The organism is Lysobacter sp. DMC104, assembly GCF_056313665.1.
The window spans coordinates 170,308-214,255 of the sequence record NZ_JBQUZW010000007.1; the positions used below are offsets into that span (position 1 = coordinate 170,308).

The 43,948-nt window shown below is 69.5% G+C and carries 37 protein-coding genes (1 of these 37 cut by a window edge); 18 read left to right on the top strand and 19 right to left on the bottom strand.

Annotated features, from left to right (window positions below; genetic code table 11):
* The 12 genes from ACT53R_RS10855 to ACT53R_RS10910 all read right to left on the bottom strand — a co-directional run.
* On the bottom strand, positions 1-1,251 hold the 5' portion of the coding sequence (locus ACT53R_RS10855; protein WP_476171890.1) for a hypothetical protein. The gene continues 594 nt to the left of window position 1, outside the view; only the first 1,251 of its 1,845 coding nucleotides appear in the window; it begins with the start codon at positions 1,249-1,251; its stop codon lies off the left edge, out of view.
* A complete protein-coding gene (locus ACT53R_RS10860) occupies positions 1,248-2,924 on the bottom strand; it encodes a J domain-containing protein (protein WP_476171891.1) in 1,677 nt (558 codons plus the stop codon). The genes ACT53R_RS10855 and ACT53R_RS10860 overlap by 4 nt, the downstream gene beginning before the upstream one ends.
* The gene (locus ACT53R_RS10865; protein ID WP_476171892.1) at positions 2,921-3,775 is read right to left on the bottom strand and encodes a J domain-containing protein; all 855 of its coding nucleotides are present in this window, start codon (positions 3,773-3,775) and stop codon (positions 2,921-2,923) included. The genes ACT53R_RS10860 and ACT53R_RS10865 overlap by 4 nt, the downstream gene beginning before the upstream one ends.
* Positions 3,776-3,791: 16 nt before the next feature.
* Complete coding sequence (locus ACT53R_RS10870; RefSeq protein ID WP_476171893.1) at positions 3,792-4,646, bottom strand: J domain-containing protein; 855 nt, start codon at positions 4,644-4,646, stop codon at positions 3,792-3,794.
* Positions 4,643-5,812, bottom strand: a complete 1,170-nt coding sequence (locus ACT53R_RS10875) for a J domain-containing protein (protein WP_476171894.1) — start codon at positions 5,810-5,812, stop codon at positions 4,643-4,645. Before ACT53R_RS10875 ends, ACT53R_RS10870 begins: the two co-directional genes overlap by 4 nt.
* Positions 5,809-7,494, bottom strand: coding sequence for an Hsp70 family protein (locus tag ACT53R_RS10880; protein WP_476171895.1), 1,686 nt, complete (start codon positions 7,492-7,494; stop codon positions 5,809-5,811). Before ACT53R_RS10880 ends, ACT53R_RS10875 begins: the two co-directional genes overlap by 4 nt.
* 67 nt (positions 7,495-7,561) lie before the next feature.
* Positions 7,562-8,203, bottom strand: a complete 642-nt coding sequence (locus tag ACT53R_RS10885) for a hypothetical protein (RefSeq protein ID WP_476171896.1) — start codon at positions 8,201-8,203, stop codon at positions 7,562-7,564.
* Positions 8,204-8,212: 9 nt separating this feature from the next.
* The gene (locus ACT53R_RS10890; protein ID WP_476171897.1) at positions 8,213-9,820 is read right to left on the bottom strand and encodes a carboxyl transferase domain-containing protein; all 1,608 of its coding nucleotides are present in this window, start codon (positions 9,818-9,820) and stop codon (positions 8,213-8,215) included.
* 178 nt (positions 9,821-9,998) lie between these two features.
* A complete protein-coding gene (locus ACT53R_RS10895; protein ID WP_476171898.1) occupies positions 9,999-10,385 on the bottom strand; it encodes a hypothetical protein in 387 nt (128 codons plus the stop codon).
* A 329-nt stretch (positions 10,386-10,714) separates the two neighbouring features.
* Positions 10,715-11,062: a hypothetical protein gene (locus ACT53R_RS10900; RefSeq protein WP_476171899.1), complete on the bottom strand. Its 348-nt coding sequence runs from the start codon at positions 11,060-11,062 to the stop codon at positions 10,715-10,717.
* A gap of 213 nt (positions 11,063-11,275) precedes the next feature.
* On the bottom strand, positions 11,276-11,632 hold the full coding sequence (locus ACT53R_RS10905) for a hypothetical protein (RefSeq protein ID WP_476171900.1): 357 nt from the start codon (positions 11,630-11,632) through the stop codon (positions 11,276-11,278).
* Between the two features lie 134 nt (positions 11,633-11,766).
* Complete coding sequence (locus ACT53R_RS10910) at positions 11,767-12,942, bottom strand: thiolase family protein (protein ID WP_476171901.1); 1,176 nt, start codon at positions 12,940-12,942, stop codon at positions 11,767-11,769.
* Between the two features lie 191 nt (positions 12,943-13,133).
* Here ACT53R_RS10910 and ACT53R_RS10915 point away from each other — a divergent pair, with 191 nt between their 5' ends.
* On the top strand, positions 13,134-13,823 hold the full coding sequence (locus ACT53R_RS10915; protein ID WP_476171902.1) for a hypothetical protein: 690 nt from the start codon (positions 13,134-13,136) through the stop codon (positions 13,821-13,823).
* 58 nt (positions 13,824-13,881) lie between these two features.
* On the opposite strand, the gene ACT53R_RS10920 is transcribed toward ACT53R_RS10915, so the two are convergent.
* Positions 13,882-15,960, bottom strand: coding sequence for an oxidoreductase (locus tag ACT53R_RS10920; RefSeq protein ID WP_476171903.1), 2,079 nt, complete (start codon positions 15,958-15,960; stop codon positions 13,882-13,884).
* A 315-nt stretch (positions 15,961-16,275) separates the two neighbouring features.
* Between ACT53R_RS10920 and ACT53R_RS10925 the strand changes: the two genes are divergently transcribed.
* The 3 genes from ACT53R_RS10925 to ACT53R_RS10935 all read left to right on the top strand — a co-directional run bounded on the left by ACT53R_RS10925 (position 16,276) and on the right by ACT53R_RS10935 (position 19,590).
* Positions 16,276-18,633 (top strand): M4 family metallopeptidase, encoded by a 2,358-nt coding sequence (locus tag ACT53R_RS10925; RefSeq protein ID WP_476171904.1) that lies wholly within the window; start codon positions 16,276-16,278, stop codon positions 18,631-18,633.
* A 169-nt stretch (positions 18,634-18,802) separates the two neighbouring features.
* Positions 18,803-19,138 carry a hypothetical protein gene (locus ACT53R_RS10930; RefSeq protein WP_476171905.1) on the top strand — a complete coding sequence of 112 codons (336 nt, stop codon included), beginning with the start codon at positions 18,803-18,805 and terminating at the stop codon, positions 19,136-19,138.
* A 23-nt stretch (positions 19,139-19,161) separates the two neighbouring features.
* Positions 19,162-19,590: a DUF3592 domain-containing protein gene (locus ACT53R_RS10935; RefSeq protein ID WP_476171906.1), complete on the top strand. Its 429-nt coding sequence runs from the start codon at positions 19,162-19,164 to the stop codon at positions 19,588-19,590.
* Positions 19,591-19,615: 25 nt separating this feature from the next.
* On the opposite strand, the gene ACT53R_RS10940 is transcribed toward ACT53R_RS10935, so the two are convergent.
* Positions 19,616-20,050, bottom strand: a complete 435-nt coding sequence (locus ACT53R_RS10940; protein WP_476171907.1) for a hypothetical protein — start codon at positions 20,048-20,050, stop codon at positions 19,616-19,618.
* Positions 20,051-20,162: 112 nt separating this feature from the next.
* Positions 20,163-22,598 carry a TonB-dependent receptor gene (locus ACT53R_RS10945; RefSeq protein WP_476171908.1) on the bottom strand — a complete coding sequence of 812 codons (2,436 nt, stop codon included), beginning with the start codon at positions 22,596-22,598 and terminating at the stop codon, positions 20,163-20,165.
* A 185-nt stretch (positions 22,599-22,783) separates the two neighbouring features.
* On the opposite strand from ACT53R_RS10945, the gene sufT reads away from it, so the two are divergent.
* From sufT to ACT53R_RS10970, 5 genes are all read left to right on the top strand, one after another.
* Positions 22,784-23,335 (top strand): putative Fe-S cluster assembly protein SufT, encoded by a 552-nt coding sequence (gene sufT, locus ACT53R_RS10950; protein WP_476171909.1) that lies wholly within the window; start codon positions 22,784-22,786, stop codon positions 23,333-23,335.
* A 550-nt stretch (positions 23,336-23,885) separates the two neighbouring features.
* On the top strand, positions 23,886-25,763 hold the full coding sequence (locus ACT53R_RS10955) for a M4 family metallopeptidase (RefSeq protein ID WP_476171910.1): 1,878 nt from the start codon (positions 23,886-23,888) through the stop codon (positions 25,761-25,763).
* Between the two features lie 496 nt (positions 25,764-26,259).
* A complete protein-coding gene (locus tag ACT53R_RS10960; protein WP_476171911.1) occupies positions 26,260-28,128 on the top strand; it encodes a M4 family metallopeptidase in 1,869 nt (622 codons plus the stop codon).
* Between the two features lie 496 nt (positions 28,129-28,624).
* Positions 28,625-31,087 (top strand): M4 family metallopeptidase, encoded by a 2,463-nt coding sequence (locus ACT53R_RS10965; protein WP_476171912.1) that lies wholly within the window; start codon positions 28,625-28,627, stop codon positions 31,085-31,087.
* A 165-nt stretch (positions 31,088-31,252) separates the two neighbouring features.
* Positions 31,253-33,145, top strand: a complete 1,893-nt coding sequence (locus ACT53R_RS10970; RefSeq protein ID WP_476171913.1) for a M20/M25/M40 family metallo-hydrolase — start codon at positions 31,253-31,255, stop codon at positions 33,143-33,145.
* A 115-nt stretch (positions 33,146-33,260) separates the two neighbouring features.
* Here the strand turns inward: ACT53R_RS10970 and ACT53R_RS10975 are convergent, their stop codons facing one another.
* The 4 genes from ACT53R_RS10975 to wrbA all read right to left on the bottom strand — a co-directional run bounded on the left by ACT53R_RS10975 (position 33,261) and on the right by wrbA (position 36,510).
* Positions 33,261-33,749 (bottom strand): asparaginase domain-containing protein, encoded by a 489-nt coding sequence (locus ACT53R_RS10975; RefSeq protein WP_476171914.1) that lies wholly within the window; start codon positions 33,747-33,749, stop codon positions 33,261-33,263.
* A gap of 117 nt (positions 33,750-33,866) precedes the next feature.
* Positions 33,867-35,495, bottom strand: coding sequence for a sulfotransferase family protein (locus ACT53R_RS10980; RefSeq protein WP_476171915.1), 1,629 nt, complete (start codon positions 35,493-35,495; stop codon positions 33,867-33,869).
* Between the two features lie 63 nt (positions 35,496-35,558).
* Complete coding sequence (locus ACT53R_RS10985; protein WP_476171916.1) at positions 35,559-35,903, bottom strand: DUF2069 domain-containing protein; 345 nt, start codon at positions 35,901-35,903, stop codon at positions 35,559-35,561.
* 16 nt (positions 35,904-35,919) lie between these two features.
* Complete coding sequence (wrbA, locus tag ACT53R_RS10990; protein ID WP_476171917.1) at positions 35,920-36,510, bottom strand: NAD(P)H:quinone oxidoreductase; 591 nt, start codon at positions 36,508-36,510, stop codon at positions 35,920-35,922.
* 115 nt (positions 36,511-36,625) lie between these two features.
* Here wrbA and ACT53R_RS10995 point away from each other — a divergent pair, with 115 nt between their 5' ends.
* The 9 genes from ACT53R_RS10995 to cysW all read left to right on the top strand — a co-directional run bounded on the left by ACT53R_RS10995 (position 36,626) and on the right by cysW (position 43,839).
* Positions 36,626-37,894, top strand: a complete 1,269-nt coding sequence (locus tag ACT53R_RS10995; RefSeq protein WP_476171918.1) for a YihY family inner membrane protein — start codon at positions 36,626-36,628, stop codon at positions 37,892-37,894.
* Positions 37,891-38,487 carry a TlpA family protein disulfide reductase gene (locus ACT53R_RS11000; RefSeq protein WP_476171919.1) on the top strand — a complete coding sequence of 199 codons (597 nt, stop codon included), beginning with the start codon at positions 37,891-37,893 and terminating at the stop codon, positions 38,485-38,487. The genes ACT53R_RS10995 and ACT53R_RS11000 overlap by 4 nt, the downstream gene beginning before the upstream one ends.
* Positions 38,484-38,762 (top strand): acylphosphatase, encoded by a 279-nt coding sequence (locus ACT53R_RS11005; protein ID WP_476171920.1) that lies wholly within the window; start codon positions 38,484-38,486, stop codon positions 38,760-38,762. Before ACT53R_RS11000 ends, ACT53R_RS11005 begins: the two co-directional genes overlap by 4 nt.
* A gap of 151 nt (positions 38,763-38,913) precedes the next feature.
* Positions 38,914-39,354 (top strand): RrF2 family transcriptional regulator, encoded by a 441-nt coding sequence (locus tag ACT53R_RS11010; protein ID WP_476171967.1) that lies wholly within the window; start codon positions 38,914-38,916, stop codon positions 39,352-39,354.
* Positions 39,351-39,548 carry a DUF2292 domain-containing protein gene (locus ACT53R_RS11015; protein ID WP_476171921.1) on the top strand — a complete coding sequence of 66 codons (198 nt, stop codon included), beginning with the start codon at positions 39,351-39,353 and terminating at the stop codon, positions 39,546-39,548. The genes ACT53R_RS11010 and ACT53R_RS11015 overlap by 4 nt, the downstream gene beginning before the upstream one ends.
* A gap of 99 nt (positions 39,549-39,647) precedes the next feature.
* Positions 39,648-41,087 (top strand): OprO/OprP family phosphate-selective porin, encoded by a 1,440-nt coding sequence (locus tag ACT53R_RS11020; protein ID WP_476171922.1) that lies wholly within the window; start codon positions 39,648-39,650, stop codon positions 41,085-41,087.
* A gap of 16 nt (positions 41,088-41,103) precedes the next feature.
* The gene (locus ACT53R_RS11025; protein ID WP_476171923.1) at positions 41,104-42,126 is read left to right on the top strand and encodes a sulfate ABC transporter substrate-binding protein; all 1,023 of its coding nucleotides are present in this window, start codon (positions 41,104-41,106) and stop codon (positions 42,124-42,126) included.
* On the top strand, positions 42,123-42,998 hold the full coding sequence (cysT, locus tag ACT53R_RS11030; protein WP_476171924.1) for a sulfate ABC transporter permease subunit CysT: 876 nt from the start codon (positions 42,123-42,125) through the stop codon (positions 42,996-42,998). Before ACT53R_RS11025 ends, cysT begins: the two co-directional genes overlap by 4 nt.
* Before the next feature lie 10 nt (positions 42,999-43,008).
* Complete coding sequence (gene cysW / locus ACT53R_RS11035; RefSeq protein ID WP_476171968.1) at positions 43,009-43,839, top strand: sulfate ABC transporter permease subunit CysW; 831 nt, start codon at positions 43,009-43,011, stop codon at positions 43,837-43,839.
* Positions 43,840-43,948: the final 109 nt, after the last annotated feature.

The following is a 43,948-nucleotide window of genomic DNA, read 5'->3' on the forward strand; positions in this document are numbered from 1 at the left end:
GTCGGCCGCCTGCCGCCAGAAGCGCAGCGCGCGCGGATCGAAGCGGTCGCCCGGCGCATCGCCGAGCTGCTCGACCGCCTCCGCCACTTCGGCCACGCGTTGCCGCGACAGCAGGTTGCGGAACAAGCGCCACCACGACCAGCGCCGCAGCAGTTCCGGGTGGTACGCGGCTGCCAGACGCGCCACCACCGCCTCGCGCCGGCGCTGGTCGATGCGGGCCAGGGCGGCCTCGGTGCGCGCCGCGCCGTAGACCGGCCAGCCGCGCTTGACCGGGATCTCGATCTCGCCGTCGCCGGCCAGCTCGCGCGCCGCGACCCAGGCCGCGTGCAGCGTGGCGCGCAGTTGCTGCACCACCAGCGGGTCGTAACCGCTGTGCACGTCGTCGATCGCGAAGAACGCGACGATCACCTCGAACTGCACTTCGGGCACCGGCGGCAACTGCGTGCGCAGCAGGTCGAACAGGCCGCGGCCCAGCGCTGCCTTGCGCACGATCGACCACAGTGCCGGCTGTGCGCGCAGCCAGGCTTCGAACGTCGCCCGCGACCCGTTCGCGGCCAGCACCAGGCAGTCACGATGGAAGCGCGCCGGATCGAGCGGCGCTTCTTCCTCGGGTGGCGGTGGTGCGTGCGTTTCCGGCGGCACGTCCGCCGGGCCGCTCGATACCCGCAGGCGACGCCACGGGGGTGCGTCCTCGGCCGGCGGTGGCCCGGGCGGCGCATCCGTGACCCGCAGGCGCGGCGAGGGCGGTGGCGCGCCCGGCGGCACTGTGTCGGGCATCCCTGCCGCAGGCGGTGCTTCGCGGATGCGCAGGCGCGACGGTGCGGGCGGCGGCGACTCCTCGTCGGTCTCGCCGTCGTCTTCGGCCGGGCGGACGTGCAGGCGCGATGCGGGCGGCAGCGGCGGCAACGACGGTTGCAGCGGCGGTGCCTCGAAACGGAACGTGGCGCCACCCTCGAAGGCGGGCGGTGCTTCCTCCGCTTCCGGCGCTGGTTCCCGTGTCGGTTCCGGTGCTTCGATCGACGGCGCGACCGTCATGTCGACGACGTGGCCGACGACCGGCGATGGCGCAGGACGCGCCGGTCGCTGCTTCGCCCACTGCAACGCGGCCTGGTAGGCCTCGTTGAGCCGCTGGAAGCCTTCCGGATCCTCGTCCGGCCGCGTCGCCCTCAGCCGCGCGGCGTAGGCGCGCTTGATCGCGCGTTCGTCGGCATCCGGGCCGAGTCCGAGGAAGCGGAGGGCGTTCGGCGTCATGGTGTCGATTCCCGCGCGGCCGCCTGCCGCTGCGCCCGCAGGTCGGCGCCCCACAGCCACAGCGCGAACGCGGCGCAGGTCCAGGAGAGCACCGGGATGCCCCACGGCGACGTGGTCACGAAATGGCCGAAGGGGATCACGCCGATCATCAGGGTGAGGGCCAGCACGACCTGCAGCCATGGCCAGGGCGCGATCCGGCGGAACATCGCCATCCAGCCCAGCCCGCCGTTGCGCATGCGATAGCGATGCTGCGCGAGGGCCAGCGCCGCCGAGGCGGGCAGCACCGACCAGAAATACGGCGGCAGATTGCCCAGCACGAAGGCGGCAAGCAGCAGGGCCGGCACGGCCGCGCGATGCACGCCGCGCAGGACCGGATGCGCCGGATCGGCGCGTCCCTGCCAGCGCATCGCCCTCACGAACACCGTGATCGCCAGTGCTGCCATCGCGAACATCAGCAGCGTCCCGAAGAAGGTCGCGCCTTCGCTGCCGGCGGGCAGCCACCACCAGGCGAGGGCCAGCATCGCGCTGCCGCCGCCATAGACCAGCCATCGCACCGCGAGCACGATGCGGCGCGCCGTGGTCATCGGGCGTTCGCCCGACGCCGCGTCCAGCCAGAAGCGGGCGACGAGGCGATTGGTGCCCGGCGGCCAGGCGTCTTCGTCGAAGGACGACAGCAGTTCGGCGATGCGCCGCTCGCGCTCCAGGAACAGCGCGCGGAACAGGATGTTCGGCCACGACCATGGCCGGCGCAGTTCGGGATAGCGCGCCCAGGCGAGTGACGCCTGGTGCATGCGCTGCTGGCGCCGGGCCTCGGCGATCAGGGCGTGCCCGCGCTCGGTGCCGAACCGCGGCCATCCGCGTTCGTCGCTGGGCAGGGTGATCCGCGTGCCCGGGCGGCCGCCCCCCGCTGCGCGCCAGAGCAGGTCCATGTCGTCGGCGAGGCCCTGCAACGCCAGTGCGTCGTGGCCGCTGCCGATGTCGTCGAAGCCGAAGAAGGCGCAGAACACCGCGAAGTTGTCGTGCCGCACCGGCGGACGCTCGTGCGCGAACGCTTCGAGCAGCGAACGTCCGATCCGGGCCTTGTACTGCAGCGACAGCAGCAGCGGTTGGGCGATCAGCCAGGCACGGAAGCCCTCGGGGCTGGCGTTCGCCGCCAGTTCGAAGCAGGCGTAGTGGAACCGCACCAGGTCGTCCTGGCGTACGCGCTGCCCGGCCAGTCCCTGCGCTTCCCGCGGCTCGTCACGCGGGGCCGGCGGTGCGGATGGCTCGGGGAACGCCGGACGACTCGGTGGCATGCCGGGGGGCGGGCGTCGGAGGCGGTCGTCGCCCGTCGGCGGCGCTGGCGGTGGCGACCTCGCGTCCGGTTCGGCCTCGCCGGGTGGCGCCGGAGGGGCTTCGCCGACGCGGGCGTGCAGGAAAGGCTGCGGGTCGCTGAATCGGTCGTCATCCGGCTCCGCTGGCTGCGCGGGACCGGCAGTGCCGGCGTCGTCGCCGCCCGGCGGATGCCGCTGCCGCCACGCCAGCGCGGCCTGGTAGGCCTCGTTGAGCCGCTGGAAGCCGTCCGGATCCTCGTCCGGACGCGTGGTCTTCAGCCGCGCGGCGTAGGCGCGCTTGATCGCGCGCTCGTCGGCATCGGGTCCGAGCCCGAGCTGGCGCAGGGCATGCAGGCTCATGAGTGGCTGATCCCGCTGACGATGCGGCTGAGCAGGTACAGCCCGAGCAGGATCGGCCACAGCGGGATGCCGCCGCCGCTGCCGGTGCGTGCGCTGGCGGGGCGGCGCGGGGCGCCGTCCGCGGGGCGCGACATGATCCGCTCCCAGTCGGGGCCGTCGCGCAGGGCGTTCTCGCGCAGCCGGTGCAGCGCGGCTTCGAGCCGCTGCGTGCGCGGGCTGACGGTGTCCAGCCCGAAGAAGCGCAGCGCCTCGTCGAGGTGTTCGCGGCGCATCGGCGGGACGCCGGCGAGGAAATGCACCAGCGGCACCGCCATCGCGTCCTTCAGCGCCATCGCGTACAGCGCCTCGTGGCCGAGCAGCCATGTGCGGAAGGCGGCCACCGGCTCGCGCCCTGCGCGAGCATGCAACTCGCGGAAGAACGCATCCATGTCGAACATCGGCGCCGCGGCGGGACCGTTCGCCGGAAACGCATCCGGTGCGGGCCCCTGCGTCCGCCAGCGCACGGGCGGCAGCGGCGGCGGAACGGGAGATGGCGGCATCACCGGGGCGTCGGCAGGCGCGGCGTTCGGCACGGGAGGCGGCGCGTCTGCGGCGGCTTCCGGCACGGGGACGCGTGCCCCGGGATCGAATGCCGGCAGACCGGATGGCGAGGGATCGAGTGCCAGCGGTCCGCGCACGGATTCCCGCGCGGCGCACTGTGCCAGTGCCGCTCGGTAGGCGTCGTTGAGCCGCTGGAAGCCTTCGGGGTCTTCGTCCGGGCGCGCGTGTTTCAGCCGTGCCGCGTACGCGCGCTTGATCGCGCGTTCGTCGGCGTCGGGCGGAAGCCCCAGCAGGTGGAAGGCGGTCGGCATGCGTCGGTGATCCGGATCAGTGGCGGCCATCCATCAGGCTGGACAGCATCAGCAGGAAGATGATCGTGCCCAGCAGCCACAGTCCGAAAGCCCCTTCCTTGTGCGGGCGCGGTTTGCGCGCCGGATCGAACTCCAGCCGCGACCAGTCCTGTTGCGTGCCCGGCAGCACCGGCGGCCGCTGGCCCGGTCGCCACATCGATGTCCCCGACAGCGGCGCCACGTTCGACGCGTCCGCTGACGGCGTTTCCTGCAACTGGCCATTCCTGCGCGCCTCGCGCCACAGCGCGTGCAGTTCCGCGCGCAGCTCGCGCATGGCGAGGAAGTCGTGGCCGGCATGCAGGTCGTAGTAGCCGAAGGCCTTCGCGAGTGTCTCGAAGTTGTGGTCGGCGACCGGCGGCCGCTCGTGCGCCATGGTCAGCAGCAACATGCGGCCGAAGCGGGCCTTGCCATCGAGCGACCACAGCGACGCCTGACCGTCGAGCCACGCGATCAGCGGCAGATGGTCCCAGTTCGCGGCGAGCCGCAGGCAATGGGCGATGTCGGACGCCTCGTCGTCCGGTGCCATCGTCGCGGGGGCGGGCGTCGATGGCGGGGGCGGCACGCGGTGCGGTATCCGCGGGCTGCGTGCCGGCGGTTGCTCCGGGGCCGCGGACGCGTCCTGTGCAGGCGTCGGGGCCGAGGGGCGGATCGGCGGGACGGCGGCGCGTCCGGCGCAGTGTTCGAGCGCGGCCTGGTAGGCCTCGTTGAGTCGCTGGAAGCCTTCGGGATCCTCGTCCGGCCGCACGCGCTTCAACTGCGCGGCGTAGGCGCGCTTGATGGCGCGCTCGTCGGCGTCGGGGCGCAGGCCGAGGGCGGCGAACGCCCAGTTCACCCCAGCCTCGCATAGACGAAGGCCGCGCACAGGCCGGCGAACAGCCGTGCGCCCATGCCCGGAAGCAGGTCGAACAGGCCGGCGACCGGTCCGGCCAGCACACCGCAGATCGCCAGCGCGACCAGCGTGCGCGCGGCCAGGAATCCTGCGCGCGGCCACGACCACGTGCGCGCGTCGCCCGCTGCCAGCCAGAAGCGCACCTGCGGCGCGGAGACGGTGTCGGGCAGCGCGTCGCCGGTGTCGCAGCCGAGTTCGGTCAGCACACCGCGCAGCCGCTGCGGGTAGCCCGGTCGCAGCAGGCGTCCGACATCGCGCCATCCGACCGCGTGCCCGGCCAGCAGGTGCGGGTAGTCGTGTTCGGCGACCTGCGCGATCCAGCGCCCGCGACGCGCGCGCTCGGCGTCGTCGGCGGCGTCTTTCTCCTGTGCCGCGCGCTGTTCCGCGCGATGCCTGCGCGCGAGTCGATGCTCGGCCGCGCCTTCGCTCCACGGCGGCGGATCCGACGGGCGGATGCCGTCGCGGAAGCGTTCGTCGCGGATCTCGATCCACGCATCGTCCATCGCCTCGCGCAGCGCCATCAGGCCGGCGTGATCGAGGCCGGCCTCCACGCGGTCGAAGCCGAAGAACTCGGCCAGCGCATCGAAGTTGGCGCGCGGCATCGGCGGGACCCGCGCTTCGAACACCGCGAGCAGGCGCGCACGGAAGCGCGGCTTCTCGGCCAGCGACCACCAGACCGGCTGGTCCGGCAGCCATTGCCGCAGGTCGGCCGCCGAGCCGTGGAACGCCGTGCGCAGCGCGAGATCGATCCACATCTCCGGATCGTCCCACGCCACCTTGCGCCCGCCGAAGAACGGGCGGTATGGCGCGCTGGGCGTCGATGCGGGCGTCGACTCGCGAGCCGGCGCCACCTTCAGGCGCGGCGGCGCGGTCGCGTCGATCGTGGGGCCGGTGTCCGTCGCGACAGGCACGACCGGTGCGGCGCCGCCACCGCGCGCCGCCAGGCCGCGGCATTGCGCGAGCGCCTCCTGGTAGAGGTCGTTGAGCTGCTGGAAGCCTTCGGGGTCCTCGTCCGGACGCGTGGTCTTCAGCCGTGCCGCGTACGCACGCTTGATCGCGCGCTCGTCGGCATCGGGCGGCAGGCCGAGGGCCGCGAACGCCGAGGTCACATCGAGGTTTCCAGCATGTCCAGGGCTTCGGCGAACTGCACGCGCTGGCGGGCGATCAACGCGTTGTCCTGCGTCTCCAGCGCCGAGCGGAAGTGCACGATCCACTCCTGCAGGCGGTCGCGCTCGTGCAGGTATTCCTCGTACATGCGCTCGGCGCGGCTCAGCAGTGCGATGTTCTCCTGCTGGTCGCGTGGATGCACCTTCAGGTCCGACAGCGCCGCGAGCCGCGCGCGGATCTCCTCCGGCGTCAGCAGGCCCGGGTTCTGCTCCAGCACCAGCTCGTGCTTGCGCTGGGTGGCGTGCTCGGTCACTTCCACCTGCAGCAGGCCGTTGATGTCGTAGGTGTAGCGCACGGTCACGCTGTTTTCTTCGCGCGAACGCCGCGGGTCCAGCATCAGGCTGATCTCGCCCAGCTTGATGTTGTTGGCGACCAGCGGGTTCTCGCCCTGGTAGATGTCGATCGTCAGCCGTTCCTGGCGGTCGTGCATCGGCGAGAACGAATCCTCGCGGCTCACCGGCACGGTGCTGTTGCGCAGGATGATCGGATGGAAGAACCCGGTCTGTACCTGGCCGTTGGCGTCGCGCTTGGCCACTTCGGTGCCGAGCGTGTACGGGCAGACGTCGGTGAGGATGATCTCCTCCAGCTTCGCGTCGCGCCGCTTCAGGCCCGAGGCCACCACTGCGCCCAGCGCGATCGCCTGGTCGGGGTTGATGTGGCGCAGCGGCAGCCGGCCGAACATGCGCGACACCAGCCGCGAGACCAGCGGCATGCGGCTGGCGCCGCCGACCAGCACGATCTCGTCCAGCTGGTCCGGCTGCAGCCGCGCGTCGCGCATCGCGCGCTCGATCGGCCCGCGCATGCGCTGCACCAGTGGTTCGGCGAGCGATGCGAAGCGCGCCTCGTCGACGGTCCAGTCGTACTGCTTGTCGCCGATCTGCGCCTGGAACGTGCTTTCGCCGGTGCCCAGTTCGCGCTTGAGCTTCTCCATGCGCCGGCGCACCTGCGCCATCTCCGCGGCCTTCAGCGCGCGCGGACTGAGCGAAGCGTCGGCGAGGAACGCGTCCACCAGCACGTCGAGGAAATCCTCGCCGCCGAGGAAGTTGTCGCCGGCGCTGGCGTGTACTTCGAACACGTTGTCGAAGCATTCCAGGATCGACACGTCGAAGGTGCCGCCGCCGAGGTCGAACACCAGGAACCGGCCTTCGCCCTCGCGGTTCTGCAGGCCGTAGGCCAGCGCGGCCGCGGTCGGTTCGTTGATCAGCCGCTCCACCCGCACGCCGGCGATCTCGCCCGCGGCGCGCGTGGCCTTGCGCTGCGCGTCGGAGAAATACGCCGGCACGCTGATCACCGCCTCCTCGACCTTCTCGCCCAGCGCCGCTTCGGCGTCGGCGATCAGCGCGCGCAGCACCAGCGCCGAGAGGTCCTCGGGCCGGAACGCGCGGTCGCCGAGGCGCGTCTCGCGCGGCGTGCCCATCCAGCGCTTGAACGCGGCGACGGTGTGCTGCGGATGGCTGATCAAGCGGTCGCGCGCGGACTGGCCGACGAGGATGCGATCGCCGTCGACGCTGACTACCGATGGCGTCAGCAGTTCGCCGAGCGCATTGGGAAAGAGGACGGGGCCGTCTTCGCGATACGCGCCGACGAGGGAATGCGTGGTGCCGAGGTCGATGCCGACGATCATGGACGATGGGAAGTTGGGCGAAAGGAAGTGGCGGGCGAAGGCGCGTCGCAGCGGCGGCGCGAGCGGGTCAGGGCGGTGCGTCGCAGGCGCGGAAGTCGCGCACCCGCGTCCAGCGCACCGACAGCGCGCGCGCGCCGGCGAGTTCGCTGTCGTCGAGCAGCAGCAGGGCTTCGTCGACGCGCGCTTCGGCCGTGGCTTCCCAGCAGGTCGCGTCCGCCAGCGCCGGCGGCGGCGTGACCGCGAGCGTGCCGTCGGGGCGATCGAGCACGAAGCGGTCGAGCAGCCGCGTCGCAGGCGTGCGCGCGGGACGTTCGGGCGACGCGCGATCAGGCAGGAACACCAGCTCCCAGCCGGGGTTGGGTTCGTAGCGCACGCGGCCGCGCAGTGTCAGGTGGCCTTGCAGCAGCAGCGCGCCGCCGATGCCCAGCGCGTCCGCGCGGTCGAGGTCGATGCGTTCGCTGCGCGGATCGAGTTCGCGATAGCCGAGGTCGTCGTCGACCGACAGCCCGCGCGCGGCGACCACGCGCAGGCCGCGCGGCAGCGTCGCATGCAACTGCTTCAGCGCCTTGCCCTCATGGCAGGCGGTCATGCCCGCATCGCCCAGACCTTCCAGCGCCTGTGCGAGGCGCGCGCAGGGCGAAGGTTCGGCGGCGAACGCCGGCCAGACAGTGAAGGCGAGACACAGGCTCAGCATCCAGCGTGCGCGCATCGGACTCTCCTACATCCGGAACACGCCGAAGCGCGCCGGTTCGATCGGGGCATTGAGCGAGGCCGACAGGCCGAGGCCGAGCACGCGGCGGGTGTCGGCGGGATCGATGATGCCGTCGTCCCAGAGCCGGGCCGTGGCGTAGTAGGGATGGCCTTGGGTTTCGTACTGGTCGCGGATCGGCGCCTTGAAGGCGTCCTCGTCCTCGGCGCTCCAGACCTTGCCGGCGGCTTCGAGGCCGTCGCGCTTCACCGTCGCCAGCACGCTGGCGGCCTGCTCGCCGCCCATCACGCTGATGCGCGCGTTCGGCCACATCCACAGGAAGCGCGCGCCGTAGGCGCGGCCGCACATCGCGTAGTTGCCGGCGCCGAAGCTGCCGCCGATCACCACGGTGAACTTCGGCACGCTGGAACACGCGACGGCCGTGACCATCTTCGCGCCGTCCTTCGCGATGCCGGCGTTCTCGTACTTGCGGCCGACCATGAAGCCGGTGATGTTCTGCAGGAACACCAGCGGGATGCCGCGCTGGTTGCACAGTTCGATGAAATGCGCGCCCTTGAGCGCGCTCTCGGCGAACAGGATGCCGTTGTTGGCGACGATGCCGACCGGATAGCCGTGCAGGTGCGCGAAGCCCGTCACCAGCGTCTTCGCGTAGCGCGCCTTGAATTCGTCGAAGTCCGAACCGTCGACGATGCGCGCGATCACCTCGCGGATGTCGAACGGCCGACGCGTGTCCTTCGGCACGATGCCGTACAGCTCTTCGGCCGGATACAGCGGCTCGGCGCTGGCGCGCGTCGCCACCGGCACGATTTTGCGGCGATTGAGGTTGCCGACCAGCGTGCGCGCGATCTGCAGCGCGTGGCGGTCGTCCTCGGCGAAATGGTCGGCCACGCCGGAGACGCTGGTGTGCACGTCGGCGCCGCCGAGCGCTTCGGCATCGACCACTTCGCCGGTCGCGGCCTTCACCAGCGGCGGACCGCCGAGGAAGATCGTGCCCTGTTCCTTCACGATGATGCTTTCGTCGCTCATCGCCGGCACGTAGGCGCCGCCGGCGGTGCAACTGCCCATCACCACCGCGATCTGCGGGATGTTCTCCGCGCTCATCCGTGCCTGGTTGTAGAAGATCCGGCCGAAGTGCTCGCGATCGGGAAACACCTCGTCCTGCAGCGGCAGGAACGCGCCGCCGGAGTCGACCAGGTAGATGCACGGCAGCTTGTTTTCCTGCGCGACCTGCTGTGCGCGCAGGTGCTTCTTCACCGTCATCGGGAAGTAGGTGCCGCCCTTCACCGTGGCGTCGTTGGCGACGATCACCACCTCGGTGCCCATCACCCGGCCGATGCCGCAGACCATGCCCGCGGCGGGTGCGGCATCGTCGTACATGCCTTCGGCCGCCAGCGGCGCGATCTCGAGGAACGGCGAGCCCGGGTCGAGCAGGGCGTCGATGCGTTCGCGCGCCAGCAGCTTGCCGCGCTCGGTGTGCTTCGCGCGTGCCTTCTCGCCGCCGCCGAGCGCGGCGCGCGCGAGACGCGATTCGAGTTCGGCGACGAGCGCCCGGTGGTAGGCCGCGTTGTCGCGGAAGTCCTGGGACTGCGGATCGAGTCGGGTGCTCAGGGCGGGCATGACGCGGCGTGGCTCGTCGACGAGGCCGACAAGAATACCCTGCGTGCGCGGATCGATCGCCGTGACGGATGGGACGGGCGCAATCGCCACCGGAACGCCTGCGCACGAAAAGACGAAGGCCCGCCGGTGGGCGGGCCTTCGCATCGCCGGGAGCCGCATGCGGTCCCGGGCGAGAACATCACTTCTTGGCTTCGGCCGCAGCGGCGTTGGCCTTGTCGGCGACCGCATCGGCCTTGTCGGCCATTTTGTTGGCAGCGTCGGCCGTCGCGTTGGCGGCGGTCGCGGCGGCATCGGCCGTCGCGGCGGCAGCAGCGTCGGCGGCAGCGTCGACCTTGGCGGCGGCTTCACCCGCGGCTTCGCCGGTCGCGGCGGCCGCGGCGTCGACGCTCTGCGTGGCGGCGTCGCCGGCAGCGGCGGCGGCTTCGGCCATCTTGTCGCCGGCCTGGTCCATCGCGGCCGAGGCTTCGGCGGCTTCGGTCTTGGCGGTATCGGTTTCGTTCTTGCAGGCGCTCAGCGAGAAGGCGAACGCGCCGGCGGCGAGCAGGACGAGCAGCTTCTGGTTCATGGGTGATCTCCGGAGGATATGGGTTGGGACGCCATCCAAGGCGACGGGGCCTGGCCACGGGCATCGGGCCGGCGGTGCTGCGATCGCGATGGGCGGCCGGATTGTAGCAACGCCCCGGGACGCAGCCGTGGCACGTGCCGAATGCCCGGTGCAGGCGGCCGAGGCAGGCGAATTGCAGGAAGAAGGCGGCGCCGGCGCCTGGCGCGTCCGGGTGGCGTCCGGCATGCCGTCGCGGCGCGCTTCGGCCATCCGGAGGCACAAAAAAAAGGAAGACCCGCCGAAGCGGGTCTTCCCGTGTCGCATTTCCAGGGACTTGCGTCCCGAGGAAATTACTTCTTCGCAGCGTCGGCAGCGGTCTTCGCAGCGTCGGCGGTCGCGGCAGCAGCGTCGGCGGCGCCGGCAGCGGCGGTCGCAGCGGCGTCGGCCGTGGCGGCAGCAGCGTCGGTGGCGGCAGCGGCGGCGTCGGCGGCCGGAGCGGCAGCGGCGTCGGCGGCCGGAGCAGCGGCGGCGTCAGCGGCCGGAGCAGCGGCGTCGGCGGCCGGAGCGGCAGCGGCGTCGGCCGGGGCGGCAGCGGCGTCGGTGGCAGCGGCGTCGGCGGCCGGAGCTTCTTCGGTCTTGTTGCAGGCCGACAGAGCGAGGACGCCGGCGGCGAGGAGGACGTAAAGCTTCTTGTTCATGCTTTTCTCCAAAGGAGTTGTCTGAAGGGATTTGCGGGTCAGGCAACGCCAGTGCGCGTGGCAGTCCGGCCAGAAGCCGGCATGTGTTCGTTCACTGACTTACGGTCGGCGCCTCTCGGCGCCATAAGGAAGCCGCTCGCAAACTGCGGCTCCCTCATTGTAGCAACCAATTCAGCGAAATGAAGCCCGGCTGAATCGGTCGGCGGGTCTCGCTTACTTCTTGGCAGCGTCCTTGGCGGCGTCGGCGGCAGCGTTCGCGGCTTCGGCAGCGTCGGCGGCCTTCTCGGCGGCGTCGGCGGCGGCTTCGCCCATCTCGGTGCTGCCGGCAGCGGCGGCTTCGGCCGACTTCTGGGCGGCGGCGTCGGCGGCGGCGGCGGCGCTTTCGGCGGCGGCCTGGGCAGCATCGGCAGCGGCGGCGTCGCCGGTGGCGGCAGCCTGGTCAGCCGACTGGCTGGCTTCGGTGGCGGCCTGGTTGGCGTCGGCGGCAGCGTCGGCAGCCTGTTCCTTGTTCGAGCAGGCGGCCAGCGTCAGGCCGATGGCGAGGGCGATCAGAGCCTTGTTCAGGGTCATGTGAGGAAGCCTCGTGTGACGGTGTTCGGTGGGTCGGAGGAAACGCCGTGGGCGTCTGGCGCTCATGATGACAAGCCCGGGCCGGGTGTCAAGCGGGCGTGGCCGGTTTTGGCCGGTTCCTCCGTTACACCCCTTTATGCGAGCTCCACCGCGATGGCGGTCGCTTCGCCGCCGCCGATGCACAGCGAAGCCACGCCGCGCTTGCCGCCGGTCGCGCGCAGCGCCGCGATCAGGGTCACCACCAGGCGTGCACCGCTCGCGCCGATGGGATGTCCGAGCGCACACGCACCGCCGCGCACGTTGAGTTTTTCGTGCGCGATGCCGAGGTCCTTCATCGGCGCCATCGCGACGCATGCGAACGCTTCGTTGACTTCGAACAGATCGACGTCTTCCACGCGCCAGCCCGCTTTTTCAAGCACATTCGAGATCGCCTTCACCGGCGCGGTGGTGAACCATTCCGGCGCCTGCGCGTGCGTCGCATGCGCGACGATGCGCGCGAGCGGTTGCAGCCCGCGACGCTGCGCTTCGTCGGACGACATCACGATCGTCGCTGCGGCGCCGTCGGAGATCTTCGACGACGACGCGGCGGTGAGCACGCCGTCCTTGCCGAACGCGGCGCGCAGCGTCGGGATCTTCGCGACGTCGATCTTGCCGGGCTCCTCGTCGGTGTCGACCACCGATTCGCCCTTCCTCGTCACCACTGTAACCGGGGTGATTTCGTCCCGGAAGGCGCCCTCGGCGATGGCCTGCTTGGCCCGTTCGGCGCTGGCGGCCGAGAACGCGTCGACCGCCGCGCGGTCGAAGCCGTAGCTGGCGCAGGTGGCGTCGCCGAAGACGCCCATCGCCTGCTTGTCGTACGGGTTGGTCAGGCCGTCCCACGCCATGTGGTCGAGCAGCTCGCCGCTGCCGTAGCGGATGCCGGTGCGCGAGCCGTTGAGCAGGTGCGGGGCGTTGGTCATCGACTCCATGCCGCCGGCGACGACGACCGAGGCCGAGCCGGCCTTGACCAGGTCATGGGCCAGCATGATCGCCTTCATGCCCGAGCCGCACACCTTATTGATAGTGGTGCACCCGGCCGAGGTCGGGATCTTCGCGGCCAGCGCGGCCTGGCGGGCCGGGGCCTGGCCGAGGCCGGCGGGCAGCACGCAGCCCATGATCACTTCGTCGACCTGGTCGGCGGCGAGGCCGGCCTGCCCGAGGGCGCCGGCGATGGCGGCCGCGCCGAGGGTGGGGGTGGGAACGCCGGTGAACTGGCCGAGGAAAGACCCGATGGCGGTGCGCTTGGCACCGACGATGACGATGTCGGACATGGGTGAGGCTCCGTGGCGGTCGCGCAGCCCCGCTGCGCGGAAGAAGGGGGCCGGCCGCAGGGCGGGCCGGAGGCCGCCCGGATTATGCGACTCGTGCTGCACTGCCGCAAATGCGGCGTTAGGACAAGGCGTCCGCCCTGCCGCGGCTGGCCCATACTCTGCAGTCGATCGGGAAGCTGGGAGGGGCGTCCGTGGATTTGATATCGGCGTTCAAGAGCGAACTGTTCCGGCCGTTGACGACGATCGTCGTTCCCGGCGGTTTTGCCGTTGGGCCCTGGTTGTTGGCGGCGATGGGAAGGGATTTTGAGCTTGCCCAGGCCGCGAAGGACTTTCCCGGGGCTTCCGTGCCCATCTGCCTTGCCGCGATCATTGCTGCGGGTTTCGTTCTGGAAAATGTGGGGGCCAGAATTGAGCATGTCTGGGACAGGCGACTCCAGAAAAAGACAAAGACGCACGATGAAAAATGGAATGAGTACCTGCAACTGGAGACCAAGGACGAACTCATTGGCCAGCGGTACCTGCAAACCATCGTCGTCCGGATGAAATTCGAGCTAGCGTTCGGCCCCGCCCTCGTTATCTGCGCGCTGGGCATGCTCGATTACAACCTAGTCTCTCGCGAATGGTCGTGGTTCTCGTTCTGGTGCGTCTTCTGTGCGACGTTGTCTCTCGCCGCATATCTCATCTGGGAGTCGTGGGGTAGTGCGCAGATCGCGGCGAGCGCGCGCGACAACGTGCTTGCGGGCGCCAAAGCCATGTATCACCGGCGCCGCCAGCCATCTGGAGCGGGCGGCGGACAGACGGGCGCCGCTCCGGCGGACGTTCAGGGTGGCGCCCGGGCCGAGGAGCTGCCGCCTGCCGGAGGGACGCTTCCCGCGGGATAACAGGTGACGGTGGCGAGGCATCTGCCGAGGCTCGTCCCGCATCGCCGTCGTCCACACTTCACTGTCTGGTGAGATCGTCTTCGCGCGGGGTGTGGAAGTGGCGCTTGAACGGCACCTCGCCTTCGGGCGGGGCGCCGAGTTCGCGGGCGTAGCGATGGCCGGCGTAGACGGCGTGCGCGATCAGGCCCGGCGCCAGCGCGTCGCCGATGCAGCGCACGTCGCGGACGCCGGCGTCGGCCCAGTCGGTCTGGCGGGCGAGGAGGGCGTGATGCAGCGCGTCGTCGGGGAGGCGCGAGGTGACGACGACCACCGACGCGCACGGCAGGACGCGTTCGCGTTCATTCCACACATGGCGCAGGCGCAGCGCACCGGGTGCGAAATCGACGACTTCGTGCGCGGTCACCGGTTCGATGCCGAGTTCGGCCATGCGCCACTGGATGTGGCGGTAATCGAGCGTGTTCGCGCTCCACGAGGCGATGGTGTCGTCGGGCGTGACGTGGAAGACCTCGCGGCCGGCCTTGCGCAGCAGTTCGGCCAGCACGCTGCCGAGGTAGTAGCCGTCGTCGTCGTAGATCGCGACCGGGCCTTCGGGCAGGGTGCCGTCCATGAGGTCGTCCGGCGTGAACACTGCGGGATGGTCGACGAAGCCCGGGATCGCTTCGCCGTGCGTGCGGCCGTAGCCGTCGCGACGCCAGCGCGCGCCGGTCGCGATGACCACGTGCTCCGCGCCGAAGTCGAGCACGTCCTGCGCGGTCAGCGGCGAGTCGAGGTACATCGCCACGTTGTTCATGCGCCGGATCTGCCCGAGGCGCCAGTCGCGCACGCGCGCCCACTCGGCGAGCCCGGGCAGGCGCGCCTCGCGGGTGACGCGGCCGCCGAGTTCGCGACGCGCGTCGGCGAGGTGCACTTCGCAGCCGCGCTGGCCGAGCGCGCGCGCGGCTTCCAGCCCGGCGGGGCCGCCGCCGATCACCAGCACCTTCGTGGTCGATGGCGCCGGCGCGATTCGCTCCGGATGCCAGCCCTTGCGCCACTCTTCGCCCATCGTCGGGTTCTGGGTGCAGCGGATCGGGGTGATCGTCATGTCGCCGCTGACACAGAGGTTGCAGCCGATGCATTCGCGGATGTCGTCGATCCGGCCTTCCTCGATCTTCTTCGGCAGGAACGGGTCCGCGATCGACGGCCGCGCGGCGCCGATGATGTCGATCACGCCGCGGCGGATCTGCGAGACCATCGTGTCGGGCGAGGTGAAGCGGCCGACGCCGACCACGGGCTTCGTCGTCGCTTTCTTCACGAAGTCGATGAAGGGTTCCTGCGCGCCTTCGCGTGCGAAGCGCGAAGGCACCGAATCGTTGTACCAGGCAGCGACGTTGACGTCCCACAGGTCGGGCAGTTCGGCCAGCATGCCGACGATGTCCTGCGCTTCCGCGCGCTCGATGCCGCCGGGGCCGAGCAGTTCCTCGGTCGCGAAGCGCAGCGCCACGCCGCAGCGATGGCCGACGGCGTCCTTCGTGTCTTCCAGCACTTCGCGCAGCAGGCGCACGCGGTTTTCCAGCGAACCGCCGTATTCGTCGGTGCGATGGTTGCGGCGGCGCTGCAGGAAATGCATCGCCAGCGACAGGTCGTGGCCGGCGTAGACGTAGATGATGTCCATGCCGGCGCGCATGCCGCGCAGCGCGGCCTCGCGATGCCAGCGCCGGTAGTTCGCGATGTCCTGCTTGTCCATCGCGCGTGCCTGCGACGGGTAACCGTATTTCGAGGGCTGGTGCGACGGCGCGATCAGCACCTCGCGCGAGTAGAGATTCGATGCCGTCGGGCCGTTGTGGGTGAGCTCCACCGCGGCGAGCGCACCGTGCGCATGGACCTTGTCGCACATCAGCGCGAGTGCGGGGATGTCGCGGTCGTCCCACAGCCGCGCCTCGACGTAGGGCGAGACGTCGCCGGACGGGTGGATCTCGCATTCCTCGGTCGCGATCACCGCCCAGCCGCCTTCGGCCTTCATCTCGCGCATCGCCGCATGCGCCAGCGGCATGCCATGGCCCATGCCGTTGCAGTGCGGCACCTGGAAGAAGCGGTTCTTCGCAGTGACCGGGCCGATGCGGACGGGCGTGAAGAGGATGTCGTGGCGAGGGTCGCGCATGGGGCGGGTCCGGGCGAGGGTCGGCGCATTGTGCACGCGGCCACCGCGGGGACGCACGCCCGATCAGGGACATGCACGTGGCCGGCGACCGGTGCGACCGCTCATCGGGGGAGTTTTCCTGCTCGTTCGTGCGCGATTGACGGCGTCAATTCCGGCTGACTACGCTTGCCACGCGACCACGTTCCAACGTGGTCGCCTCTGCCACGGAACGGGCGGTGCCGTGCCCGGCCGTGAATGCGCCGCGAGGGGACGTCGCCGCAGGGAGCCGGGCCGCAGCCGCGGCCCATCCGCACTCAATCAAGGGAGAGATTGACCGTGATTCGTACACCCCGTTTGACCGCGCTTGCGCTCGCGAGCGCGTCGGCCCTGTGCGTCCTCGGCGCCCAGGCCGCCACCCGCACCGACCTGCACGCCGCCGACACCGACGGCATCGCCCAGCGCAACGCGGCGCTCGCCAAGGCCGCCACCGCCGACACCGTCCACGCCCGCCACGAGCGCGCGCTCGGCCTCGACGCCGATTCGCGGCTCGTCCTGCTCGACCGCAAGTCGACGCTCGGCGTCCGCAACCATCGCTACCAGCAGACCTTCCGCGGCATTCCCGTGTTCGGCGAGCAGATCGTCGTGTCCGAAGACACCTCTGGTCACGTGCGCACGCTGTTCGGGCAGAAGCTCGACGGCCTCGCCGCGCAGATCCCGGCCGGCAAGCCACGTCTCGCCGCGAGCCGCGCGCTGTCGATCGCCAAGAGTGCAGGTCTGGGCAATCGCGTCGGCTTCATGCGCACCCGTGACGAGACCGCGCCGCTGATGATCCACGTCGACGACACCGGCCGCGCGCGCAAGGCGTACGTCGTGACCTACTTCGCCGACAGCGCCCGCGGCGGTTCCCCGATGCGGCCGACGGTGATCGTCGATGCCGAGACCGGCCGCGTGCTGAAGCAGTGGAACAACCTGCAGACCGCGCTCATCGGCACCGGCCCCGGCGGCAACGCCAAGATCGGCCAGTACGAGTACGGCACCAACTACGGTTACATGGACGTCGCGCAGTCGGGCAGCACCTGCACGATGAACAACGCGAACGTGAAGACCGTGAACCTCAACCACGGCACGTCCGGCAGCACGGCCTTCGCCTACACCTGCCCGCGCAACACGGTGAAGGTGATCAACGGCGCGTACTCGCCGCTCAACGACGCGCACTACTTCGGCAGCGTCGTCTACAACATGTACAACGCGTACATCGGCAAGCCGCCGCTGACGTTCCAGCTGACGATGCGCGTGCACTACAGCACGAACTACGAGAACGCGTTCTGGGACGGCTCGTCGATGACCTTCGGCGACGGCTACACCACATTCTACCCGCTGGTCAGCCTCGACGTGGCCTCGCACGAGGTCTCGCACGGTTTCACCTCGCAGAACTCGAACCTGACCTACTCGGGCCAGTCGGGCGGCATCAACGAGGCGTACTCCGACATCGCCGGCGAAGCCGCCGAGTACTACATGCGCGGCAGCAACGACTTCAAGGTCGGCTACGACATCTTCAAGGGCAGCGGCGCGCTGCGTTACATGTACAACCCGCCGCTCGACGGTCGCTCGATCGACAACACGGCGAACTACTACGACGGGCTGGACGTGCACTACAGCTCGGGCGTGTACAACAAGGCGTTCTACCTGCTGGCGACGAAGCCGGGCTGGAACACGCAGAAGGCATTCCAGGCGTTCGCACGCGCGAACGACCTGTACTGGACCGCGAGCACGAACTTCAACCAGGGCGTGTGCGGCGTGCAGACCGCGGCGCAGGACTATGGCTACAGCGTCGCCGACGTGACCGCCGCGTTCGCGTCGGTGGGCGCCAACTGCAACGGCGTGACCAAGGTGTTCGAGCAGACCGACGTCAGTGGCAAGGTCACGATCGCCGTGTTCGAACGCTATGCCGATACCGCGGCTGCGCATTACACCGATTTCGCGGTGACGGTGCCGGCGGACTACGTCGTGATCGGCGGCGGCGCGGAAGGCAAGGAAGCCCCGCAGGGCAACCTGCTGACGGCGTCGTATCCGAACAGCGGCCTCACCGCGTGGCTGGCGTCGAGCAAGGACCACAAGAACAGTGATCCCGTCCGCCTGCGTGCCTGGGCGATCGGCCTGAAGGTGTCCGGCCTCACCGCGGCGCAGGTCCGCAGCTACGTCAACGTCACCACCGCGACCAGCGCGCTGGCGGCGCATCCGGACGTGACCGCGACGCTGCCTGCCGGCTACGCGCTCGTCGGCGGCGGCATCAAGGTGAACTGGACCGGCGCGGGCAATCTCGCCACCGCGTCCGCGCCGTCGGGCGCCAGCGGCTGGCGTGTGCGCTCGAAGGATCAGGTCGATTCGTCGCCGGCTACGGCCACGGCGTACGCGATCGGGTTCCCGACCAGCATCGCCGGCATCGGCACGTTCGCGTCGACGGTGAACTCGGCGCTCTCGGGTGTCGCCCAGCATCCGACCACCACCGCCACGCTGGCCAGTGGCTATGCGCTGACCGGCTGCGGTGCGTACACCAACTGGACCACCCAGGGCAGCCTGCTGTGGAAGATCAAGCCGCAGAGCCCGGGTGCGTGCAACGTGGCGTCGAAGGACCACGTCAACGCCGAAGCGACCTCGATCTACGGTTACGCCATCGGCCTGCGCGGGTTCTGATCGATCCACCAACGCATCGATGCATTGATGCATGAGTCGCTCCCGCCCGGTCCGCCGGGCGGGAGTCCCGCTTGCCTTGTCCAGGCATGCGCGGCACGCTGTCGATCCCCGTCATCCGATGCCGGATCGCATGCGCGACTCGAATCCTTACCGATCTCCCGAATCGCGGGTGGCGGCGCCCGACGACGGCAATTTCGACGCCGTCATCGCGGGCCAGAAGCTCGTCATCTTGGCGGCGCAGGTGTATTTCCTGTCCGCGGCCGCACGCATGTTCGTCGGTGCGTTTGCCTTCATCGGTGCCTTCGTCGCCTTGGTGCTCGCGCTGTTCGGCATCGTCCGGCTGGGCGGAGGCATGGGCGACTCGACCGCGACCAGGACGCTGTGCGTCGTGCTGATGTTCATCCCGATCGTGGGTCTGATCGTGTTGCTGGTGCTGAATTCGCGCGCCACCAACCGCCTGCGCGCGGCGGGGTATCGCGTGGGCTTCCTGGGGGTCGACCGCTGAATTCGCTGTCGGTTCCGCTGCTGATGGCCTCTGCGATCACCGCCGTGCTGGCGGGTGTGCATGCGTGGCGTGCCGCGATCGAACGTGCCTCGCGCCACTGGCCGACGGTCGAAGGCCAGGTCGTGGACGCGCATTTCGGCGAGACCGAAGGGTACGAGGATGGGGACGAGGGCACGACCTGGTCGGCCCATCTGCGCTACCAGTACTTCGTGAAAGGGCAACGCTACCTGTCGAGTCGTTTCACCTGGCGATCGACACGCGGCCTGCCACAGAAGGAAGCCTATGGATTGCTGCAGGGACTGCATCGTGGCACGGCGGTGACCGTGCATTACGACCCGCGGCGCCCGGATCGGGCCGTCGTGTTTCCCGGCGTCGACGGGCAGGGCGGTTGGTACCCCCGCAGCCTGATCGCGGTCTCCGTCGCCCTGTTGATCGCGGCGTTCGCGGGCTGACGAATCCGCCCGGAAACCCGCGGCGTCAGCGCCCCAGCCAGAGCGCGACGACGACGGCGATCGCGTACCAGGCCAGATCCGCCGGCTGGGTCGCCAGCGACAGCAGCGTGCGCACGAGATCCGGGCCGATGCGCTGCAGCGATTCGGTCATCGGCAGGCCCATGGGCCCGCCCATCTGCGCGGCGGCGATGCACCAGTTCGCGATGGCGACGGTGACGAGAGTCGCGACGAGGTTCACCAGCGCGCGCGGCATGCCGGGGGCAGCGCGACCGATGCGCAGCAGCAGTGCGAGGTCCGCGGCGGCGAGCACGGCCATCCACGCGCACTGGCGGTCGACGATCACCGCGACGAGGGTCCAGACCGCGGCCATGCCGAGGACACCGAGCACGGCGAACATGGCCGGGGCGAAGATGCGGCCCTGCGGTGCGCCGGGAGCGGGAGAGGGGAGTGGGGACGACATCCGCCAAGGGTAGCGGAGCGGGCCGTCGCTGGCGATGACCGTCGCGGTCATCCCGCGGCGGTGCAGGCCGGGAAGCGACGGGGACCCGTGCGGGTCCCCGTCGTTGCGCGCATCAGAACTTCGCGTGCAGGGTCACGCCGTAGCTGCGGTCGGCGCCTGCGATCACGGTCGGGATGCCGAACAGGATGCCGGTGTTGCCGGCGTCGGTCAGGTACTTGCGGTTGGTGAGGTTGTTGCCCCACACGCCGAGGTCCCAGTGGTCGCCGAAGCGCCAGCCGGCGCGCAGGCCGAACAGGCCGTAGGCGTCCTGCTCGATGCCCGGCTGGTTCTCGTCCTCGAAGTACACGTGCGAACGCCAGGTGTAGTTCGGACGCAGGTACAGGCTGTCGCCGCCCTGCAGCGGGATCGTCCAGTCCACGCCCAGCGAGATCGACTGCTTCGGCGTCATGCGGAACTCGTTGCCGGCGAGTTCCTGCGGCGTGCCGTCGTCGTCGAAACCGTTGAAACCGCCGTTGATGTAGCCGTAGTTCAGCCAGCCGTTGACGTTGTCGGTGAGCTTGGCGAACAGCGAGGCCTCGAAGCCCAGCGCATGCGCCATGCCGGCGTTCTTGGTGACGAAGAACGGCGGCGGCGTGGGGTTCTGCACCGAGGCCTGGAAGTCGTTGTAGTCGTAGTAGAACAGCGACAGGTCGTAGAGGAAGCGACCGTTGGCCGTGTTGCCCTTCATGCCGACTTCGTAGCTCCACACGATCTCGGCCGGCGTGTGCTCGGTGCCGAGGTCGCTGACGTTGATCATGTCGGGACGCCGGCCGCGGGAGACGCTGGCGTAGGTGTTGAGGTTGTCGTTGACCTTCCAGCCCAGCACCGCGCGACCCACCCAGGACGTGTAGCTGCCGCTGGCGCTCAGGCGGCCGCCCGTGACCGGGAACAGGAAGTTCGTGCAGACCGCGGGTGCCGTGCATGCGGGAGTGCCGCGGGCCGACAGCAGGTAGCCCAGGCCGGAGCCATTGCCCTGGGCGGCGAAGTACCCGTATTCGACCGATTCGTGCGAGCCACGCAGGCCCAGCGTCAGCGACCACGCGTCGTTGAACTGCCAGGTGCCGTCGGCGAACAGGTCGATCGCGCGGATGTCGACGTCGTTGCCGAAGGTCTCGATGTGGTTCGGGTTCAGCGGCACCTGCGGGAAACCGGCCGGGTTCGAGCCGCTCGGCGGCACCGTGCCCGGGGCCGGCAGCCAGATGGCGCTGGTCGAGGTGTTCGGCGTCAGGTTCGGATTGAGCACCGACAGGATCGGGTAGTAGTAGTTGGCCAGCGCGCTGCCCAGCAGCGGGGTCAGGTTGCCGTTGATCTGCGGCGTCAGCAGCGCGTACAGCTGGCGCTCGTCGGTCTGGTAGGTCAGGTCGCGGCTGGAGGTTTCCTTGAAGAAGGAACCGCCGACGAAGCCGGTGAACTTGCCGCCGTTGTCGAAGTTGAAGCGCAGTTCCTGGCTGAACTGGTGGCCCCAGGCGTGTTCGTCGAATTCGATCAGGTCGGCCTGCGAGCCGTCGGAATCGAACTTGTCGATGCCGTCGTAGCGGCGCCAGCCGGTGATGCTCGACAGCGACCAGTTGTCGTTGAGTCGGAAGTCGCCGAGCAGGGTGGCGCCGTAGACCTCGCGGTCGGTGCCGAGTTCGTTGCCGCGCTGCGAATTGGCGACCAGCGGATCGAGGCTGCCGCGCGTGTTCGGGATGACCTGGCTGCGGAAGGCGGTGCCCGGCGGCGTGTCCTTCTGGTAGTTGAGGATCAGGTCGAAGCCGCCGGTCTCGCCGACGCCGAAGTGCAGGGCGCCGCGGATGGCGCGGGTGTCCTTGCCCTGCAGCGTGCCGCCGTCGAGGTTCTCGACGAAGCCGTCGCGGGTCTCGTAGAACGCCGCGATGCGGCCCTGCACGTTCTCGCCGAGGTCGGTGTTGTAGAAGCCGGTGAAGCGGCGCTGCGCGTCGCTGCCCAGGCCCACGTCGAAGCCCGACGAGGTGCCGGTGCGGGCCTTGTTCTGGATCAGGTGGATGGCGCCGGTCTCGGCGGCGCGGCCGAACAGCGTGCCCTGCGGGCCGCGCAGCACTTCCACGCGCTGCATGTCGAACATCTCGACCGACGAGCCGCGGGCGCGGCTGATCGACACGCCGTCCTGGAACACCGAGATGCGCGGCTCCTGGGTCGGGTCGTCGAGGTCGGCGGTGATGCCGCGGATCGAGATGCTCGGGTTGCTGACGCTCTGCGTCTGCACTTCCAGGCCCGGCACCAGTGTGCCGAGGTCGCCGTAGTCCTGGATGCCCTGCGCCTGCAGGAAATCGCCGGAGTAGGCGTTGATCGAGATCGGCACGTCCTCGATCTGCTGCTCGCGCTTCTGCGCGGTGACGGTGATGCGGTCCAGTTCGCCGGGGGCGGCGCCGTCGGGCGGCGTTTCCTGGGCGAAGGCGGGCAGGGCGGTGGCGGCGATCGCCGACAACAGGGCCAGCGACAGGCCGTCGCGGCGCAGGGCGCGGGCGGGCGCGCGGGTTTTGGGCAACATGCGGAACACTCTCCATGAGGAGTTCGGAAGACACGGTGCCGGACCTCCCCCGCCCGGGCACCGCCGGCCCGGGCAGGCGACAGTGCGTCCTTTATACCGCACGGGCATGACCGCTTGCCGCTCCGGTACAATGCCGGTCCGATCCGCTCCCCGGTCGCCGCGGCCATCTCCGCGGCCCGCGCACCGTGTATTCCCGCAGCAGCGAACCCGTCCGATTCGAACGCGATTGCGATGCCGTCCTGGTGCCGCAGGGCGAGGCCGTGACCCTGCCCGCCGGCAGCATGGGCTACATCACCCAGGCGCTGGGCGGCAGCTGGACGGTGTTCGTCGAAGGCAACCTGCTGCGGATCGCGGGCAAGGACGCCGACGCCATCGGCAAGGAGCCGCCGGCGCCGATCGAGCTGCCCGAGGGCGCCTCCGACGAGGCGGTCGAGACGCTGGTCTGGAGCCTGCTCCGCACCTGTTTCGACCCGGAAATCCCGATCAACATCGTCGAACTGGGGCTGGTCTACGAAGCGACGGTCTCGCGCCGCGAGGACGGCGCCCGGCGCATCGGCATCCGGATGACGCTCACCGCCCCGGCCTGCGGCATGGGCGAGGTGCTGGTCGACGACGTCCGCGACAAGCTCGAACGCATCCCGACGGTCGCCGAGGTCGATGTCGAACTGGTGTTCGACCCGCCGTGGAACCGCAGCATGATGTCCGAAGCCGCCCGCCTCGAAACCGGCATGCTCTGAGCGCCGGCGGCCCTGACCGGCCCGCGGTTTTCTTCGTTCCCCTCCTTGCAAACGCCCCCTCTTGCGGGGCGTGCGTCGTTGCGTGTACGCGTGTGTGCGCCACGTGCTCGTGCGCCTGCCTGCGCACGAGCGCCGCGCGTGCTTGCGTGCGCGCCAGTGCGCGCGCCGCTGCGCGCGAGGCGTTTCGCGCAGTGTCGTGTTGTGTCGCGCAAGAGACCCGGATGCATGCGGAAGCGATGGGTCCGGATTTGTGTGAAATCGATCTCAGAGGGGCGCCGGTGGCGTCGCTTTTCGTTCAACGGTCTTTTCGCTCGGGCGCAATTCCGGAGGGTTCTGCCGGGGGGATATTGACGGCCGATGCGCGCTCCGCTTAGCGTCGGTTCAGCCGACGGTGTGTCCAGCCGGACGGCCCCCCGCCACGACCAGACCGCTCCGATCCGCCCCAGGCGTTCGGAACGGTCTTCGACGTGCCGGATGTTGCAGCGTCCCCCCGCCGCCGTGTGCGGCGAACCAAAAAAACCGAACATCACATCAAGTCCAGGGAGAGATTGTGAATCGTCATCGTCAGTTGAGCGTGTTGGCCGGCGCGACCGCGTTGGCCCTGATGTCCATGGGTGCCTCCGCCGCTTCGCGTGGCGACCTGCACCGCGAGGACATGGTCCAGATCAAGCTCGCGAACGCGGCCATCGCCGCTTCGGGCACCGCCGACACCGCCCACACCCGTCACGAACGCGCCCTCGGCCTGGACGCCGACTCGCGCCTGTTCCTGATCGACCGCCAGACCAGCAACGGCGTGAAGAACACCCGTTACCTGCAGACCTTCCGCGGCATCCCGGTGTTCGGCGAGCACGTGGTGGTCAGCGAAGACACCGCCGGCAACGTCCGCACCCTGTTCGGCCAGAAGGTCACCGACCTCGCCAGCCAGATCCCGGCCGGCCGCACCCGCCTCAACGCCAGCAGCGCGCTGCTGATCGGCAAGAGTGCCGGCCTCGGCAACCGCGTCGGCTTCATGCGCACCAGCGGCGAGAAGTCGCAGCTGATGATCTACGTCGACGACGCCGGCCGCGCCAGCAAGGCGTACGTCGTGTCGTACTTCGCCGACACCGCCAACATGGGTTCGCCGTCGCGTCCGACCGTGATCGTCGACGCCAACACCGGCCGTGTCCTGAAGCAGTGGGACAACCTGCAGACCGCCCTCGTCGGCACGGGCCCTGGCGGCAACACCAAGACCGGCCAGTACGAGTGGGGTTCGGGCGGCAAGTACGGCTTCATGGACGTGACCCAGTCGGGCACCACCTGCACCATGAACAACGCCAGCGTGAAGGGCGTGAACCTCAATGGCGGCACGACCAGCACGACCGCGTACGCCTATACCTGCCCGCGCAACACCTTCAAGACCATCAACGGCGGCTACTCGCCGATCAACGACGCCTTCCAGTTCGGCGGCGTGATCACGAAGATGTACCCGGCGTGGACGGGCTACAACGCCCTGAGCTTCCAGCTCGTCATGCGCGTGCACTACAGCACCAGCTACGAGAACGCGTTCTGGAACGGCTCGAACATGTCGTTCGGTGACGGTGCCAGCACGTTCTACCCGCTGGTCAACGCCGACGTCTCGGGCCACGAAGTCTCGCACGGCTTCACCGAGCAGCACTCGAACCTGACCTACTCGGGCCAGTCGGGCGGCATGAACGAAGCCTTCTCCGACATGGGCGGCGAAGCGACCGAAGCCTACTGGAAGGGCACGAACGACTTCCTCGTCGGCGCCGAGATCTACAAGACGGGCACCGCGCTGCGCTACATGTGCACCCCGACCTCGGACGGCCGCTCGATCGACAATGCCGCGAACTACACCAGCGGCCTCGACGTGCACTACAGCTCGGGCGTGTACAACAAGGCGTTCTGCACCCTGGCCAAGAAGACCGGTTGGAGCACGCAGAAGGCGTTCCAGGTGTTCGCCCGCGCGAACGCCGCGTACTGGACCGCCAGCTCGACGTTCAACCAGGGCGCGTGCGGCGTGGAAACGGCTGCCACCGACCTGGGCTACACCAAGGCCGACGTGACCGCCGCCTTCACCGCGGTGGGCGTGAGCTGCGCCGGCGGCGGTGGTGGCACCGGCACCGTGGTGCTGAACGTCAACCTGCCTTCGGTCGCCACCGGCGGCGTGTCGTCGAACTACACCTACACCATCCCGAGCGGCACGACGCAGTTCGTCGTGGCGATCTCCGGTGGTACCGGTGACGCCGACCTGTACGTCCGCGCCGGCGCTGCGCCGACCACGACGAGCTACACCTGCCGTCCGTACCTCAGCGGCAACGCCGAGACCTGCACCTTCACCAGCCCGACCGCCGGCACGACGTACTACATCAACGTCCGCGCCTACAGCGCCTACTCGGGCGTCAACCTGAAGGGCACCAAGACCCCGTAAGGTCTTCGTTCCGTCCTTCGCGTCGCGGCGGCATCACCGTCGCGACGTGCGCCACGAAAGCCCCGGCCGCGCGCCGGGGCTTTTCTTTTGCGCGACGCATGCCGGATCACCGCATCCCGTCGGCCGCAACGCGTCGGCATGAATGCATCCGCCTTGCGCTTGCGTCTCCGAAGCAACTGAACGACCTGCCATCGCGAATGGGATCGCCGTCGCCTTTCGAGTGGACCGATCGGACGGGAGGTTGACACGGACGGGGTCGGCAGTGGACAACGCACCTGCAACCGGCGGCGTGCGCAAGGCATGATCGGCATGTCACCGGAAGCCCCGTCGTTCCACAGGGGGGCTTTGCGAACGGCGCAGTGCGAAGGATCCGCACTCCGGCCGGTCATCTGCGGATGTGGCAACCAGGAAGGCCGCATGCCGGCACGGGCGAATCCGTCGCGATCCCGTGATTCAACCATCCAACTCGACTCAACACGTTTCAGGGAGAGAAATCGTGAATCAGTATCGTCATTTGAACGTCCTGGCCGCCGCGACCGCGCTGGCCATCGTTGCCACCACGGCCTCGGCCGCGGAACGCAGCGATCTCAACCGCGCCGATGTCGCCCGCATCGCGCAGACGAACGCCTCGATCGCCAAGGCCGGCCTGGCCGACACCGCCCACAGCCGCCACGAGCGCGCGCTGGGCCTGGATGCCGACTCGAAGCTGTACCTGCTTTCGCGCAAGGACAGCCTCGGCGTGCACAGCACCCGTTACCAGCAGACCTTCCGTGGCCTGCCGATCTTCGGCGAGCAGGTCGTCGTGAACGAGGACGCGAGCGGCAACATCCGCACGCTGTTCGGCCAGAAGGTGTCCGGCCTGGCGTCGGAAATCCCGGCCGGCAAGCCGCGCCTGGGCCCGAGCCTCGCGCTCGCGCTGGGCAAGAGCGCGGGCCTGGGCAATCGCGCCGGTTTCATGCGCACGCGTGACGAGAAGGCGACGCTGTCGATCTTCGTCGACGACGCCGGCCGCGCCCGCAAGGCGTACGTCGTGTCGTACTTCGCCGACACCGCCCGCGGTGGTTCGGCCACGCGTCCGACCGTGATCGTCGATGCCGAGACCGGCCGCGTGCTGAAGCAGTGGGACAACCTGCAGCACGCCCTCGTCGGCACCGGCCCCGGCGGCAACACCAAGACCGGCCAGTACGAGTACGGCACCAACTACGGCTTCATGGACGTGACCCAGTCGGGCACCACGTGCACGATGAACAACACGAACGTGAAGACCGTGAACCTCAACGGCGGCACCACCGGCACGACCGCGTTCTCGTACACCTGCCCGCGCAACACGGTGAAGGCCATCAACGGCGCGTTCTCGCCGCTGAACGACGCGCACTACTTCGGCAGCGTGATCTTCAACATGTACAACGCGTACATCGGCCGCGCGCCGCTGACGTTCCAGCTGGTGATGAAGGTCCACTACAGCACCAGCTACGAGAACGCGTTCTGGGACGGTTCGTCGATGACCTTCGGCGACGGCGCCACCACGTTCTATCCGCTGGTGAGCCTGGACGTGGCCTCGCACGAAGTCTCGCACGGCTTCACCTCGCAGAACTCGAACCTGACCTACTCGGGCCAGTCGGGCGGCATCAACGAAGCCTACTCCGACATCGCCGGCGAGGCGGCCGAGTACTACATGAAGGGCACGAACGACTTCCTGGTCGGCGCCGAGATCTTCAAGTCCTCCGGCGCGCTGCGCTACATGTACAACCCGCCGCTGGACGGCCGTTCGATCGCCAACACCGCCAACTACACCGCGGGCCTCGACGTGCACTACTCGTCGGGCATCTACAACAAGGCGTTCTACAACCTGGCCACGACGGCGGGCTGGAACACGCAGAAGGCCTTCCAGGTCTTCGCGCGCGCGAACGACCTGTACTGGACCGCGAGCACCGACTTCAACCAGGGCGTGTGCGGCGTGCAGACGGCGGCCACCGACCTCGGCTACACCGTCGCCAACGTGACCGCGGCGTTCAACGCCGTCGGCGCGGTGTGCGGTGGCGGTGGTGGCACGGGTACGGTCATCCAGAACATCACGCTGCCGTCGGTCGCGACCGGTGGCGTGTCGTCGACCTACTCGTACACCATCCCGGCCGGCACGACGCAGCTCGTCGTCGCCATCTCGGGTGGCACGGGCGACGCCGATCTGTATGTCCGCGCCGGCGCCGCGCCGACCACGACGGCCTACACCTGCCGTCCGTACACGGCCAGCAACACCGAGACCTGCACCATTGCCAACCCGACGGCCGGCACGACGTACTACTGGAACGTGCGTGCCTACGCGGCCTATTCGGGTGTCAACCTGAAGGCCACGAAGACGCCGTGACGACGCGCGACGGAGGCCGGGAGTGTGTCCCGGCCTCCGTTCGCCGATGCCTCGAATGCCCCTCGGCCGGTTGTCTGGCCGAGGGGTTTCTTTTTCCGCAGTCCGGCGCAATCGCCCCCGATCCGGGGGCTCCGCTTGGCGCGAAACCGTGTTGCGTTGCAACGGAAATCGTATTCAGTTCGATCGCGTACGGTTTTTTTTGTGATTTAAGTCGCGTTTTTCGGGCCCCGGGTCGCAATTTCTTTGACGATTTGTCCTGAAGCAATCGACGGTTAGCGCAAGAAATCGTCAACAGTTGACGTGCTGCGTCAGTTCCGCTTAGGGTCCATTCAGTCGACCGACAGGGGGTGTCCATGGTCGGCTCCGTCGTACCGCACGCTCGCCTGGTCTTCGCAGTTGATTGGGGACCGGGCGCGGGGATGTGCGTTTCCGGCGGTTGTGCACCTGCCGCGCAAGCGGACTTTCATTCACGAATGCGTCAACGGAGAGGAAAGCAGTGAATCGATACCGTCACCTGAATACCCTGGCTGTTGCGACCGCGATGGCGTTGTTCGCCACCGGCGCATCTGCCGCGAACCGTTCCGACCTGCACCGCGAGGACATGGGCCAGATCAAGCGTGCGAATGCGGCCATCGCCGCTTCGGGCGCCGTCGATACCGCCCATGGCCGTCACGAGCGCGCCCTCGGCCTGGACGCCGACTCGCGCCTGTTCCTGATCGACCGCAAGACCAGCAACGGCGTGAAGAACACCCGTTACCAGCAGACCTTCCGCGGCATCCCGGTGTTCGGTGAGCACGTGGTGGTCAGCGAAGACACCGCCGGCAACGTCCGCACCCTGTTCGGCCAGAAGGTCACCAACCTCGCCAGCCAGATCCCGGCCGGCCGCGTCCGCCTCAACGCCGGCAGCGCGCTGTCGATCGCCAAGAGCGCCGGCCTCGGCAATCGCGTCGGCTTCATGCGCACCAGCGGCGAGAAGTCGCAGCTGATGATCTACGTCGACGACGCCGGCCGCGCCACCAAGGCGTACGTCGTGTCGTACTTCGCCGACACGCCGAACATGGGTTCGCCGACCCGTCCGACCGTGATCGTCGATGCCAACACCGGCCGCGTCCTGAAGCAGTGGGACAACCTGCAGCACGCCCTCGTCGGCACGGGCCCCGGCGGCAACACCAAGACCGGCCAGTACGAGTGGGGTTCGGGCGGCATCTACGGCTTCATGGACGTGACCCAGTCGGGCACCACCTGCACCATGAACAACACCGCCGTGAAGACCGTGAACCTCAACGGCAGCACGTCGGGTTCGACCGCGTTCTCGTACACCTGCCCGCGCAACACGGTGAAGACGATCAACGGCGCCTTCTCGCCGCTGAACGACGCCCACTACTTCGGCGGCGTGATCCAGAACATGTACAACGCCTGGACCGGCAGCAACGCGCTGACCTTCCAGCTCGTGATGCGCGTGCACTACAGCACCAGCTACGAGAACGCGTTCTGGGACGGCACCCAGATGACCTTCGGCGACGGTGCCAGCACGTTCTACCCGCTGGTCAACGCCGACGTCTCGGGCCACGAAGTCTCGCACGGCTACACCGAGCAGCACTCGAACCTGACCTACTCGGGCCAGTCGGGCGGCATCAACGAAGCCTTCTCCGACATGGGCGGCGAAGCCACCGAGTACTACTGGAAGGGCACGAACGACTTCCTGGTCGGCGCGGAAATCTTCAAGTCGACGGGTGCGCTGCGCTACATGTGCAACCCGACCCAGGACGGTGCGTCGATCGACAATGCCGCGAACTACACCAGCGGCCTCGACGTGCACTACAGCTCGGGCGTGTACAACAAGGCGTTCTGCCTGCTGGCCAAGACCGCCGGCTGGAGCACCCAGAAGGCCTTCCAGGTCATGGCCCGCGCGAACGCCAACTACTGGACCGCCAGTTCGACGTTCAACCAGGGCGCGTGCGGCGTGGAAACGGCTGCCACTGACCTAGGCTACACCAAGGCCGACGTGACCGCTGCGTTCACCGCCGTGGGCGTCAGCTGCGGCGCCGCGCCGCCGCCGCCGCCGCCGCCGGTCGCGCTGACCAAGGGCGTGCCGGTCACCGGTCTGTCCGCCGCCACCGGCGGTTACCTGTACTACACGCTGGCCGTCCCGGCCGGTGCGACCAACCTGACGTTCACCATGTCGGGCGGCACCGGTGACGCCGACATGTACGTCAAGTTCGGCGCCTCGCCGACCGACACGGTCTACGACTGCCGTCCGTACGCCTCCGGCAACGCCGAGACCTGCACCTTCGCGGCCCCGTCGACCGGTACGTACTACGTCGCGCTGAAGGGCTACGCCGCGTTCTCGGGCGTCAGCCTGGTCGGCAACTACACGGCCCCGGGCAGCAACACCGCCCCGGTCGCGAACTTCACGTTCACGACCAACGGCCTGACCGCGACGTTCACCGACACCTCCACCGACGCCGAGAACAACATCACCGGCCGCAGCTGGAACTTCGGTGACGGCACGACCTCGACCGCGACCAGCCCGACCAAGACCTACACCGCCGCCGGCACCTACACGGTGACCGAGACGGTGACGGACGCGGGCGGCCTGACCAGCACGAAGTCGGCCTCGGTGACGGTGACGAGCACGAGCTGCGGTGGCACGGTCCTGTGCAGCGGCACGGGCGTGGCCCTGCCGTCGGTGGCGAAGAATGCCTGGTCCTCCACCTACACGATGCCCGTCCTGGCTGGCCATACCGTGACCTTCAAGATTGCGGGTGGCACGGGTGACGCGGATCTGTATGTGCGGGCCGGCGCTGCGCCGACCACCACCACCTACAGCTGCCGTCCGTACACCGCCGGCAATGCCGAGACCTGCACGTTCACGCCGACCGCGAACACCACGTACTACGTGGCGGTCCGCGCGTACGCGGCCTTCTCGGGCGTCACGCTGACCGGTACCTCGAACTAAGGGGAGCCGCCCGACCCTCAAGCCGATTCACAGGCTTCTGGGTCGGATGACGACCCGGCGACACAGGCCCCGGCTTCGGCCGGGGCCTTTTTTTGACGAGGAAGGCGACCGAAGGACGCCGTCCTGTTTCCGCTGTGTTCTCCAGACAACTCAAGGAACCGAGCCATGAACACGAAACACCTGCTGGCCCTGCTGTGCGCAGGCCTTGCCGCGACCGCGTCCGTGCAGGCCGCGCCGCGTCAGGCCGCCCGCGACCACGCCCGTGAAGAAGCCGCCGCCGCGCTCGCGGCGATGCACCTGCGGCACGATCCCGCCGCACCGGTCTACGTCGTCACCTCGCGCGACACCTACCCGCTGATGAAGGACCTCGCGGTCGACGCCACGCCGGCCTTCGACAGCGTCGGCACCGCGCTGATCGTCTCGCGCATCCAGGCGCTGCACCTGGGCACCGTGAGTTCGCGCATCCACACCAAGCAGCTGCGCTGCGGCGGCTTCTTCGCCTTCGCCACGCGCGCCGAAGCCGAGGCCTTCATCCGCAAGGACCGCGCGGTGCAGAGCATCCGCAAGGCGGCGATCGCGTACACCATCGACAACCAGACGACGGTCAATCCGTGGCTGCCGCAGGCGTCGACGACCAACATCTACAACACGATCTCGACGCTGTCGGGCTACACCAACCGCTACTACACCAGCACCACCGGCAAGACCTCGGCCGAGTGGATCCGCACCACGTGGCAGGGCCTGGCGGGCAGCCGCACCGACGTCACGTCGGAGCTGTTCACCGCCTGCAGCACCTGCTCGACCCAGCCGTCGGTGATCCTGACCATCCAGGGCAACGAGCTGGCGAACGAAGTGGTCGTGCTCGGCGCGCACCTGGATTCGATCAACACCAGCGGCGGCGGCAGCAACACCCAGGTCGCCCCGGGCGCCGACGACGACGCCTCCGGCATCGCGACCCTGACCGAAGTGATCCGCGTCGCGCTGGCCAGCGGCTGGAAGCCGAAGCGCACGGTGAAGTTCATGGGCTATGCGGCCGAGGAAGTCGGCCTGCGCGGCTCGAACGCCATCGCGCAGTCGTTCAGCGCCGCCGGCACGAATGTCGTGGCCGTGCTGCAGCTCGACATGACGAACTACAAGCCGGCCAGCGGCAGCGACATGCGGCTGATCACCGACTACTCGAACGCCAGCCTGCAGACGTTCCTCACCAGCCTGTTCGACACCTACCTGGCGCCGACCGGCCTGACCCGCGGCACCTACACCTGCGGCTACGGCTGTTCCGACCATGCGTCTTGGACCAGCGCCGGCTATCCGTCGGGCATGATGTTCGAGGGCGGCTCCAGCAGCTACTTCGCCAACATCCACAGCGCGAGCGACACGCTGGCGAACATGAGCAACTCGGCCGCGAACAGCACCAAGTTCGCGAAGCTGGGCCTGGCGTTCCTCGGCGAGGCGGCGAAGACCACCGGCGGTGGCGGCGGCACCAACACCGCGCCGGTCGCGAACTTCACCTTCACGACCAGCGGCCTGACCGCGACGTTCACCGACACGTCCACCGACGCGCAGGGCAACATCACCAGCCGCAGCTGGAACTTCGGTGACGGCACCACCTCGACCGCGACCAATCCGAGCAAGACCTACGCCGCCGCCGGTACCTACACGGTGACCGAGACGGTGACGGACGCGGGCGGCCTGAGCAGCACGAAGTCGGCTTCGGTCACGGTGTCGACGGCGAGCTGCGGCGGCACGGTGCTGTGCAACGGCACGGCCGTGGCCCTGCCGGCGGTCGCCACCAATGCGTGGTCGTCGATCTACACGATCGTCGTGCCGGCCGGGAAGACCAGCGCCGTGTTCACGATCTCCGGCGGGACCGGCGACGCGGACCTGTACGTGCGGCTCGGCAGTGCGCCGACCACCACCGCGTACACCTGCCGTCCGTACACCAGCGGCAATGCCGAGACCTGCACGCTGAACGCGCCGACCGCCGGCACGTACTACGTGGGCGTCCGCGCCTACGCGGCGTTCTCGGGCGTCAGCCTGAAGGCGACGATCTCGCCGTAAGCGGATTCCGCACGCACGAAAGCAGACAGCCCCGGCCATGCCGGGGCTGTCTTTTTTTTTGCGGAGCCGATGGGCGAAACGAACGCGGAACGCGCCGCCGCTCGATCGATTCGGATCAGCCCACGGGTTCGAAGCGGTTGGCGGCGACGTTCTTGCGGACCTTCAGCGGGTCCCAGATGCGGCCGTTCATGGCGATGTAGACGCCGGGCGGCAGCGACTGCACCGCGCCGACGGCGGTGCCGATGTTGAACTCCGCGTCCGAACCACGGAAGCGCGCCGGGTTCAGCGCGCCGGTCAGCACGATGGTCTTGTCGGCCACACCGGCCAGCACCTTCGCGGTGTCGACCATGGTGTCGGTGCCGTGGGTGACCAGCACGTGCTTCGCCGGCTGCGCGGCGATGGTCGCGCGCATCAGCTGGCGATCCTCGTCCGAGATGTGCAGCGAGTCCTTGCGCAGGATCGGGATCACCGTGAACCGGAACGCCACGCCCAGCTCTTCGAGGATGCGCCCGATCTGCGGATCGCCGACCTGGTAGTCCGACTTGTCGTCGAAGTAGATCTTGTCGATGGTGCCGCCGGTGGTGACGATCAGGAGCTGGTCCATGGGCGCGGGTCGCAGAGGTCGGGCGAGGGCGGCATGGTACCGCGCCGCTTCCGGGTCGGCGAACCGGGGCTTGCCGGCTCTTCGGGCGCGATGCAATCGAAGCGTGTCGAGAAGGCCCTAGAGCGTCGCGAACAGCGCGTCCGACAGCGCCTGCAGCAGCGGGTTCAGCATCACGCCATACGCCGCCGCACGCGCGGTGTCGCGCATCAGCGGCTGCCGCACCTGCGCCGCGCTGGCGGTGCGCACGCTGCGTTCGGCGCGGTGGAACGCCAGGCAGCGCGGGTCGAACGCCAGTCCGCAGGCATCCAGCAGCGCGCGGACTTCCTGCTCGAACGCGGCCAGCAGGGCTTCGTATTCCTGCAGGCGGATTCGCGCCGGATCGCGCCTGCGCCACTGGTCCATGGCCGCTTCGCAGGTGCGGATGTACACGCCGATGTCGTGCAGGTCGCAGGCGAAGTGCGGCAACTGGTAGAACTGCTGGCGGAAGCAGGACCAGCCGGTTTCCAGCGCATCGCGGCGGGCCTCGATCACGCGCGCGCCGGGCAGCATCGCGCGCAGCACGCCGCTGAATTTCCAGTTCTCCGGCATCTTGTCGGTGAAACGCGGACGCGATTCCCGCCAGCGCGCGGTGCGGTCCAGGTAGTCGCTGCCGAGGCGGTGCCAGTCCGTGGCGGTGGCGTCGGGCACCCAGGCCGGGAAGGCCTGCCCGCGGCGGACGGATTCGGCCTGCAGCACTTCCGCGAGGTCCGGCAGTTCGCTGGCACCGGTCACGTCGGGATGCGCGGACAGGATCTGCTCGATCAGCGTCGACCCCGAGCGCGGCAGGCCGACGATGAAGATCACCTCGTGCCCCAGCGTCGGATCGACCGGCGCCGGCAGCGTCTCGGTGACCCGCAGCGCATCGCGCGCGAACGCCTGCAGCGCGTCCGCACGCCACGGCGCCTTCGCGCGCAGCCGCGCGTTGGCCGCGCTGATCGCCGCGAACGCCTCGGGGTAACGGCCGCGGTCTTCCTCGGCCTTGCCCAGTGCGTAGGACATCGCGATCCAGTCCTCCTCGTGCACGTCCGGCCGGCTGCGCAGCACGCGCAGCGTGGCGAGGTCCCGCTCGGTCAGCGGGCGGGTCTTGATGTTGCTCAGGCCGCGCCAGGCATCGCCGCAGGCCGGCGCCAGCGCCAGCGCCGCGCGGTAGTGCATCGCCGCGTCGTCGAAGCGGCCGAGGTGGGCGAGGGCGTCGGCGACGAGGATGCGGCCGGGCAGCAGGGTCGGCGCCAGCGCCAGCGCGCGCTCCAGCGCTCCGATCGCCGGCACGGTCTCGCCGCGCAGCTGCAGCGCGCGGCCGAGGTTGAACCACGGCATCGGCTGGGTGTCGTCGAGCGCGCAGGCGCGCTGCCACGCGGTGATCGCCTGTTCGTGGTCGCGCAGCCGGTTGTGGGCGATGCCCACGTCCGTCCACAGCACCGCATCGTCGGGCCAATGCGCCAGTGCGCGCCGCAGGAGTTCGAGCGCCTGCGGCACGCGCTGCGTGCCCATCATCACGAAGGCGAGCCTGCGCAGGGCTTCCGGATGATCGGGATGCCGCACCAGCGCGGCCTCGAACAGGGCCTCGGCGCGGGCGGGCTGGCCGTCGCGCAGGGCGCGGGCACCGGCGTAGAGGCGTTCGGCGTCCTCGTCCGGGAGGCCGGCGAGGCGGGGATCGCGGCCGCCGGCGACGGCGGGGCCCGGGGGCGGGTAGGTCGGGGTGTTCATCTCGGTGCCTGCCTTGGCGAGTGGATGAGAAGCCTGCGTCCTGCAGTCAGCGTGCCGTCGTGATCATTTCTTTCCGAAGCGGGCGCGCAGGCCCGGGGCATTGGCGGCGAACACCACCGCCAGCGCGAGGACGACCTCGACCAGACCCGCGACGCGGGCCTCGGGATGCGCCCAGGCGCTCATCACGCCGTGCGAGAACCACGCCAGCGCGAACACGCCGGCCCAGAACCGCGCGGTGGCGCGGCGTGCCAGCACCCCCAGCGCCAGCAGCAGCGGCGGCACGCCGAAGACGATCCACGCGGCGATGCGGTCGTGGTCGTTGCGGAACCACAGCGCATACAGCACGACGAGGCCGAACAGGGCCACCAGCAGGAGGCGACGTTCGCCGGGACGGGAGGGATCGTTCACGCTCACGGCGTCGTGCTCACTGCAGTTTCAGGGCGAGGGTGGCGATGCGCCGGCCCAGCGCGCGGGCGAGGGCGGCTTCGTCGTCGCTGGGCTGCGGGTCGTCCTGCCCGCCGGCCACGTGGCTGGCACCGTAGGGCGTGCCGCCGGTGCGCGTGGTGTTGAGCTGCGGCTCGGTGAACGGGATGCCCGCGATCACGCAGCCGTGGTGCAGCAGCGGCACCAGCATCGTCAGCAGCGTGCTTTCCTGGCCGCCGTGCTGGGTCGCGGTCGAGGTGAACACCGCCGCCGGCTTGCCGACCAGCGTGCCGCTGGCCCACTCCGCGCCGAGGGTGTCGAGGAAGTACTTCACCGGTGCCGCCATGTTGCCGAAGCGGGTGGGGCTGCCGAGCACGAGGCCCGCGCATTCGGCCAGATCGCCCGCTTCGACGTAGGGCGCGCCGTCCTCGGGCTCCGGCGGCGCGGCCTCGCGCGTCACCGGCGCCACCGGCGGCACCGTGCGCAGGCGCGCGCTCGCGCCGGGCACCTCGCCCACGCCGCGCGCGATCTGCCGCGCCAGGCGCGCCACGGAACCGCCGCGGCTGTAGTAGATGACGAGGATCTCGGTCATGCGGAAGCGACGGTGGTCCGGGAACGTGCGCAGAGGGTAAGGGAAGCGTCCACCGCCCACCAGCCCGGCCCACCAGTGCCGCGCGCCCGCGGACGTCGGCTGCTACCCTTGCGCGATGCCGTTCCTCGACAGACTGCTCACCTGGCGGCCGCCCGGCTGGGACCATGCCCGTGCAGGCACCTTCGCCCGCTTCCTCTGGAAACGCTTCCTCGACGACCGCCTGTTCCAGGCCGCCGGCGCGCTGGCCTTCACCACTGCGTTCTCGATCGTGCCGCTGAGCATGGTGGTGTTCGGCATCCTCTCCGCGTTCCCGGTCTACAAGGATTGGAGCGGCCAGCTCACCACCTACATCTTCTCCAACTTCGTGCCCAGCTCGGCGTGGGCGGTGCAGCAGCACCTCGTCGATCTCTCGGCCAACGCCGGCAAGCTCACCGCGGTCGGCGTGATCGTGCTGGTGGTGTCGCTGCTGATCACGCTGACCAGCATCGAGGCCACGTTCAACCGCATCTGGCGCGTGCCCACGGCACGACTGAAGTTCGGCCGGCTGATGGTGTACTGGACGGTGATGAGCTTCGGCGGCCTGCTCGCCGCCGCCAGCCTCGCGGTGTCGGCGCGCTTCTTCGCGCTGTCGATGTTCCAGACCCAGCCCGGCCAGGTGCTGGAATCCGGCATGCTGCGGATCACGCCGGTGCTGATCGAATTCGTCGCCATCGCGGTGATCTACCGCGTGGTGCCGCACCGCACGATCCGCTGGCGCCATGCCGCGCTCGGCGCAGTGCCGGCGGTGCTGATGATCGAAGTGGTGAAGACCGCCGCCGGCTCGTACCTCGGCAGCTTCGGCACCTACGAGAAACTCTACGGTGCGGTCGCGTTCGTGCCGATCTTCCTCGGCTGGATCTACTTCGGCTGGGTCGCGATCCTGCTCGGTGCCTCGCTGGCCTCGTCGCTGTCGGCGTTCCGCTACCAGCCGGCGTCGCAGCGGCTGCCGATGGGCTACGAACTGCACGGCCTGCTGCGCCTGATCGGCCGCTTCGACGAAGCGCGCCACAAGGGGCGCGGCCTGCACCTGGACGAGATCCGCGAACTGGAGCCCTCGCTGACCGATGCGCTGGTGCAGCAGATGCTGGGCCAGCTCAACGGCATCGGGCTGCTCGTGCGCGCCGAGAGCGGCGCATGGCTGCTGGCACGCGATCTCGACGACCTCACCCTCGGCGAACTGTACGAAGCCTGCCAGCTGCGCATCCCCGTCGCCGAAGCCTGGCTGCCGGCGCGCGAGGACGCGCTGGGCCAGGCATCCATCGAGGCCATCGACAGCCTGCGCGTGCCGCTGCGCGAACTGCTGAAGCGCCCGGTGTCTTCGCTCTACCGCAAGGAGTCCGCATGACCGTGTCCGTTCACCCGTTCGCCGCCGCGCTGGTGGCGATGGGCCTGCTCGCCGCGTGCTCGTCAGGCGACGACGCCGGCCGCAGCGCCGCCCCCGCGCCGCCGCCCGCCGCGAGCGCACCGGCGCCGGCCTCGACGCCCGCGTCCGCACCGGCCCAGCCCGCCACGCCCGACCATCCCGGCCTGAAGATCGCCACCGTCGACGGCGCGACCTTCGACCTTGCCGCGCATCGCGGCCGCTGGGTCGTGGTGAATTTCTGGGCCACGTGGTGCGCGCCCTGCCTGAAGGAAATGCCCGACCTCGACGCCTTCGATGCCGCGCGCGACGACGTCGACATGATCGGCCTGGCCTACGAGGAGATCGAGCCGCAGGCGATGCGCGACTTCCTGAAGAAGCACGTGGTGCGCTACCCGATCGCGATCGTCGACACCTACGATCCGCCGGCGGATTTCCCGACGCCGCGCGGGCTGCCGATGAGCTACGTCATCGCGCCGGACGGTCGCATCGCGAAGGAATTCCTCGGCCCGGTGACGCCGGCGGCGCTGGAGGCGGTCGTGGGCGGCAAGGCCGACGCGGCGAAGGCGGGCGGATGACGGCGACGACCGCTGCGCGCTTCCTCGTGTCCGGCCGCGTGCAGGGCGTGTCGTTCCGCGCGTACACCCGGGCGCAGGCCGTGGCGCTGGGCCTGCGCGGCTTCGCCCGCAACCTCGCCGACGGGCGGGTCGAGGTGCTGGCCGTCGGCGACGCCGCGGCCGTCGACCAGTTGGGCGACTGGCTGTGGACCGGCTCGCCGCTGGCCCGCGTGGACGACGTCGTCCGCAGCGAGGCCGACGCCGCGGACGCCGGCGAAGGCTTCCCGATCGGCTGATCCGATCGGCTGAAGCGAGCGTCGTCCGCGCCTTCGCGGACGCGATCCATCGTGGCCGCATGACGTCATGCCGTCCGGGCATTGGACCCGGTCCGCGCGGGCGTGGCATCAATCCCTATGAGTTCGATAGGAATTGATTCGCGTGCTGACGATGAAGGCCAAATACGCCCTGCGTGCGCTGACCGAGCTGGCCCGGGCCGGCGAGTCGCGGGTGCAGGCGCACGAACTGGCGGAGCGCACCCGTGCACCGCTGAAGTTCCTGGAATCGATCCTGGTCGAACTGCGCGCCGCCGGCTTCGTCGACAGCCGGCGCGGCCATCGCGGCGGCCACGTCCTCGCCCGCACCGCCGAGCGGATCATGGTTGGTGACGTCATTCGCGCGATCGACGGCCCCCTCGCGCCGGTGCGCTGCGCCAGCGTCACCGCCTACGAACCCTGCCGCGACTGCCCCGATCCCGAGACCTGCGCCCTGCGCGCGCTCATGCGCGAATCGCGCGACGCGCTCTCGCACGTGCTCGATCGCCGCAGCCTGCGCGCCTTCGCCGATGCCTCGCTGCCGCTGCCCCCCCTCGTGCCCGGGAGCCCGACATGAAACGCACGTCCCGCGTCGATCTTCCTCGCACCATCGCCGGCGTGCCGCCGGTCGGTACGCCGCTGAGCGACCAGGAGCGCGCGGTCATCGCCGCGCTGCGCGAGATCGCCTTCGGTGAAGTCGAGGTGGTCGTCCACAACGCCCGCATCGTGCAGATCACCCGCAGCCAGAAATTCCGCTTCGACGAACGCTGACCACGTCCGCGCGAAGCGTCCGCTTCCGCCTTGCCACCGACGCGCCGACCGGACCACCGGACGCGCGACCCCTCGAATGAGCCCATGAAGGAGTCGACGATGTCCCTGCTTTCCCCTCGCCGCGCGCCACGCCTGCGATCGGCGCTGCTGGCGTTCCCGTTGCTGCTCGCCGCGTTGTCGGCGCAGGCGCAGTCCACCACCGACCAGGCGCTGCTGCAGCGCTTGGAAGCGGTCGAACGCCGGCTGGGCCTCGCGCCTGCCGACGGCGCCGCGCTCGCCGACCTCGACCAGCGCCTGCGCGTGATCGAGCGCAAGCTCGAACTGCAGGCCGAGGAAGCCGCGGCCAAGGCCGCGCGCGATCCGGTGATCGCGCTCACGCCCGCCAAGGGGTTGTCGATCAAGTCGCCCGACGGCCTGGAAGTGAAGGTCCGCGGCCTCGTGCAGGCCGACGGTCGCCACTTCATCGGCGACGACACGATCCCGCAGAACGACACCTTCCTGTTCCGCCGCGTCGAGCCCACGATCGAAGGCACGTGGGGGCCGCTGATCGGCTTCCGCGTGCAAGCCCAGCTCGCCGGCGACACCGCCACGCTCAACGACGCCTACGTCGACCTGAAGTTCGATCCGCGCGCCACCGTGCGCGTAGGCAAGTTCAAGGCCCCGTTCGGCCTCGAACAGTTGCAGCCGAGCGCGAGCCTCGCGGCGATCGAACGCGGTCTGCCCACCGAACTCACGCCTGCGCGCGATCTCGGCGTGCAGTTGCAGGGCGAACTGTCGCAGGGCCGCGTGAACTACGCCGTCGGCGTGTTCAACGGCACGCCCGACGGCCGCGACACCGCGACCACGAACGCCGACAACGAATTCGAATACGCGGGCCGCGTGTTCTGGGAACCGTTCCGCAACGCGGCGAACGCGTGGTCGGGCCTCGGCCTGGGCGTCGCCGCCAGCGTCGGTGACGTCTACGGCACCGGCAACAACCTGCTGCCGCGCTACCGCACGCCGGGACAGGCGCAGTTCTTCGGTTACGCCTCGAACGTCGCCGCCGACGGCGTGCATCGCCGGTTCTCGCCGCAGGCGTACTTCTACCGCGGCCGCGGCGGCCTGCTCGGCGAGTACGTGACCTCCGAGCAGGCGGTGCGCGTGACCAGCGGCGCCAACCTCGGTCGCCGCGATCATCTGGAACACAAGGCCTGGCAGGTGACGGGCAACTGGGTGCTCACCGGCGAGGACGCCGGTTACCGCGGCGTGGCCAAGCCCAACCATCCGTTCACGCTGAAGGAGGCGGGCCTGGGCGCGTTCGAACTCGTCGGCCGCTACGGCGTGCTCGACATCGACGACGACGCCTTCCCGCTGTTCGCCAGCGCAACCGCGTCGGCCAGCGAAGTCCGCGCCTGGACCATCGGCCTGAACTGGTACCTCAACGGCAACCTCAAGCTCGTCACCAACTACACGCAGGCCTCGTTCGACGGCGGTGCCGCCGGCGGCGCCGACCGCGAGGACGAGAAGGCCGTCTTCACCCGCGCGCAATTTTCGTTCTGATCCGGGAGCCATGACCATGTCCACGATGTTCCGCACCGTCCTCCTCGGATTCGCCATCGCGCTGGCGGCCGCCGCATCGCCGTCCGCACGCGCCGGCGACAAGGAGCTGCTCAATGTCTCCTACGACCCCACGCGCGAGTTCTACGCCGACGTCGACGCACGCTTCGCCGAGCTGTGGAAGCAGCAGACCGGCGAGACGCTGAAGATCCGTGCCTCGCACGGCGGCTCCGGCAAGCAGGCGCGCGCGGTGATCGATGGCCTCGAAGCCGACGTCGTCACCCTCGCGCTGTCGGCCGACATCGACGCCATCGCGCAGAACGCCAAGCTGCTGCCGGCGAACTGGCAGACGCGCCTGCCGCACAACAGCGCGCCGTACACCTCGACCATCGTGTTCCTCGTGCGCAAGGGCAATCCGAAGAAGATCGCAGACTGGGGCGACCTCGCGCGTCCGGGCGTCGCGGTGATCACGCCCAATCCCAAGACCTCCGGCGGCGCGCGCTGGAACTACCTCGGTGCCTGGGCCTGGGCGTCGAAGCAGTACCGCGACGGCGGCAAGGTGATCGACTACATGTCGAAACTGTTCCGCAACGTGCCGGTGCTCGACACCGGTGCGCGCGGCGCGACCACCACGTTCGTCGAGCGCGGCATCGGCGACGTGCTGGTCGCGTGGGAGAACGAGGCGCTGCTGACGCTCAACGAACCCGATACCCGCGGCAAGTTCGAGATCGTCGTGCCCAGCCTGAGCATCAAGGCCGAGCCGCCGGTGGCGTGGGTCGACAAGAACGTCGCGAAGCACGGCACCCGCAAGCAGGCCGAGGCCTACCTGCGCTTCCTCTACAGCCCCGAAGGCCAGCGCCTCGCCGCGAAGCATTTCTATCGCCCGGCCGAACCCGACAAGGTGCCGGCGGCAGACCTCGCGCGCTTCCCGAAGGTGACGCTGGTGACCATCGACGATGCGTTCGGCGGCTGGAAGAAGGCGCAGGCCGAACACTTCGGCGACGGCGGCTTCTTCGACCGCATCCAGCAGGCGGCGCGATGACCGTGACGGCCGCCGACATCGCCGTCCCCGTCGCCAGGCCGACGCCGAATCCGCTCCCCGGGTTCGGCATCGGCCTCGGGCTGGGCATGGCCTGGCTGGGCGCGGTGGTCCTGTTGCCGCTGCTCGCGCTGAGCGTGCGCGCGGCGCAGCTCGGCGGCGACGGTTGGTTGCGCGTGCTGCGCGACGAACGCGTGCAGCAATCGCTGAAACTGAGCTTCGGCGCCGCGCTGGTCGCGGCGCTCGTCGCGTTGGTCGCCGGCACGCTGGTCGCGTGGGTGCTGGTGCGCTACCGCTTCCCCGGTCGGCGCTTGCTCGACGCGCTGGTCGACCTGCCGTTCGCGCTGCCGACCGCCGTCGCGGGCATCGCGCTGACCGCGATCTATTCGGCGAACGGCTGGGTCGGCCATCTCGTCGAGCCGATGGGCCTGAAGATCGCGTACACGCCGATCGGCATCGTGCTCGCGCTGGTGTTCATCGGCCTGCCGTTCTCGGTGCGCACTGTGCAACCGATCCTCGAAGCCATGGGCCGCGAGTCCGAAGAAGCCGCGGTCTCGCTCGGCGCCTCGCGCTTCACCGCACTGCGCCGCGTGGTGTTCCCGGAACTGCTGCCGGGCCTGCTCACCGGTTTCTCGCTTGCGTTCGCGCGCGGGCTCGGTGAATACGGCTCGGTGATCTTCATCGCCGGCAACCTGCCGTACAAGACCGAGATCGCGCCGCTGCTGGTGACGATCCGGCTGGAGGAATACGACTACGACGGCGCGATCGCGATCGCGGCGCTGCTGCTCGCCGCGTCCTTCGCCTGCCTGGTCGCGATCAACGCGATCCCGTTGCTCTTCGCGCACGAGCGCAGGAGGCTGCGCCGTGGCGGATGACCTGCCGTCGATGACCGAGCCGACGTGGCTGCGCTGGCTGCTGATCGCGCTGGCGATGCTGGTCATGGGCGTGCTGGTGGTGCTGCCGCTGGGCATGGTGCTGAGCGCCGCGTTCGGCACCGGCTTCCGCGCGTGGTGGGCGTCGCTGGTCGAGCCCGACGCCCTCGCCGCGCTGCGGCTCACGCTGTTCACCGTCGCCATCGCGCTGCCGATCAACGCCGTGTTCGGCCTGCTGATGGCATGGGCGGTCACGCGCTTCGAGTTCCGCGGCAAGAGGCTGCTGCTGGCGTTGCTGGACCTGCCGTTCGCGGTGTCGCCGGTGGTTGCCGGCCTGTGCCTCGTACTATTGTTCGGCTCGCACGGCTGGTTCGCCGAATGGCTGCAGGCGCACGACGTGAAGATCCTGTTCGCGCGGCCCGGCATCGTGCTGGCGACGCTGTTCATCACCTTCCCGTTCGTGGTGCGCGAACTGATCCCGCTGATGCAGCAGCAGGGCGCCGAGGAAGAACTCGCCGCGCGCTCGCTCGGCGCCAGCGCGTGGACGATGTTCTTCCGGGTGACCTTGCCGAAGATCCGCTGGGGCCTGCTCTACGGCGTGCTGCTGTGCGGCGCGCGCGGCATGGGCGAATTCGGCGCGGTGTCGGTGGTGTCGGGCCACATTCGCGGCCTCACCAACACGCTGCCGCTGCACATCGAGATCCTCTACAACGAATTCGACACCACGGCTGCCTTCGCCGCCGCCTCGCTGCTGTCTGGCATGGCGCTGGTGACACTGTTGGCGAAGTTCTGGCTGGAATGGAAGCATGGCGATGCCATCGCCGCCTCGCACGGGAAGCATTGATGACACGCGTCGACATGAAACGCTCGCCACTCCCACGCTCGGCGCCCGGGGTGCCGGTGACACGTCTGCCGTTGCCTCGATGCGTCCTGGCACGGCTGGAATGGAAACA

Coding starts and splice junctions, on each gene's coding strand:
- ACT53R_RS11015 (WP_476171921.1), top strand. CDS start 39,351: ATGAAACGCACGTCCCGCGTCGATCTTCCTCGCACCATCGCCGGCGTG.
- ACT53R_RS10920 (WP_476171903.1), bottom strand. CDS start 15,960: ATGCGCGACCCTCGCCACGACATCCTCTTCACGCCCGTCCGCATCGGC.
- ACT53R_RS10975 (WP_476171914.1), bottom strand. CDS start 33,749: ATGGACCAGCTCCTGATCGTCACCACCGGCGGCACCATCGACAAGATC.
- ACT53R_RS11000 (WP_476171919.1), top strand. CDS start 37,891: ATGACCGTGTCCGTTCACCCGTTCGCCGCCGCGCTGGTGGCGATGGGC.
- ACT53R_RS11010 (WP_476171967.1), top strand. CDS start 38,914: ATGAAGGCCAAATACGCCCTGCGTGCGCTGACCGAGCTGGCCCGGGCC.
- ACT53R_RS10935 (WP_476171906.1), top strand. CDS start 19,162: ATGGCCTCTGCGATCACCGCCGTGCTGGCGGGTGTGCATGCGTGGCGT.
- ACT53R_RS10885 (WP_476171896.1), bottom strand. CDS start 8,203: ATGCGCGCACGCTGGATGCTGAGCCTGTGTCTCGCCTTCACTGTCTGG.
- ACT53R_RS10940 (WP_476171907.1), bottom strand. CDS start 20,050: ATGTCGTCCCCACTCCCCTCTCCCGCTCCCGGCGCACCGCAGGGCCGC.
- ACT53R_RS11025 (WP_476171923.1), top strand. CDS start 41,104: ATGTCCACGATGTTCCGCACCGTCCTCCTCGGATTCGCCATCGCGCTG.
- ACT53R_RS10945 (WP_476171908.1), bottom strand. CDS start 22,598: ATGTTGCCCAAAACCCGCGCGCCCGCCCGCGCCCTGCGCCGCGACGGC.
- ACT53R_RS10910 (WP_476171901.1), bottom strand. CDS start 12,942: ATGTCCGACATCGTCATCGTCGGTGCCAAGCGCACCGCCATCGGGTCT.
- ACT53R_RS11020 (WP_476171922.1), top strand. CDS start 39,648: ATGTCCCTGCTTTCCCCTCGCCGCGCGCCACGCCTGCGATCGGCGCTG.
- cysT (WP_476171924.1), top strand. CDS start 42,123: ATGACCGTGACGGCCGCCGACATCGCCGTCCCCGTCGCCAGGCCGACG.
- ACT53R_RS10905 (WP_476171900.1), bottom strand. CDS start 11,632: ATGACCCTGAACAAGGCTCTGATCGCCCTCGCCATCGGCCTGACGCTG.
- wrbA (WP_476171917.1), bottom strand. CDS start 36,510: ATGACCGAGATCCTCGTCATCTACTACAGCCGCGGCGGTTCCGTGGCG.
- ACT53R_RS10880 (WP_476171895.1), bottom strand. CDS start 7,494: ATGATCGTCGGCATCGACCTCGGCACCACGCATTCCCTCGTCGGCGCG.
- ACT53R_RS10980 (WP_476171915.1), bottom strand. CDS start 35,495: ATGAACACCCCGACCTACCCGCCCCCGGGCCCCGCCGTCGCCGGCGGC.
- ACT53R_RS10970 (WP_476171913.1), top strand. CDS start 31,253: ATGAACACGAAACACCTGCTGGCCCTGCTGTGCGCAGGCCTTGCCGCG.
- ACT53R_RS10860 (WP_476171891.1), bottom strand. CDS start 2,924: ATGAGCCTGCATGCCCTGCGCCAGCTCGGGCTCGGACCCGATGCCGAC.
- ACT53R_RS10900 (WP_476171899.1), bottom strand. CDS start 11,062: ATGAACAAGAAGCTTTACGTCCTCCTCGCCGCCGGCGTCCTCGCTCTG.
- cysW (WP_476171968.1), top strand. CDS start 43,009: ATGACCGAGCCGACGTGGCTGCGCTGGCTGCTGATCGCGCTGGCGATG.
- ACT53R_RS10895 (WP_476171898.1), bottom strand. CDS start 10,385: ATGAACCAGAAGCTGCTCGTCCTGCTCGCCGCCGGCGCGTTCGCCTTC.
- ACT53R_RS10865 (WP_476171892.1), bottom strand. CDS start 3,775: ATGCCGACCGCCTTCCACCTGCTGGGGCTTCCGCCCGACGCCGACGAA.
- ACT53R_RS10890 (WP_476171897.1), bottom strand. CDS start 9,820: ATGCCCGCCCTGAGCACCCGACTCGATCCGCAGTCCCAGGACTTCCGC.
- ACT53R_RS10995 (WP_476171918.1), top strand. CDS start 36,626: ATGCCGTTCCTCGACAGACTGCTCACCTGGCGGCCGCCCGGCTGGGAC.
- ACT53R_RS11005 (WP_476171920.1), top strand. CDS start 38,484: ATGACGGCGACGACCGCTGCGCGCTTCCTCGTGTCCGGCCGCGTGCAG.